General features: G+C 57.7%; 45 protein-coding genes and 6 pseudogenes (1 of these 51 running past the window's edge). 22 read left to right on the plus strand and 29 right to left on the minus strand.

Features of this window, described 5'->3' with window-relative positions; all coding sequences use genetic code 11:
* Positions 1-262, plus strand: a pseudogene (locus ACR0AO_RS21495) (hypothetical protein); the annotation flags it as partial.
* A gap of 231 nt (positions 263-493) precedes the next feature.
* Here ACR0AO_RS21495 and ACR0AO_RS21500 read toward each other — a convergent pair.
* Complete coding sequence (locus tag ACR0AO_RS21500) at positions 494-5314, minus strand: NAD-glutamate dehydrogenase (protein ID WP_480608354.1); 4821 nt, start codon at positions 5312-5314, stop codon at positions 494-496.
* A gap of 244 nt (positions 5315-5558) precedes the next feature.
* Between ACR0AO_RS21500 and ACR0AO_RS21505 the strand changes: the two are divergent.
* The 4 genes and pseudogenes from ACR0AO_RS21505 to ACR0AO_RS21520 all read left to right on the plus strand — a co-directional run.
* Positions 5559-5711: pseudogene (locus ACR0AO_RS21505) on the plus strand (IS6 family transposase); the annotation flags it as partial.
* Between the two features lie 85 nt (positions 5712-5796).
* The gene (locus tag ACR0AO_RS21510) at positions 5797-6480 is read left to right on the plus strand and encodes an IS6 family transposase (RefSeq protein ID WP_480608357.1); all 684 of its coding nucleotides are present in this window, start codon (positions 5797-5799) and stop codon (positions 6478-6480) included.
* A 283-nt stretch (positions 6481-6763) separates the two neighbouring features.
* The gene (adh, locus tag ACR0AO_RS21515) at positions 6764-8305 is read left to right on the plus strand and encodes an aldehyde dehydrogenase (protein ID WP_480608360.1); all 1542 of its coding nucleotides are present in this window, start codon (positions 6764-6766) and stop codon (positions 8303-8305) included.
* Between the two features lie 73 nt (positions 8306-8378).
* Positions 8379-8720: a DUF779 domain-containing protein gene (locus tag ACR0AO_RS21520; protein ID WP_480608363.1), complete on the plus strand. Its 342-nt coding sequence runs from the start codon at positions 8379-8381 to the stop codon at positions 8718-8720.
* Positions 8721-8833: 113 nt separating this feature from the next.
* On the opposite strand, the gene ACR0AO_RS21525 is transcribed toward ACR0AO_RS21520, so the two are convergent.
* The 9 genes from ACR0AO_RS21525 to ACR0AO_RS21565 form a co-directional block, all read right to left on the minus strand.
* Positions 8834-11044, minus strand: a complete 2211-nt coding sequence (locus ACR0AO_RS21525; RefSeq protein ID WP_480608366.1) for a hybrid sensor histidine kinase/response regulator — start codon at positions 11042-11044, stop codon at positions 8834-8836.
* 3 nt (positions 11045-11047) lie between these two features.
* Positions 11048-12205 carry an FIST N-terminal domain-containing protein gene (locus tag ACR0AO_RS21530; RefSeq protein WP_480608369.1) on the minus strand — a complete coding sequence of 386 codons (1158 nt, stop codon included), beginning with the start codon at positions 12203-12205 and terminating at the stop codon, positions 11048-11050.
* A 32-nt stretch (positions 12206-12237) separates the two neighbouring features.
* A complete protein-coding gene (locus tag ACR0AO_RS21535; RefSeq protein ID WP_480608371.1) occupies positions 12238-12918 on the minus strand; it encodes a LuxR C-terminal-related transcriptional regulator in 681 nt (226 codons plus the stop codon).
* 150 nt (positions 12919-13068) lie between these two features.
* A complete protein-coding gene (locus ACR0AO_RS21540) occupies positions 13069-14835 on the minus strand; it encodes a PQQ-dependent methanol/ethanol family dehydrogenase (protein WP_480608374.1) in 1767 nt (588 codons plus the stop codon).
* Positions 14836-14956: 121 nt separating this feature from the next.
* Positions 14957-15748 (minus strand): ABC transporter permease, encoded by a 792-nt coding sequence (locus ACR0AO_RS21545; protein ID WP_480608377.1) that lies wholly within the window; start codon positions 15746-15748, stop codon positions 14957-14959.
* Between the two features lie 73 nt (positions 15749-15821).
* Positions 15822-16541 carry an ABC transporter ATP-binding protein gene (locus tag ACR0AO_RS21550; protein ID WP_480608379.1) on the minus strand — a complete coding sequence of 240 codons (720 nt, stop codon included), beginning with the start codon at positions 16539-16541 and terminating at the stop codon, positions 15822-15824.
* A complete protein-coding gene (locus tag ACR0AO_RS21555) occupies positions 16538-16990 on the minus strand; it encodes a cupredoxin domain-containing protein (RefSeq protein WP_480608382.1) in 453 nt (150 codons plus the stop codon). Before ACR0AO_RS21555 ends, ACR0AO_RS21550 begins: the two co-directional genes overlap by 4 nt.
* 93 nt (positions 16991-17083) lie before the next feature.
* Entirely contained in the window at positions 17084-18040 is a 957-nt protein-coding gene (locus ACR0AO_RS21560; protein WP_480608385.1) for a YVTN family beta-propeller repeat protein, read from the minus strand.
* Positions 18041-18096: 56 nt separating this feature from the next.
* Positions 18097-19260 (minus strand): ABC transporter substrate-binding protein, encoded by a 1164-nt coding sequence (locus tag ACR0AO_RS21565; protein ID WP_480608388.1) that lies wholly within the window; start codon positions 19258-19260, stop codon positions 18097-18099.
* 173 nt (positions 19261-19433) lie between these two features.
* Between ACR0AO_RS21565 and pedF the strand changes: the two genes are divergently transcribed.
* Positions 19434-20111, plus strand: coding sequence for a cytochrome c-550 PedF (gene pedF, locus ACR0AO_RS21570; RefSeq protein WP_480608390.1), 678 nt, complete (start codon positions 19434-19436; stop codon positions 20109-20111).
* A 20-nt stretch (positions 20112-20131) separates the two neighbouring features.
* Entirely contained in the window at positions 20132-21034 is a 903-nt protein-coding gene (locus tag ACR0AO_RS21575; RefSeq protein ID WP_480608393.1) for a substrate-binding periplasmic protein, read from the plus strand.
* Positions 21035-21041: 7 nt separating this feature from the next.
* Here ACR0AO_RS21575 and ACR0AO_RS21580 read toward each other — a convergent pair whose 3' ends face one another.
* On the minus strand, positions 21042-21929 hold the full coding sequence (locus tag ACR0AO_RS21580) for an FAD:protein FMN transferase (RefSeq protein WP_480608396.1): 888 nt from the start codon (positions 21927-21929) through the stop codon (positions 21042-21044).
* The gene (locus ACR0AO_RS21585) at positions 21926-24004 is read right to left on the minus strand and encodes a 4Fe-4S binding protein (RefSeq protein ID WP_480608400.1); all 2079 of its coding nucleotides are present in this window, start codon (positions 24002-24004) and stop codon (positions 21926-21928) included. Before ACR0AO_RS21585 ends, ACR0AO_RS21580 begins: the two co-directional genes overlap by 4 nt.
* 140 nt (positions 24005-24144) lie before the next feature.
* Here ACR0AO_RS21585 and pqqA point away from each other — a divergent pair, with 140 nt between their 5' ends.
* Genes pqqA through pqqE form a run of 5 tightly spaced genes read left to right on the plus strand, consistent with a single transcriptional unit; the run spans position 24145 to position 27276 of the window.
* The gene (gene pqqA / locus ACR0AO_RS21590; RefSeq protein ID WP_170429904.1) at positions 24145-24252 is read left to right on the plus strand and encodes a pyrroloquinoline quinone precursor peptide PqqA; all 108 of its coding nucleotides are present in this window, start codon (positions 24145-24147) and stop codon (positions 24250-24252) included.
* Positions 24253-24276: 24 nt separating this feature from the next.
* Positions 24277-25164 (plus strand): pyrroloquinoline quinone biosynthesis protein PqqB, encoded by an 888-nt coding sequence (gene pqqB, locus ACR0AO_RS21595; protein WP_480608403.1) that lies wholly within the window; start codon positions 24277-24279, stop codon positions 25162-25164.
* Complete coding sequence (gene pqqC / locus ACR0AO_RS21600) at positions 25161-25904, plus strand: pyrroloquinoline-quinone synthase PqqC (RefSeq protein ID WP_480608406.1); 744 nt, start codon at positions 25161-25163, stop codon at positions 25902-25904. The genes pqqB and pqqC overlap by 4 nt, the downstream gene beginning before the upstream one ends.
* On the plus strand, positions 25901-26188 hold the full coding sequence (pqqD, locus tag ACR0AO_RS21605; RefSeq protein WP_480608409.1) for a pyrroloquinoline quinone biosynthesis peptide chaperone PqqD: 288 nt from the start codon (positions 25901-25903) through the stop codon (positions 26186-26188). Before pqqC ends, pqqD begins: the two co-directional genes overlap by 4 nt.
* Positions 26185-27276 (plus strand): pyrroloquinoline quinone biosynthesis protein PqqE, encoded by a 1092-nt coding sequence (gene pqqE / locus ACR0AO_RS21610; protein ID WP_480608412.1) that lies wholly within the window; start codon positions 26185-26187, stop codon positions 27274-27276. The genes pqqD and pqqE overlap by 4 nt, the downstream gene beginning before the upstream one ends.
* A 196-nt stretch (positions 27277-27472) precedes the next feature.
* On the opposite strand, the pseudogene ACR0AO_RS21615 reads toward pqqE, so the two are convergent.
* The 4 genes and pseudogenes from ACR0AO_RS21615 to ACR0AO_RS21630 all read right to left on the minus strand — a co-directional run.
* Positions 27473-27922, minus strand: a pseudogene (locus ACR0AO_RS21615) (IS6 family transposase); the annotation flags it as partial.
* Between the two features lie 13 nt (positions 27923-27935).
* Positions 27936-28896, minus strand: a protein-coding gene (locus ACR0AO_RS21620) for an IS630 family transposase (protein WP_480608415.1) whose coding sequence is annotated in 2 segments (ribosomal slippage) — positions 27936-28571 and positions 28573-28896 — 960 coding nt in all. Because the reading frame shifts where the segments join, the coding sequence is not laid out codon by codon here.
* A gap of 82 nt (positions 28897-28978) precedes the next feature.
* A pseudogene (locus tag ACR0AO_RS21625) lies at positions 28979-29212 on the minus strand (IS6 family transposase); the annotation flags it as partial.
* A gap of 108 nt (positions 29213-29320) precedes the next feature.
* A complete protein-coding gene (locus ACR0AO_RS21630; RefSeq protein ID WP_480608418.1) occupies positions 29321-30418 on the minus strand; it encodes a class I SAM-dependent methyltransferase in 1098 nt (365 codons plus the stop codon).
* A gap of 101 nt (positions 30419-30519) precedes the next feature.
* Between ACR0AO_RS21630 and ACR0AO_RS21635 the strand changes: the two genes are divergently transcribed.
* Positions 30520-31560, plus strand: a complete 1041-nt coding sequence (locus ACR0AO_RS21635; protein WP_480608421.1) for a GlxA family transcriptional regulator — start codon at positions 30520-30522, stop codon at positions 31558-31560.
* A gap of 399 nt (positions 31561-31959) precedes the next feature.
* Here the strand turns inward: ACR0AO_RS21635 and ACR0AO_RS21640 are convergent, their stop codons facing one another.
* A complete protein-coding gene (locus tag ACR0AO_RS21640; protein ID WP_480608482.1) occupies positions 31960-32661 on the minus strand; it encodes an IS6 family transposase in 702 nt (233 codons plus the stop codon).
* A gap of 65 nt (positions 32662-32726) precedes the next feature.
* Here ACR0AO_RS21640 and ACR0AO_RS21645 point away from each other — a divergent pair, with 65 nt between their 5' ends.
* Positions 32727-32921, plus strand: a complete 195-nt coding sequence (locus tag ACR0AO_RS21645) for a hypothetical protein (protein ID WP_480608423.1) — start codon at positions 32727-32729, stop codon at positions 32919-32921.
* 70 nt (positions 32922-32991) lie between these two features.
* Here the strand turns inward: ACR0AO_RS21645 and ACR0AO_RS21650 are convergent, their stop codons facing one another.
* On the minus strand, positions 32992-33906 hold the full coding sequence (locus ACR0AO_RS21650; RefSeq protein ID WP_480608426.1) for a LysR family transcriptional regulator: 915 nt from the start codon (positions 33904-33906) through the stop codon (positions 32992-32994).
* An 87-nt stretch (positions 33907-33993) separates the two neighbouring features.
* Between ACR0AO_RS21650 and ACR0AO_RS21655 the strand changes: the two genes are divergently transcribed.
* The 4 genes and pseudogenes from ACR0AO_RS21655 to ACR0AO_RS21670 all read left to right on the plus strand — a co-directional run bounded on the left by ACR0AO_RS21655 (position 33994) and on the right by ACR0AO_RS21670 (position 39884).
* Complete coding sequence (locus ACR0AO_RS21655; RefSeq protein WP_480608429.1) at positions 33994-35520, plus strand: sulfatase family protein; 1527 nt, start codon at positions 33994-33996, stop codon at positions 35518-35520.
* Between the two features lie 35 nt (positions 35521-35555).
* On the plus strand, positions 35556-37223 hold the full coding sequence (locus ACR0AO_RS21660) for an ABC transporter substrate-binding protein (protein ID WP_480608484.1): 1668 nt from the start codon (positions 35556-35558) through the stop codon (positions 37221-37223).
* 105 nt (positions 37224-37328) lie between these two features.
* Positions 37329-38720, plus strand: coding sequence for an amidase (locus tag ACR0AO_RS21665; RefSeq protein WP_480608432.1), 1392 nt, complete (start codon positions 37329-37331; stop codon positions 38718-38720).
* A gap of 114 nt (positions 38721-38834) precedes the next feature.
* Positions 38835-39884 (plus strand): annotated as a pseudogene (locus ACR0AO_RS21670) (IS5 family transposase).
* Between the two features lie 77 nt (positions 39885-39961).
* Here ACR0AO_RS21670 and ACR0AO_RS21675 read toward each other — a convergent pair.
* From ACR0AO_RS21675 to ACR0AO_RS21725, 11 genes are all read right to left on the minus strand, one after another.
* Positions 39962-40840 (minus strand): aminotransferase class IV, encoded by an 879-nt coding sequence (locus ACR0AO_RS21675; protein WP_480608434.1) that lies wholly within the window; start codon positions 40838-40840, stop codon positions 39962-39964.
* 76 nt (positions 40841-40916) lie between these two features.
* A complete protein-coding gene (locus tag ACR0AO_RS21680; RefSeq protein WP_480608436.1) occupies positions 40917-41849 on the minus strand; it encodes a phosphate acyltransferase in 933 nt (310 codons plus the stop codon).
* Position 41850: 1 nt separating this feature from the next.
* A complete protein-coding gene (buk, locus tag ACR0AO_RS21685) occupies positions 41851-42942 on the minus strand; it encodes a butyrate kinase (RefSeq protein ID WP_480608440.1) in 1092 nt (363 codons plus the stop codon).
* 30 nt (positions 42943-42972) lie between these two features.
* Positions 42973-44163 carry a pyridoxal phosphate-dependent aminotransferase gene (locus tag ACR0AO_RS21690; protein ID WP_480608443.1) on the minus strand — a complete coding sequence of 397 codons (1191 nt, stop codon included), beginning with the start codon at positions 44161-44163 and terminating at the stop codon, positions 42973-42975.
* Positions 44160-45794: a 5-guanidino-2-oxopentanoate decarboxylase gene (locus ACR0AO_RS21695; protein ID WP_480608446.1), complete on the minus strand. Its 1635-nt coding sequence runs from the start codon at positions 45792-45794 to the stop codon at positions 44160-44162. The genes ACR0AO_RS21690 and ACR0AO_RS21695 overlap by 4 nt, the downstream gene beginning before the upstream one ends.
* A gap of 17 nt (positions 45795-45811) precedes the next feature.
* Positions 45812-47827, minus strand: a complete 2016-nt coding sequence (locus ACR0AO_RS21700; RefSeq protein WP_480608449.1) for an oxidoreductase — start codon at positions 47825-47827, stop codon at positions 45812-45814.
* 23 nt (positions 47828-47850) lie between these two features.
* Complete coding sequence (locus ACR0AO_RS21705; RefSeq protein ID WP_480608450.1) at positions 47851-49389, minus strand: trimethylamine methyltransferase family protein; 1539 nt, start codon at positions 49387-49389, stop codon at positions 47851-47853.
* A gap of 20 nt (positions 49390-49409) precedes the next feature.
* Positions 49410-51107 (minus strand): ABC transporter ATP-binding protein, encoded by a 1698-nt coding sequence (locus tag ACR0AO_RS21710; RefSeq protein ID WP_480608452.1) that lies wholly within the window; start codon positions 51105-51107, stop codon positions 49410-49412.
* Complete coding sequence (locus ACR0AO_RS21715; protein WP_480608454.1) at positions 51107-51967, minus strand: ABC transporter permease; 861 nt, start codon at positions 51965-51967, stop codon at positions 51107-51109. The genes ACR0AO_RS21710 and ACR0AO_RS21715 overlap by 1 nt, the downstream gene beginning before the upstream one ends.
* Positions 51968-51979: 12 nt before the next feature.
* On the minus strand, positions 51980-52930 hold the full coding sequence (locus ACR0AO_RS21720) for an ABC transporter permease (protein WP_480608456.1): 951 nt from the start codon (positions 52928-52930) through the stop codon (positions 51980-51982).
* Positions 52931-52999: 69 nt separating this feature from the next.
* Complete coding sequence (locus tag ACR0AO_RS21725) at positions 53000-54619, minus strand: ABC transporter substrate-binding protein (RefSeq protein WP_480608458.1); 1620 nt, start codon at positions 54617-54619, stop codon at positions 53000-53002.
* 90 nt (positions 54620-54709) lie between these two features.
* Between ACR0AO_RS21725 and ACR0AO_RS21730 the strand changes: the two genes are divergently transcribed.
* From ACR0AO_RS21730 to ACR0AO_RS21745, 4 genes and pseudogenes are all read left to right on the plus strand, one after another.
* Complete coding sequence (locus ACR0AO_RS21730; protein WP_480608459.1) at positions 54710-55636, plus strand: LysR family transcriptional regulator; 927 nt, start codon at positions 54710-54712, stop codon at positions 55634-55636.
* Positions 55637-55784: 148 nt separating this feature from the next.
* A pseudogene (locus tag ACR0AO_RS21735) lies at positions 55785-56007 on the plus strand (transposase); the annotation flags it as partial.
* A gap of 439 nt (positions 56008-56446) precedes the next feature.
* Positions 56447-56719: a hypothetical protein gene (locus ACR0AO_RS21740; protein WP_480608461.1), complete on the plus strand. Its 273-nt coding sequence runs from the start codon at positions 56447-56449 to the stop codon at positions 56717-56719.
* A 111-nt stretch (positions 56720-56830) separates the two neighbouring features.
* A protein-coding gene (locus tag ACR0AO_RS21745; RefSeq protein ID WP_480608463.1) for an ATP-binding protein crosses the window boundary here: on the plus strand, positions 56831-57671 show its 5' portion. It continues 386 nt past the right edge of the window; only the first 841 of its 1227 coding nucleotides appear in the window; it begins with the start codon at positions 56831-56833; the stop codon falls past the right edge of the window.

The following is a 57671-nucleotide window of genomic DNA, read 5'->3' on the forward strand; positions in this document are numbered from 1 at the left end:
GCATTTGACGCCTGGAATGCCGCTACTCGAGCCGCTTGAAATCCGAGCATCAGCATTCCTTGGTGGGCCGGAAGTTAATGTGACAACACCTGTTCTTGTTCTTTCGACCGCCAACTCCATAGCCGACTATACTGATCTCCAAAGCAACTATTTGGTTGTGAACTCGTATGGAGATGCAGTCATATCAGACGGGTCGGGGAATTCCGTTACTTTGCGTGGCATTGATGTTTCAACCCTTTTAGACAGCGATTTTCTTTTTTGATGCAGAAGTTGCACTTCATTTAAGAATCCACCCCAACGTTCGCTGAACCATTGGAGGATGTGTCGCGAAGGCTCAAAATACGGGACCGAGGATTTCCTTGAGACCAAATATCTCTGCATGGGCGAGATTTCCTGACCCCCCGGCATTGGGGTCTGACCCCAATCGCCACCACAAGGCCCGGGTTTCGCATAGGCCCGGTCCTTTTTTGTTTCGCTACGAACAGTCCCGACTTTAGGTCGCCAGCAACGCGAAATGCGAAGACGCAACCGCCAGCTTGGAAACGCTCAGCGCACCGGCTGACCTCAGTTCGGCAATCAGCCGGTCCGTGCGTTGCGCCAGATCGCCGTTCTGGTCCACCCAATGGGCAACGCAATCCTGACCGGACTCTGCCCCGGACAGCACCAGCGCGGCGGCGGCGATGTTGGATTGATGCACCCGGATATCCGACATCAGACGGGCAAGCGCGACCCGTTCCCAATGGTCGTCAACAGCAACGCTTCTGGCGCGTGACCGCAACCAGTCGAGGCTGAACCGGGCCCCGGTTGCAAAATAGCTTGCCGCCACATCCCGCACCTCGAGTTGCAACCGTTCCGAGACATCAAAGATATCCATCGCACCGCCCAGCAATTCGAGCGTGGCAACCTTCGAGGCCAGATCGTCCGGCGCACCCTTTTTAAGCAATTCATCCGTCCGCTGCTTGAGCCGTTCCAGTGAAAACGCGCTGACCGTCGCTTCGGCCACTGACGCGATTGCGGCGATCCCCGGCTGATAGACCGAGATCGCATCGCCAATCGAACGGACATTATTCTTGATCAGCCGCTGGCACTGAGCGGCGAGCATCTCTGACAGCGCGCGGTGAATTTCGATCTGCACATCTGCCGCAAGTTTGTTGTCCAGCGCGTTGACCTCGGCTGCGGTTTCGGCAAGGTCAAAAATCTCGCGGTCAATGATAAAGGCTTTGACGATCTCACCCACGGTCGCGCCGGTATCTTCGCGCAGGCGCGCGCAGAATGTCGGGCCGATTTCGTTGACCAGCATGTTGACGACCACGGTGGCAATGATCTCGCGCCGCAGGCGGTGGTTGCGCAGAACCTCAAGATGCGCGGTACGCAAGGGGGTCGGCATATATTCGATCAGGAACCGTTCCATATACGGGTCGTCAAGAACATCCGACTTCACCAGATCCGAGAAGATGTCGTTCTTGGCATAGGCCACAAGCACGGCGATCTCTGGCCGGGTCAGGCCACGACCGGCGGCGCGGCGCTCGGCGATCTCTTCGTCATCGGGCAGATACTCGACCGCGCGGTCGAGTTTGCCTTCGGCCTCCAGCCCTTCCATGAACCGGACATGGTTGTCGAGCAGCGCGGGGGCGGCGGCCTCGTCCAGCGAGATTGCGAGGGTCTGATGGTAATTGGTCTTAAGCACCAGTTCGCTGACCTCGTCGGTCATCTTGGCCAGCAGCGTATTGCGCTGTTTTTCCGTCATGTCGCCCGCATCGACGACTGCGCCCAAGGCAATCTTGATGTTGACCTCGTGGTCCGAACAATCGACCCCTGCCGAGTTGTCGACAGCATCGTTGTTGATCTTGACACCGCCCTGAGCCAGTTGAATACGGCCCATTTGGCTGACGCCCAGATTGGCGCCCTCGCCGATCACCCGCACCCGTACTTCGTTGGCGTTGACCCGGATCTGGTCGTTGGCCCGATCGCCGGTATCGGCGTGGGATTCAGCGGCACTTTTGATATAGGTGCCGATCCCGCCGAACCACATCAGGTCGGCCTGTGATTTCAGCAAGGCCCGGATCAGTTCAAATGGGGTGACGGTTTTGACGTCCAGCCCGGTCAGCTTTCTGATCTCGGGTGTCAGCTTGATCGACTTGGACGACCGCGAGAACACGCCGCCGCCTTTTGAAATCAGCTTGGGATCATAGGATTCCCAGCTAGAGCGCGGCAGTTCGAACAACCGCTTGCGTTCGGCGAAGCTGGTGGCCGGGTCGGGGCTCGGGTCAATAAAAACGTCGCGGTGATCGAAAGCGGCAACCAGCTTGATCTGGTCCGACAACAGCATTCCGTTTCCGAACACATCCCCCGACATGTCACCGCAGCCTATGACCGTAAAGGGCTGCGTCTGGGTGTCGTGGTCGAGCTCGCGGAAGTGGCGCTTCACGGCCTCCCATCCGCCCTTGGCCGTGATCCCCATTCCTTTGTGGTCATAGCCGTTTGAGCCACCCGAGGCGAAGGCGTCGCCTAGCCAGAACCCGTATTCCGTGGCCAAAGCATTGGCAAAGTCTGAAAATGTCGCCGTTCCCTTGTCGGCGGCAACAACCAGATAGGGGTCGTCAGGGTCGCGGCGCACGACCGCATTGGGCGGGACGATATCGGAGCCGGAGATATTGTCGGTGATGTCCAGCATGCCGGACAGGAAAATCCGATAACAGCGCACCGCCTCGGCCATCACCTCTTCACGGGTGCCACCGGCAGGAAGGGTCTTGGGCAGGAACCCGCCCTTCGAGCCGACCGGAACGATAACCGCATTCTTGACCTGTTGCGCCTTCACCAGCCCGAGCACCTCGGTTCGGTAATCTTCTTTGCGGTCGGACCAGCGCAAACCGCCGCGCGCAACGGGTCCATAGCGCAAATGCACCCCTTCAACCGAGGTCGAATAGACAAAAATCTCGCGCCACGGGCGCGGCAGCGGCAGCTCGTCCAGCTTTGAACAATCGAACTTGAATGACATGTAGGATTTGTCGCGGCCATCCGCGCCGGGTTGGAAATAGTTGGTGCGCAGCGTCGCCTGAATGGCGTTGCGGAACCGGCGCAGGATCTGGTCAAAGTCGAGGCTCGCGACCTTCTCCAGCATGGCTTCGATATCCGCCGCGAATTTACCTGCCCCCTTCTGACGCGCGGCGGCATCCCCTGAGATGGCCGGATCGAACAAGGCCTGAAACAGGGCCACCAGCTTACCCGAGATGCCGGGATTGGCGATCAGGGCATCCTGCATATAGGGCAGCGAATACGGAATACGCGCCTGACGGAGATACCCGCCATACGCCCGCAACAGCGCCGTTTCACGAATGGACAGGCCGGCAACCAGCACCAGCCGGTTCAGCGGGTCGTCATCGGCCTCCTTTGCCCATAGCGTGGAAAAGGCCTCCTCCAGATTGCTGCGGACGGCGGATACGTCGATATTCTGCCCGTCCGACGACTGCATGTGAAAGTCGTGAATCCAGATTGTATCATCGCCGCGGTCGATCAGAAATGGATGTTCCGCCAGAATGCGGAAACCCAGGTTTTCAAGGATCGGAAGACAATCGGACAGCGGCACAGACGGCCCGCGCTTGTACAGTTTGAAACGCACGCTGTGCTCAGGGTCTTCAAGCCTGCGGTAGAACTTCAGCACAAGGTCGGTTTCACCGGCCAACTGCTCCATCTTGTCAATGTCGGACACAGCCGAAACGGCCTGAAACTCGTCCCGATAGGACACGGCAAATCCATCGCTATAAAGCGCATGCAACCTGTTGCCTTCGGATTCGCCCTTGCGTTCAACCAGCGCGTCATGAAGGTGATCACCCCAGCTGCGCACCGCGTCGATGATCCGCGCCTCTAGCGCGGCGGCCTCTTCCTTCGAGGCAACCTTGCCGCTGAGCGCAATGACGAAATGCACCCGCGCCAGAACTTCGTCAAAGGCGGGGGACCATGTTGCAACGCGGCCTTCGAACTCTTCCGCAAGAATGTCGCCGATCTTGGTCCGCAACTCGGTATTATAGCGCTCACGCGGGACGTAAACGAGGCAGGACACGAACCGCCCGAACCGATCCGGGCGCAGCAACAACCGCGACCTTGGCCGGATTGTCAGATGCAGCGCGTTGATGGCGTTTTCGAACATCTGATCGTCAGAGCTCTGGAACAGCTCATCCCGCGGATAGGTCCCCAATACATGCGTCAGTGCCTTGCCGTCATGGCTGTCCGGGGTAAACCCGGAGCGTTCGATGATACGCTCGACCTTTTGCCGCAACAGGGGGATCGACTTGGGGCTCCGGTTATAGGCAGCGGCGGTGAAATGCCCGATGAACACATGTTCACCGGTCTGCTTTCCTTTTGCGTCAAACTGCTTGACCCCGATCAGGTCAAAATGCGTTGCGCGGTGAACCGTCGAGCGGCGGTTTGCCTTGATGATCATCAGCGGAGAAATATCGCTGGCAAAAGCGTCCATCTCGGGCGAGCGATCGGTGAAATTGCCCTCCAGGTCACGCAGGACGGTGAAGTCCGGATCACGCATCAGGCCAAGCGCGGTCTTGCCCACCTGCCGCATCGTACCGGTTTTGCCATGTGCTGCGTATTCGCGGTATCCCAGAAAGGTGAAGTGGTTTTGCGCCAGCCAGTCCAGGAATTCGACAACCTCAGCCGTGACCGTTTTCGATTTCTTGGGGGCATTGCTCTTGAGCATTTCCGTCACGGTGCCCAGACGCTCCATAATGGGTTGCCAATCCTCAACCGAGACGCGCACATCCTTCATGATCTGGGCGACCTCTGCCTCAAGCCGATCAATCTGCGCCTGATCCCCGATCTGATCTATTTGAACCTGAATCATCGACTCGACCAGACATTCGGCATCGGATGCGTCGGGCGCGCCGACCCGCTTGCCGTCGGGGGTCCGTTTGAGCCGCAACAGCGGGTGTATCAGAGAGTGGATCGACAAGCCCTGCCCGGCCAGAAAAGACGTGACCGAGTCGACAAGGAACGGCATATCGTCATTGACAATTTCCAGAACGGTGTGGGCGCATTCCCACCCGTGTTCCGCCATGCGTGGGTTGTACATCCGCACTCGCGCCGCGCCCGATGGTTTACGCGCCGCGAATTTCCACAACGCCAGAGACGCGCCATAAACCTCTTCTGCTGTCCGGCCCTGAAGGTCTTCGAACGAGGATCGGCCAAACAACAAGTCCAGCGCGGTCAGGAAATCGTCACAGTCCGTTTTGTCCAACCGCGCCGAAGCGATGGCGCGGACTTCGTCCAGCAATTGATCGAAAGCGGGGTTTTCAATTTTTGTCATTGCACTCTCCCAGCGGCGGTTGGTCGCCCTTCAATTTCCTTTGGCGGCCGATTCAAAAACAGAATCGCCAGCCTGATGTCGACACACGCTCTGACACTGACGGTAACTGCGAAATCCGGTTTCGAACAATGCGTAAAGCTACAATCCAGTTTCCTGAGGCGTCCTATCATCTTTGTTTCAATGGTGTTGTCACGTAAACCGTCGATCGGTTGCTCATGTTGGGATTTGGACGTAGGTGACATCGATGAATTCATCGTCAATCTGCTACAAGCGTCATCGATTTCCTCCTCAGATCATCGCCCACGCTGTGTGGCTCTACGTTCGCTTCAATTTGAGCCTTCGCGAAGTTGAAGAGATGCTGCTTGCGCGCGGGATCGACGTTTCCTACGAGACGGTTGTGTCGCAAATTTTGAACTGAGATTGACGAGCACTCAGGTTTCGCAGTCTGTTCCCGTCGAATAGTTTTCGAACAGGTTTTAAGTATGATCTCTCTGAAAGGCTGCCACTTTCCCAAGGATGCAGTTCTTTACGCTGTGTATTTCTATTTGCGTTACACGGTGTCGTATCGTGATTTGGAAGAGATCATGGCCGAACGCGGCGTGCAGGTGGACCACGACACTCTCAACAGGTGGGTCGTTAAGTATTCGTCGATGATCGCCGCGAGCGCGCAATCGAAGAAGCGACCAACGCTGAGTTCCTGGCGCATGGACGAAACCTATCTCCGTGTGCGCGGGAAGTGGATGTATCTTTATCGAGCAGTCGACAAAGCTGGAAACACCCTTGATTTCATGCTGTCTGAGCGACGAAATCGTCCAGCAGCAACCAGGTTCTTTGCCAAAGCACTGTCGTCAAACGGGATCCCAATCAAAATCGTCATCGACAAAAGTGGCGCAAATGCAGCTGGCATTCGAGAAGTGAACAGGATTCTGAAGCGGTTCGGTTGCCCAGCCAAAGTACAGACGATTAGATCCAAATTTTTGAACAACATGATCGAACAGGATCATCGGTTCATAAAGCGGCGTGTTCGGCACATGTGTGGGTTTAAGTCGTTCGAATCCGCTTCCGCCACTTTGGACGGCATCGAGGTCGCCAACATGATCCGGAAGCGGCAATTCTCTAGCGATACGACTTCCGGCTTTCGGATGTTTGCTGAGATCGCAGGATAACTGCGTCTAGCATATCGCTGGCTTTAGTCGTTCCAAAAGTTTGCGACACTACCCGTTCTGCTGTTGTGTCGAAAAGCTATTTGACCGTCCAATTTTTTGCACCGGAATCAGTTACCAGGTTTGTGTCGAGTGAGACCTAAGTCGCTCAGACCAAGGTACAATATCGAAACATTGTTCTGCTTCCTATGTTTGGCCCAGCACCGGTCCGGTGCCTGAACCAGTAAGGATTGAGGCCGTGGGATCCGCTGCATTTCTTGGAACTCTTTAAAAGGGGAGGAATGGCATGAACATTCAAAACGTACAGGTCAGCACCGCGTTGGACACTTCGCATCTTGGCGTCGAATTCCCGTTCAGAGCGCGCTATGGAAACTTCATCAACGGTGAATTCGTTGATCCCAGGTCGGGCCAGTATTTCGAAAACACTACACCGATCACCAACGAAGTGATTTGCGAAATCGCCCGATCGAACGCTGATGACATCGAGACCGCGCTGGACGCCGCCCACGCCGCTTTCCCGGCCTGGGGCAAGACCTCGACCACCGAGCGCGCCAACATGCTGCTCAAGATTGCCGACATCATGGAGGCTAACACCCAGACCCTGGCAACCGCTGAAACTCTGGACAACGGCAAGCCGATCCGCGAGTCTATCGCCGCTGACCTGGCGCTGTGTGTCGATCACTGGCGTTACTTTGCCGGCTGCATCCGCGCTGAAGAAGGCCATGTCTCGGAAATCGACGGCGACACTTATGCCTATCACATCCCCGAACCTCTGGGCGTTGTCGGTCAGATCATCCCGTGGAACTTCCCGCTGCTGATGGCGGTCTGGAAACTGGCGCCAGCGCTCGCCGCCGGCAACTGCGTTGTTCTAAAGCCTGCCGAACAGACCCCGGCCTCGATCATGGTTCTGGCTGAACTGATCGCCGATGTCCTTCCCGCCGGTGTTCTCAACATCGTCAACGGCTATGGCCTCGAAGCCGGTAAGCCGCTGGCCTCTTCCAACCGCATCGCCAAGATCGCTTTCACCGGTGAAACCACCACCGGGCGCCTGATCATGCAATATGCGTCGCAGAACCTGATTCCGGTCACCCTGGAACTGGGCGGCAAATCCCCGAACATTTTCTTTGAAGACGTGATGGAAGCGGATGATGAATTCTTCGACAAATGTCTCGAAGGTTTCACCATGTTTGCCCTGAACCAGGGCGAAGTCTGCACTTGCCCCTCGCGCGCGTTGATCCAGGAATCGATCTACGATGATTTCATTGCCCGCGCTCTGGAGCGCGTAAAGGCGGTCAAGCAGGGCAACCCGCTGAGCATGGGCACGATGATCGGTGCGCAGGCCTCAATCGAGCAGAAGGAAAAGATCGCTTCCTACCTGCAACTGGGCAAGGATGAAGGCGCCGAATTGCTGACCGGTGGCAACGTCTCGACCCTGCCTGGCGTCGAAGGTGGCAACTATATTGAACCCACCGTGTTCAAGGGTCACAACAAGATGCGGATCTTCCAGGAAGAGATCTTCGGTCCGGTTCTGTCGGTTACCACCTTCAAAGATGACGCCGAAGCGCTGGAAATCGCCAATGACACGCTCTACGGCCTCGGGGCCGGCGTTTGGACCCGCAATGGCAGCCGCGCGTTCCGTTTTGGCCGTGAAATCCAGGCCGGTCGTGTCTGGACCAACTGCTACCACGCCTATCCGGCCCACGCGGCCTTTGGCGGCTACAAGCAGTCAGGCATCGGTCGTGAGACCCACAAGATGATGCTGGATCACTACCGCCAGTCCAAGAACCTGCTGGTCAGCTACAGCCCCAACGCGCTTGGCTTCTTCTAAACAGGTCACGTACAGGCCGTCCTCGCTGTGATGCGGGGGCGGCTTTTCCTATTTGTTCCCGAAAGGCCATGTGATGACCGAAACCATGACTGTCACCGCGACCGACGCAGCGTTGGAGCTTATCTCGGATCTCAAAAGCCGGTTCGGAGAAAATCTGCTGTTCCACCAGTCGGGCGGATGCTGTGACGGCTCGGCCCCGATGTGTTTTCAGCAGGGCGACTACATTGTCGGGGACAAGGATGTTCTGGTCGGCGAGATCGGTGATGTTCCTTTCTACATGAACGCCGATCAATACGAACGCTGGAAACACACCGATCTGGTCATCGATGCGATTGATGGGATCGGCGGCATGTTCTCGCTCGAGAATGGATCAGGGCGGCGGTTCCTGACGCGGTCGGATGTGTGTATTCGCTAGGCGTACCGCGTGCGGTAAACGCGTGTCGGTACATTGGGGCGCAAACACCGAGCAAGAATAGTCAAATGCTCCAACCCAAAGGTCAGATTCGCCTTACAGACACCCAAGCAGACCTATACTGCGGTCCCCGCCAACACATCTTCCAGAAATCCACGAAGCTCGTCCGGATCAATCGGCTTGTAGAACAGCGCCGCGTTGAGCGACTCGCAGGCCCCGTGCAGATCGGGCGAACGGTTGGCGGTCACCAGGCAGGCCGGCACCGGCCCATGTAGGGCGCGGATCGAGTGGATCGCATCGATGCCAAGCGCCCCGTCATCCAGCTGATAATCGGCGATGATCACGTTCGGCGCGGTGTCGATTTCGCGCAGCAGATCCAGCGCCTCGTCCAGGTTGGCGCAGGGCAGCACATCAAGCCCCCAATTGTCGAGCGTAATGGTCATGGCCGAGCGCAGTTCAGCGTCGTTCTCGATCAGCACGGCGATCTGGTGTTCCAGGGACTTGCCGCTTGAGGCGGGGATTTTGGCGGGCTTGTTGCCCGCGGCTGCCAAGCAGAGCGGCAGTTCGATGGCAAAGCATGTGCCGCGCCCGACTCGTGAGGAAAGGTGCAGCGGGTGTTGCAGGAGGCGGCAGGCGCGTTCGACAATGGCGAGACCAAGGCCCATGCCCTCGGTCGGGTTGGCGGTGGCGTTCAGGCGGTGGAACTCGTCAAACACCTTTTCCTGCTGATCCTCGGGGATGCCCGGGCCGGTGTCCCAGACCTCGACCCGGACCGAGCCCGAACCGTGCCGCACACCGACCAGCACCTTGCCGTGGTCCGTATAGCGAATGGCGTTCGACGCCAGATTCTGGAGGATGCGGCGGAGATAGGACGAGTCGCTTTCGACCCACGCATCACAGTTGACCAACCGAAATTCCAACCCTTTTTCTCGGGCCAGCGGCTCAAGCTCATCACTCAACTGGGTCAGCATGTCCCGGAGATTTATCGACGAGACGTCAACCGAGGCGAGACCCGAGTCCAGTTTGGAAATGTCCAGCAGGGCGGCGAGGATCTGCTCGACGCTGACCAGCGCATTGCTGACTTTGGATACGCGTTCGCGAAGTTCGGAGCGCTGCAGATCGCAGTCGAGAGAGGCCACATACAGCTTGGCGGCCGAAAGCGGTTGCAACAGGTCGTGGCTGGCCGCGGCGACAAAGCGCGATTTCGAAGCGTTCGCCCTCTCGGCTTCGGACAATGCGTCCTCGAGGTCCAGCGTGCGCGCGGCCACGCGCTGTTCAAGGGTTTCGTTCGCTTGCCGGATTGCACGCACGGCCGCCCGTTCTGCGGTGATGTCGGTAAAGCTGATCACGAATCCCCGGTCGGGCATCTGCTGGGCAAAAACGGCGAGGACACGATCGGCGCCTATGGCGATTTCGAAAGACAGCGGAGCGCGCGTGGTCTTGCTCGCCACCCAGGCTTCGACATCGGTGTTGTCAATCGGGCCAAGGAATTCCAGATCGTCGCGAACCTCGCGGTAGAAGGATGCGAAGTAGGTTCCCAACTGCACCCGGTTTGCCGGTATAGCTAAAAGCTCACCGGCGCGGTGGTTCCATCCAATAAGCTGGCTTTGGTAGTCAAAGATAAAAACGCCCTGATTCAGATGCTCGAGCGTGGCTTTGATCAGCTTTGCCTGATCATCCAACAGGCGTTCGCGCTCCTGCAACTCGAGCCGCATCATTTCGGTGATGTCGGTTTGGATGATCACGGTGCCGCCATCCGGGGTGCGATGTTCGCTTACTTGCAGCCAGCGGTTGTCGGCTATGCGAACACTAAAGGCGGCGTGACTTTTTTTGTGCTGGGCCAGACGGTAGGTCTCCCAGCCCTGCGGTGTTTCGCCCTCGGGCAGCGACAGATAGGGGCTGTGGGCAATCAAGTGGACATAGTTTTCGAAATTCAGCCCCGGTTTGAGCAGGTGGTAGATATCCCGCATCTGCTTGCTGAACCGGCTGTTGCACATGACAAGCGCATCGCTTGGATCGAATAGGGCGAACCCTTCTTTCAACGTCTCGATCGCATTGGCGAGGTTTGCACGGGCCGCTTCGGTTTCGGCGTTGGCATCGGCCAGTTTTGCGTTCGAGACGTTCAAAAGATCCAGCGCGTGCTCGAGTTCCTTTGTGCGCGAGCGCACTTCCTCTTCAAGCATTACCGCCCGCTGAAACTGGGCGTAGGCGGCACCTGAGGCTTCGGAACTCTGTTCGACCCGCCGCATCAGCGTCTCAGTGATTTTCAGCAGTTTCTCATTCTGACGCTCGAGCGTGTCGCGGGGATCGATCAGTTCGCTGGTCATGTCTCAGCCATCCTCGGGTGGATAAATCGCGACGCCGGTGAGCGTCTGATTCACATGCATCGAGTTGATCTGTTCGCCGTAAGTAGAAAAGCCGACAACCCGGTTTTCCCCGAGCACACGTGAGATGTCGGTTGTCATCTGTTTCTGCTGGGCTTCGAGGCGGCGCAGGATGCAATCGCAGGCCAGCACGATTTCCGGCTGTTTCTGGTCCGACAGGGCCGCCATTTCACGGGTCAGATGCGTGACCATGTTCTCAGCATCGGCCATCGTGAGGACGACACCCTCGTCAATGGCCGAGAAAAACACCAGATCGCCATTTTCGGCCACCTGCTGGATCGCGCGCACGTGGTGCTGATCACCAATCTGCACCACCACCGGATGCGCCGCAAAGGTAAAGGTTGTCAGCTGCTCGGGATCCTTGTCGAGCAGACGTGCGTATTCCCGTGCCGCCGGTTCGGCATTGATCTCGTGGACGATGCGCCGGGCCGGATCTGCCCCGGTCACCACCATGCGTTTCTGGGCCGGGATCAGGTGGTCGGTCTTGAAGACGCGGATCGGACAGCGGCTGCGCATCTGAATGAGGATGGCGGCGTTGGAATGCGCGCGCCCACCATGCAGCACATAGGTTTTGCCGAAATCGGTGCCATCACCGGCCGAGCCGCCAAAGAAGGGCACCGGTCCGAGCCCGACGGACAGCTGGGACGTGAGCATATCTTCCTTGGTGGACAGCCCGTCGATCAACAGGAAGGTGAAATCCGAGGTCCAGTCCGGCGTTTCGCCCGCCATATGGTTTCGGTTGCGGATCATGCGCTCGATCAGGTTCTGGGCGTCGAACTGGTCAAGATCGTCGATCAGGATGGTCCGGGTGTGAAAGTGGGTTTGCGGAAACCCGACGGCGATGATCTTGCCTTCGGTATAGCCCGTTTCGCCTATCTCTCCGGCCGTGGTGCAGCCAACCACCTGTGCCGGCGCAAAAACCCGCTGGGCTTCGTCGATCAGGCGGGACACATCAGTTTGCGGAGACAGAAATAGTACAACCAGGGACAGATCTCCAGGCCTGAGCGCCCTGGCCAGTTGCGCAACCGCATCCGAGGCTAGGCAATCGACTTGTCCTGACCGCACGATCTGTGTCGCCTCGGACAGACCACGAAGATGGCCCATCTCATTTCCTCCCCTAAAAACCGTGGGCCAGATTAGCCCTGTGGTGTTTGATCGTGCAATACATTTGCAAAGCTGGTCTGCTTTGCGATCAGCACCGCCTGCGTGCGGCTCTGAACACCCAGTTTCCGCATGATCGCGGTGACATGCGCCTTGACCGTGGTTTCGGCGATCGACAGATCATAGGCGATCTGCTTGTTCAGCTTGCCTTCGCAGATCAGCTGCAGAATGCGGGCCTGCTGGTTGGTCAACGAAGCCAACCGCTTCATTGCGTCATCCTTGTCGGCGGTGTCCGTTTCTTCGAGCAGAACGCAGTCGGGCGGGATGAAGGTTTCGCCGCGCTTGAGCGTTTCCAGCGCCTGGTAGAACACGTCCCGCTGGCTGTGCTTTGGAATGAACCCGGCGGCGCCGGCGTGAATCGCCGCGCTGATGATGCGGTTGTCGGCCATGGACGATGCCACCAGGATCGGGCTTTTGGTGGCGTTGCGCAGCCGCAGCAAACCATCCAGCCCGTTTACGTCCGGCAGGTTCAGGTCCAGCACCACCAGATCCGGTTCCGGGCCGCACGCGATCATGTCGAGCGCATCCTGAAGAGTCGGGGCGGTGTGCATGCTGGTGATCGACGACACCACCTGCAATGTCATCGACAGGGCATCGCAGAACAAGGGGTGGTCGTCCACGATAAGGGCTGAGTTGAAAGTGACGGTATGTGCCATGTCAGAGTGCGCGCGCATGTGTATCCAGATCAGCTAGCGTTGCCTGCCATCATACCAAAGTAGCAGGTTTGCAGGATATACGCCTAAAGTCGTAGAACGACAAACGCGCGCCTCGAGGGCGCGCGTTCCTGTTTTTATCTCAGTGCCGGATCAGTTGGCTGCAGCCAGTTCCTTGGGCAACTTGAATGTCCAGACCATGCCGCCCTGGTTCAAGTAGTTGACCTTCTTGGCCACTTCACCGCCCCAGAGCGGAACCGCGCCGCCCCAGCCCGAGACGATCGAGACATATTGCTCGCCGTCCTGTTCCCAGGTCACCGGCTGGCCAACGATGCCCGAGCCGGTCTGGAACGACCACAGCTCTTCACCGGTTTCGTCGTCAAAGGCAATGAACTTGCCTTCCGGGGTGCCGGTGAAGACAAGGCCGCCGGCAGTGGTCATCACGCCGCCCCAAAGCGGTGCGTCGTTCTTGTATTCCCACTTGATCTCGCCGGTATCGGGGTCGATTGCCTTGAGGCTGCCGATATGATCCTCGTAATTGGGCTTGATGGTAAAGCCTGCGCCCAGATAGGCGGCACCCTTCTTGTAGGTGATCGGTTCGTTCCAGATATCCATGCCCCATTCGTTCGACGGGACATAGAAATTGCCGGTGCGCTGCGAGAACGCCATCGGCATCCAGTTCTTGCCGCCCAGGAACGAGGGCGAGGCAAAGATCACGTCACCCTTCTTGCCGTCTGCCGCGTCTGCCGGGTTACCGGGGCGGTTTTCCTCGACAAAGATCGGGCGCCCGGTCTCGTCGATGCCGCTGGCCCACGAGATGTCCTTGACGAACGGCGTGGCGCTGACAAATGCGCCGTCCTCGCGGTTCAACACGTAGAAATAGCCGTTGCGGTCGGCGGTGGCAAAGCGCTTGTTGCCCTCGCGATCGGTATAAGCGACCACTTCGTTGACGCCGTCATAATCCCAGCCTTCGCGCGGGGTGGTCTGGAAATGCCACTTGATCTCACCAGTTTTCGGGTCGATGCCAATGCGGCTGGCGGCATAGAGGTTGTCGCCCTTGTTGCCCTCGATCGGGGTGCCCGCGTTGCGCAGATGGCTGTTCCAGGGCGCCGGGTTGCCGGCCCCGAAGACCAGCGTATCGGTGTCGGCGTCATAGGATCCGCCAAGCCAGGTTGCACCGCCGCCAGTTTTCCACATATCGCCCGGCCAGGTCGCGTTGAGCGTTCCGGTCATGGTGGATTCTTCACCGTTCAGCGTGCCCATGTGGCCCTCGATCACCGGGCGCTCCCAGACAAGCTCGCCGGTTTCGGCGTCGCGGGCCTGTACCGCGCCGATGATGCCGAATTCGCCACCCGAGTTGCCGGTGACAACCAGGCCGTCCACGATCAGCGGTGCGGCGGTGTAGGAATAGCCGGCCTTGTAGTCGGCGATTTTCTTGCGCCATTTCACGTCGCCGGTTTTCAGGTCCAGCGCCACGATGCGGGCATCCAGGGTGCCGAAATAGAAATTGTCGCCATAGATGGCGCCGCCGCGGTTGATCACGTCACAGCAGGGCAGGATGCCTTCGGGCAGGCGAGCGTCGTACTGCCAAATCTCCTCGCCGGTCATCACGTCGATGGCATAGACACGGCTGTAAGAGCCGGTGATATACATCACCCCGTCATAGATCAGCGGCTGGGTTTCCTGGCCGCGCTGTTTTTCGCCGCCCAGGCTGAAGGCCCAGGCTGGAACCATTTTGTGAACGTTATCCGTGTTCAGCGTGTCCAGCGGGCTGAAACGCTGCAGGTGGCGTCCCATGCCGTTGGTCACGATCTGCGACGTGACGGACTGGTCATTTTTGATATCTTCTTCGGTCACTCCGGCGTGGCTCGTGCCGGCCAACATGACCCCTGCAACAACTGCAGTGATAAAGCGTTTCATGTGGGCTCCTCCCATGATGTCTCTGTTTCAAAGCCAGACGCCTATTCGCGCGGATTTCCGGCTAGGGGCATTATTGGGAACTGGTTGACCCCGGGGTATTGCACAATGGTCGTAAGACAGGTCAGGTCTTACGCCGTGTCAGCCCCCGCGCGGGATCGTATCCCCAGACCGACAGGGCCAGGAACACGGCCGCGGCCAGGCCGGTCCACATCAGAGCGAAGCCATTGAAGCTGCCATAGAGCGCGAAACGGATGAGTTCGACCGCCTGGGTAAACGGGTTCACGGTGCAAATGTCGTGCAGAAGCTCCGAGCTTTCAGCCATTTTCCACAGCGGGTAGAGCGCGGTGGACAGGAAGAACATGGGGAAGATCACAAAATTCATGACCCCGGCGAAATTCTCGAGCTGTTTGATGGCCGAGGACAGGGCCAGCCCCAGCCCCCCGAGCATCATACCGGTTACCAGCAAGGCCGGCAGCAGGGCCAGATACCCCTGCGGTGAAAAGCGGATGCCGTAAATCGCGGTCACGCCGAGGAAGACGTAGACCTGAAGGATCGAAATCAATGTGCTGGCCAGAAGACGGCAGATCAGCAACCACCACCGGGGCAGGGGGCTGGTCAGCAACAACCGCATTGATCCCATTTCGCGATCGTAGACCAGCGACAGAGAGCTTTGCATACCATTGAACAGCAGGATCATGCCGCAGAGGCCGGGCACGATGTAAACCTCGTAGGTGGTGTAGGTCTGGTAGGGTGGCGTGATCGAAAGACCGAGCGCCGCGCGGAAACCCGCCGCGAACACGACCAGCCATAACAGCGGCCGCACCAGGGCCGCGACAAAGCGGCTGCGCTGGCGAACAAAGCGTAAGGATTCGCGGATGATGATGGCGCGCAGGGCAACAAGGGCAGGGATCATGGCACCCAACCGGCCTGGCCGGGCCAGGCCGGTGCCTCCGGCGGAGGTATTTTTAGCCAGATGAAGGCTCGGATCATGCATCGGCCCCGGTCCTGTTGAGGAAATGGTCGTTGAGCGGGGTTGCACCCCGGAGCGCGCCGCAGGTTCCGGTTTCGAGGACTTGTCCTTGATGCAGGATTACCAGCTGATCGCTGTCCCGGATTTCATCGGTCAGGTGGGTTGACCAGAGCACCGTCAACCCTTCGGCCGCCGACATGTCATGCACATGGTCGGTGATGACGCGGCGGGTGGCGGCGTCGAGGCCCACTGTGGGCTCGTCCAGCAGCAGCACCTTTGGTTGATGAATCAGACAGCGTGCGATTTCCAGCCGCCGCCGGTGACCGCCATTGAGGTTGCGCACGGTTTCCCGTGACCGGTTGCGCATGTCGAGCCGGTCCAATGCGGCATCGATGCGGGATTGGGCCAACCTGCCCGACAATCCGTGCAGCGCGGCAAAGTAGCTGAGGTTGAGGTGAACAGAGAGATCCAGATCAAGCGTGGGCTGCTGAAAGACAACGCCTATGTTTTTCAACGCCTTGCGGGGGTTTCCTGCTAGATCAAATCCGGCAATTTCGATGCGGCCCTGTGGCGCGGTGAACAGCCGTGTCAGAAGGCCAAACAGGGTGGATTTACCAGCCCCGTTCGGGCCCAGTAGGGCGCAGAAGGCGCCGGACGGGACGTGAAAGCTCACGTCGTCCAACGCCTGTTTCGGGCCATAGGCGTAGCTCAGGTTCTGGACCCTGAGACCGGTCACTGTATGGCGATCTCAAGCTTCTGGGTTTCGCCGGACGAGCCCGGAACCTTGAGGTGGTAGTTGCCAGGTTTCAGCGCGATGAAGCCAATTTCCATTTCCCCGGCCTCGTCGAACTCGATGCTGTCGAGCCCCAGCGGGCGGATCTCGAGCCCTTCGACTACGATCTCGTCGATCCAGATGGCGCGGAAGAATTCGGAGCCGACAAGCGCCAGTTCCTGGCTACCGTCACCCTGGATTTCAAACTCGTAATAGGTGCCGGATTTGAGTTCCCACGGGGCCTCTGTCAGGGGCATGCCGGCAGAGAGGATGATCGGCGGCAGGTCTTCCTTGTTGGTGGCCGAGAGCAGGCCGGCCATGCCGAACTGGGGTTCATCATCATCGTCATCCGCCATCGCGGTGGCGGGCAGGGCAAGGGCCAGAAGGGCGGCGGTCAGGGTTTTCGTCAGCATGGTCAAGCTCCTGTCGGTTCGGTTTTTTGGACAACCTCGCGCCGGATGTGCCCGCCACTGGCGGTCCGGCCGGAGGGTGGTGGTTGGGTGACGTCACGGCCGCATCGCCGCGCCCCAGGGAAAGCGGCCCACTTTGACGGATTTGAGCGCCTCGCGTTTGGCGACGTCGATCACGGTCACATCGCCCGAGACACCGTTGGTGGTGAAAAGCAGCGATTTGTCGGGCGAGAAATCCATGTGCCAGACCCGGCGGCCGACCAGGATGTAATCCTCGACCTCAAAGGTTTCGGCATTGACGACCGCCACGTGGTTCGAGGGGCCGAGCGCGACCAAGGCGGTCTTTTCGTCAGCGGTGAATTCGAAGCCGACGGGTTGCACCCGGTCGGGATGCACACCCTTGACGGCGAATTCGATCTTGGCCTTCTCGGCCTGGCTGGCGGTGTCGAAAACAGTGATGGTGCCGCCGATTTCGGAACTTACCCAAAGTTCGGACCCACCGGCGGTGAATTCGGCGTGGCGCGGTCGGCTGTCGACCAGCGTATTGGCGAACAACTCGCGGGTTTCGGTATCGATCCAATGTGCCATGTTGGTGGTTTCCGAGGTGGTGATGGCGATCTTGCCGTTGGGGCTCACGGCCATGCCTTCGGGCTCGATACCCACATTGATCTGCGCGATCACCTTGCGGCTTTCGGTGTCGACTACAGTGGTCACCGCGTCATCCTCGTTGGCGATGTAGAGGTGCCGGTCATTGGGGTGCAGCACGAATTGTTCGGGGTCTTCACCCGAGGGCAGGTCGTACAGGATCTGACCTGTATCCGGATCCATCACCTGCACGGTGTCGCTGTCCGAGGCACAGATATAGACGCGGCTGTAATCCTTGGAAAAGGTGATGCCCCGCGGGCGTTCACCGGTTGGAATCGTGCGGGTGACCTCCAGCGTATCCACATCGATCACGCTGATCGTGTCATCCTTTTCGTTGGTAACCCAGATTTCGGCGGCGTGAAGCGGCGCGGCGACGCTGAGGGCAGCGGTAAAGAGCAAATGTTTCATTGTGCGTTTCCGTTGGATGCCTCCGGCGGGAGTATTTGAGAAAAGATGAAAGCGGGTCATTGGAAGGCCTCGCAGGCGCTTTCGGGCGCATCGAGCCCAAGCGAGTCGAGCTCGTTGTGCTGGTGCAGATACCCTTCCAGCGGGGCCTGGGCGACAAGCGCAGTTTGGGTGACCAGCGGGATCGGCTGGCGCAGCTGACCGTTCCAGTTGCGGTAGCTGAGCGGGCGGCCCTTGAAGCCGGCCAGCTCGAATGCGTCCGACAGGATGAAATCGCGCAACTGGGCGGGTTCTGCGCTGTTGGTGCGGGTCACGGCCTCGCCGATCGAGCGAATGGCAGCCCAGGCAGCATAGTCCTGGGGCCGCATCGAACGGTTGGCCAGGTCCCGGAACCGCGATTGCAGCTGGGCCGCGCCCCATTGTTCGACCACCGGAGCCCAGGCCGCAGGCTTGAGACCTTCGGAGCCGGCGACCGGGCGGGGCAGCCAGGTGTTGAAGGCAATGTAGCGGCCAAAATCGTTGAGTTCGTCAGCGATCAGCAGCAGGTCATATTTGCCAAGGTCCTGCGTGAACAGCGGAATCTCCTGCGCCGCGTTGCGCCGCATATCCGCATCAAAGGCCCAGGTTTTTTCGGCGTTGATGCTCAACGCAAACTTGGCCGCGCTTTGGCGCAATGCATCGGCAAAGGCACCGTCCTGCGGGTGTTCGCCGGTGATCAGGGCCAGCGTGTCCCAGCGTTTGGTGCGGGCAAACTGCATCATGGCGTCGCTGCGCATCTGGTAGGATGGCAAAGTGTGCAGCAGGTTGGCACGGCAGTCCTGGCTGCGCAGGTCCATGTCGGCGCTGGAGGTGTTGAACAGCAGGGCGTCATCCGCGGCGGGCAGGTCGGCAATCTGCAGCAAGGTGTCCGCTGGGACATCGAGGATCAGGAACGGCGTTTGTTCCAGCGCCTGACCCGCAGCTGCGATCGGAACGCCGTCGACGGGGATCACCACGGTTTCCAGGCTGTAATCATGGCCGAGAAAGGCACCGGTGGTCATGTTGTCGCTCAGGCCCAGCCTGGCACCCATTTCCCCCAGATCGCCGGGGATGGGGTCAAGGTTGGACAGGGTCGGCGGGCGGACGGCTTCCTGCTTGAGAAAGACCATTGGAATGCGGGTTTCGGCAACGGCACTGCCCGCTGCCAGCATCAGACCCGCAATTATGAGCAAGTGGTTTCGCACGGTTCCTCACCAGAAGAATGTCGGTCACTCCAAGGCTAAGGCCTGATCGACAGGGGGGGCCATTGGACCAAGGTCGTATGGTGAAACGGCCGATCTCAAACTTAAGTCTCGTATCAAGCCGGTGTTCGCCTCCGCTAAAAACGAGGAGGGAAACACACGAACGGGAGGACTCGATGTTCAGACTGTCCATGGCCACACTTGGCCTGATTACCGCAAGTTCGATGGCGCAAGCGCATGGCGACGTGGCGCCGCAACCTATGGATACCGATGCTTTGCCGGATGTGGGTGAAGAGTGGCTGATCGAAAACCCTTATCGCGATCAGGGTGAAGAGGTCTGGAAGGCCGCAATCGAGATCGGCAGCAGTGGTTACAATCAGAACTGCGCGCGGTGCCACGGCCTGGGCGGCGTGTCTGGTGGGCTGGCGCCTGATCTGCGCTATCTCGAAGCCGAAGAATATGGCGACGAATGGTATGTCGAGCGGTTCCAGACCGGGTACACGCAGAATGGAATCACCAAGATGCCTGCCTTTGGTGAATTGCTGGGGCAGAAAGCGGCCTGGGCAATCCGCACCTATCTCGAGACCCGGCCCGATGATGGCGAATTGGACGGCGTCACGCCGCGGCTGATGCAGATCCGGGATGAACTAATCGCGATGGTGGATGGTGGCACGGGTGATGTCGAGGCCCTGCGCGACGAGTTGGAGACGGTGGCCCAAGGTGTGGCGACCGGTTCCGGTGCGCCCGTGGCCGACAGTGTTGCCTTTCGTGCGGCCAGCCTGATCTCGGGGGACCAGCCGGATTATGCCGGTGCGGCCGAAGTCCTGACCGTTGGTCTGTCCGCGGCTAACTAGAAACAAGCAGATTGGGGCACATGATACGTTTTCTTGCCGGAACCTTCTTCTCCCTGTCGGTTATCTGTGTCTCGGCACAGACCGCATTCGCCCGGTGTGAAGACCATGTGCCCCAAGCCAAGCCCCAGAATGTTTCGCGGGATCGGGTCGGGCAGGATCTCGACACGATCCAGGAACGCGGGTTCATTACCTTTGCCGCCTATGAGGATTTCCCGCCCTGGTCCTTTGATGAGGACGGAAAGATCACGGGCGTTGATATCGAGATCGGGCGCCTGATTGCGGAGGAGCTGGGCGTCGAGGCCCGGTTCAAACTGGTGGCACCGGGCGAGGATCTGCAGACCGATCTGCGAAACTGGATCTGGAAAGGACCGATCGTCGGCGGTAGCGTGGCCAATGTCATGCTGCACGTGCCCTACGACAGCGAATTTGCCTGCCGGGTCGAGCAGGTGGTTTTCACCGGGCAATACCATGTCGAAGAAATCGCCATTGCCTACCGAAAAGAGGCCTATCCCGAGGATCCCCCGGTTCCGGCCTATTTCCGGTTTGACACGGTTGCGGTCGAGAATGACTCGATTGCTGATTTCTATCTGTCGTCCTTTCCCGGCGGGCAGTTGTCGCAGAACGTGACCCGGTACACTTCGATGGCGGATGCCATGGCGGGGCTGAGCGCCGGGGAAACCATGGCGGCGATGGGGCCTCGGGCGCAGCTGGAGCATGGCGTCACCGAAGAACTGGCGGTGCACAGCCCGCCACTGCCGGGGTTCGCCGTGGGAAAATGGACCGCCGGGGTTGCGGTTCATTTCGCCTATCGGCCGCTGGCCTATGCGGTTGGAGATGCGATTTTCGTCGGCGTTGAAGATGGGCGCGTAGGCCGGATTTTCGCCGAATACGGGCTGACGTTCGCGCCACCAGACTTGCGCTGAAGCGGGTTTAACCCAAGGATTTCAGATCACCGTAGTGATCGACCAACGTCGCCTTCGGGGTTCCGGGCAGGGCGCGCAGCGCATCACGAATCCCGGGTTCAGGCATCAGGCAGAAGGCGGTCGAGGCCGCGTCGGCGATGGCAGCGCTGTCGGCCTCGACGCTGACTGTGGACCAGCGCGGGTTCGCGTTGGGGTGCAGGATATGGCTCTGATCCGCGCTGAGTTTCAGTGCCGAGGGGCTGGATGTGGCAATCGCTCGGTTTTCCAGCGTGCGGGTCGCTACCAACCCGAAATCGGGGTCTTCCACGCCAAGGCGGAAGGGACCGCCGAGGGCTGCAAACTCTCCGATGTTGATCAGCGTTCTGGTCAGGCCCGATTGCCGCAGGACCTGCCGGGCCATGTCGGTGGCAAAACCCTGCGCGATCCCATTCAGGGTTAACGCCTGACCGTAATCCAAGGCTACAACCCGGGGAGAGACTTGTACGCGATCCCAGCCCAACAAAGCGCGGGCCCGTGCGGGGTCCTCGCCTCGTGCAAGTGCCAGCCAGAGCGGTTGTACGGTCGGATCGAACAGCCCGCTTGTGGCGCTGTGAACCTGACCGACCTGTTCCAGAAGCGTGACGAAATCCGAATGGGGTGCGCCCAGCCTGCCGCTTCGGTTCAAGCGGGACAGGTCGGAGTTGCTGTCATAAAGGCTGAACAGACGTTCCAGGCGCGGCAGTAACTGCCTCAGCAGATCGAGGGCGGGTTTCGCCTGATCTTCCGGAGCATGCAGAACCACCGAAACCCGTGCTCCCATGGCGTGGCCCTGCCAGCGCAGTGGGGTTGCGATGGCGGGTGTTACCGCTGCCGCGGCGGAAATGCTCAGAAACCGGCGTCGGGTTAATGAGGTCATTCGGCGGCCTCCAATCGTTTTGAGGCGCGCCGCGCCGCGATGATCAGCGGCACGCATCGGTTTTGATCATTGTGGATGGCGACGCAATCGAGGCAGCCGAAACATTCGGAATACCGGATCTCGCCGGACTGGCGGATCGCGCCATAGCCGCATTTTGCCTTGCACAGCTGGCAGGGTGACCCGCATTCGCTGCGCCGCTCGATCCATTTGCGCCCCCGGATCAATCCGCCAATGGCCATCATCGCGCCCAGCGGGCACACATAGCGGCAGAACCCTTTGAACAGCATCATCCCCGACAACAGCCAGAGCGCGGCATAGGCGACATAGTCCCAGTCGCGGATGAAGTAAGTGGTGATAGCGGTCTTGAAGGGTTCGACCTCGGCGGCCTTGTCCACCTGGTCGGGAGCTGCGAACAGGGTGACGAAGAGGCCGGCCAGCACCGCATATTTGAAAAGCTTGAGGCGCTTGTCCCACGCGGGCGAGGGTTCGATCCGGGGCAGGCGCAGGATGCGTCCGAGATGGTGGGCGAACTCCTGCAGCGCACCAAAGGGGCACAGCCAGCCGCAGAAATACCCACGCCCCCAAAGGACAAAGCCCAGAAGGGTGAAACCCCAGATCAGCAGTGAAAAGGGATCAAAGGTCAGAAAGGCCAAACTGCCGCCTTCAATGGCGGCGCGCGCCACCGCAAGCACGGTGACGATCGACAGCTGCCCCTGGCCCCACCCGCCGACAAACACCGTCATAAAGGCAAGAATCGCCAGCCGGGCCGGGGTCAGGGTTCGGCTTTGCGCCAGCGCGTTCTGGGACCAGAACAGCAGCGCGGTCAGCCCGGTCAGGAACAGGACCAGAATAATCAGGTCGACCTGCCGCGCACGCAGCGCCTCTCGCCAGGGGGGGACGGGCCTTGCCATTTCGGGGCGCGAGAAAAACCGTTCATCGGTTGCATGAGTGACCGGCAGGTTGATGGCGCCTGTTTCGGGCTGGAACATTCCGTGCTGGCGGATGGCGGCGACATTCAGGGTCCATTCCCGCGAGGGATCGAATCCAAGCCGCCGGTCCGTACGCAGGATCATCATCGCCCCGTCATGAAACGCGTCGGGCAGCGCGTCCGACAGTTCGACAAAGAGATCGCTGTCGCGCAGCGCAACCGGCAAACCGTCCTGTTCCGCCGACAACCAGTCCGGCGCGGTGTTGCGTACGAAATCGGGGCTGACCAGCCCGTGGCGCGCGGTTTCGATCACCAGGATCGGTTCGTCACTGGGCGAGATTGAAAGGAAATTCTGAAGCTCGCGGAACCCGTCCCCGGACAGAACCGCGCGGGCGATGGATGGCGGGCCGAGATCCACGATCCAGAGATCGAGGTAGGGCGCGTCCGGGTTGGATTGCGCTTCGGAATCATCATCCTCCCACAGGGTGTCGGCAAAGGCGCCATCGACCTGAGCATTGGAAATGACTGTATGGGTTGCGATGCCCTGCGACACGAGATCGTCCCATGTCATGGTTTCGGAGTATTCCGGATCGGGGTGCGCGGGCGGGGTAGTCGAAATCCCTCCCATCTTTTTCCGGGCGACGGTGAGGGCTGCGGCCATAACCGATTCATGCGCGATACGGACCGAGGCCGTGGCCTTGGTAACGCCGTCCAGATAGGCCAGCGACGAACCGGCCCCGCCGCTGCCATAGGGCGTTCCGACAACGATGGACGAGGAGATGGACAACCCGGGATATTGCTCGAAAAACTTGTGGAACGGGGCTTCGCCCAAGCCTGACACAAAGATCGGTTCATTGTGTTCGATCAGGCGCACGTCGAGGAATTTCCCCTCTAAATCAAGCATAACCAACGCGTTGATCGCTGCTCCGGAAAAACCGGGCAGGGGGGCGAGCGGTTCGGTTTCAAAAACATATCCGGCTTCGGCACCCCCTGAATTCAGCAAATGGTAGACGCCATTGTCGTCGATGGGCTCGCCCAACGAAAACGGCGGCATGATTAGGTCGGCAAGCACCGCCCGGTCCAGCGGGGCGGCCCGGGACAGGGTCGCGGCAAGCCAGAACAACAGGGTGAATAGTATCGCGCGCATGGAACGACCCTACGCGGCAGAGCTGCGCGCACCCTATTGGACTTTGGTCGCAGGTCGGGACTACGACCAAAGACCAATACGCAAGGCTGGGGCACGTTGGTAGGTTTGGGGCACCCTAACCAGCCAGCGGAGGATGAAAGATGGCCTGGACTGCACCCAAACTGAAAGAAGTGAACTGCGGCATGGAAATCAACATGTACGCGCCGTCCGAGGACGAAGGTCGCGAATACGAACGCGATCTGTTTTGATCCGCACCTGATCGGGTAGCGGCCATGCGGTTTCTGGTTCTTGGCGCGGCGGCTGGCGGGGGACTGCCACAGTGGAACTGTGGGTGCTCCAATTGTCAGGACGCCCGCAGCGGCAAGATCGCTTCGGCGAGCCAGTCATCGCTGGCCGTGTCTCTGGACGGGCGCGATTGGGCGGTGCTGAATGCCTCTCCCGACATCCGCGCCCAGATGATGGCCTGCCCCGCGATGCACCCGCGCGATTTGCGGGATACGCCGCTTGCGTCGGTATTGCTGACAAACGGGGATATCGACCATATCGCCGGGTTGCTGTCCCTGCGCGAGCAGACCCCGTTCAGAATGTTTGCCACTTCGGAAATCCACAAGGTTCTGGCGGATAACCGGGTGTTTGACGCGGTGAACGTAGAAAAGGTGTCGCGGGAACCGGTCGAGATCGGCCAAGGCTTTGAGGTCCTGCCGGGATTGCAGGCACGGGTGTTCTCGGTGCCGGGCAAGGTGCCGCTGTTCATGGAAGGCGAGACGGTTCAGACCGATCTGGTCGGTGAACAGACGGTAGGGGTTCGCCTGAGCGACGGGCAGACCGTGGCCTACTATATTCCCGGCTGCGCGGATGTGACCGGCGATCTTCTGGATACCCTGGCGGATGCGGATAATTTGTTCTTTGATGGCACGCTGTGGGAAGATAACGAGATGATCCGCTCGGGCACCGGCGTGAAAACCGGCAAGCGCATGGGGCATATCTCGATCAGCGGGCCGGAGGGGTCGATTGCCCGGCTGGCCGGGCTGAAAGCGGACAAGACCTTTATACATATCAACAATACAAACCCGGTTTGGCAGCCGGACGGACCGGAACGCGCTTTTGTTCTCGCGCAGGGCTGGCGCGTCGCTGCTGACGGGATGGAGATCGTGACATGAACGCACACAGCCGCACCACCGGAACATTGGAACAGCGGCTGCGGGCGATCGGGGCCGAACGCTATCACGACAAGCACCCGTTTCACCACATGCTGCACGGGGGCAAATGCAATCCGGATCAGGTCAGGGCCTGGGTCATCAACCGCTGGGCCTATCAGGCAGCGATACCGATGAAGGATGCCGCGTTCCTGTCCCGGTGTAGCGATCCGCAGATGCGGCGGGAATGGCGCAGCCGGATCGAGGATCACGACGGCGACGTGGATGGCGGTGGTGGGATTCGCCGCTGGCTGAAGCTGGCCGAGGCGGTCGGGCTGGACCCGGATTACGTCGCAAGCGGACGGGGGGTTCTGCCGGCCACGCAATTCGCCGTGGATGCCTATATCCGCTATGTCCGCGATATGCCGCTGCTTCAGGCAGTGGCCTCGTCGCTGACCGAATTGTTTGCGCCTTCGATCCACGAACGCCGCATCGAGGGCATGTTGCAGCATTATGATTTCGCCAATGCTGACAGCATGTCCTATTTCAAAAAACGTCTGACCGAGGCACCTAAGGACGTGAAGTTCGGGCTGGCCTGGGTTCTGGAGCATGCCGACACGCCGGAAAAAGAGGATGCCGCCTGTGAGGCGCTGATGTTCAAGACCAATGTGCTCTGGGCGCAGTTGGACGCTTTGTGGGGGGCTTACGTGGAACCGGGTCGCATTCCGCCCGGTGCCTGGCAGCCCGGAGAGGGCATAGCATGAGCCTGGCGCTGGCCGATACGGATCGCCCCTATTTGCCGCGCGGTGTCCGAATGGTCGAGGACCGGGTGCGGGGCGGCAAGGTTCTGTTGGCACCGGAAAAGGCCATAGCCCTGGACATGATCGGTGAAGCCATTTTGTCCCGGGTGGACGGCAATGCCGCGTTTGGCACGATCATTGCCGATCTGGCGGCCACCTACGACGCCCCCGAGGAACAGATATCCAGGGATGTGCAGCAGTTCATGATCGGTTTGCGCGCCCGGATGTTTCTGGGGGTCAGAAAATGAGTCTGCCGCCGCCCATCGCCATGCTGGCGGAACTGACGCATCGCTGTCCGCTGGCCTGCCCTTACTGTTCCAACCCTACCGAATTACTGGGCCGTGACAGCGAACTGGACACCGAAACCTGGATCGATGTGTTTCGGCAGGCGGCAGAGATTGGCGTTCTGCAACTGCACCTGTCCGGGGGTGAGCCGACCTCGCGCACGGATATCGTGGAATTGATGCAGGGGGCGCATGAGGCCGGGCTTTATACCAACCTGATCACCAGCGGGATCGGTCTGAGCCCGCGGCGGCTGGATGCGCTTGAGGCGGCGGGAATGGATCATATCCAGCTTTCGCTGCAGGGGGCCAATGCGGAACTGGCGGACTGGGTAGGCGGATACAGAGGCGGGTTTGACCGCAAGATGAAGGTAGCTGCTGACATCAGAGAGCGGGGAATTCCTCTGACGCTGAACGCGGTGATGCACCGGCATAACCTGGACGATCTGGACCGTACCATCGACATGGCGGTCGAGGTGGGGGCTCGCCGGCTTGAAGTGGCCTGTGTGCAGTTTCATGGCTGGGCCACGAAGAACCGCAATCACCTGTTGCCGACGCGCGAACAGACGATCGAGGCCAAACGCATCGTGGCCGAGGCCGAGAAGCGGCTGCGCGGAACGCTGGCCTTCGATTTCGTGCCGCCGGACTATTATGCGGACTTTCCCAAATCCTGTATGGGCGGTTGGGGATCGGCCGGGCTGAACGTGACGCCAAACGGGACTGTGCTTCCGTGCCACGCGGCCGAGAGCATCCCGCACCTGACATTCGACTCCGTTCAGGATCGAAGGCTGGCGGAAATCTGGTTCGACAGCCCGGCGTTCAATGCCTATCGCGGCACCGACTGGCTGCCCCAGCCATGTCAGAGCTGTGATCGAAAGGAAATCGATTTCGGCGGCTGTCGCTGCCAGGCGCTGGCCATTGCCGGAGACGCGTCGGCCACGGACCCGGTTTGCCGAAAATCTCCATACCATGGTTTGATCACCAAGATTCTCGAGCAGGCGGCAAAGCCGACAGATACGCCCATGGTGTGGCGGCGGGCGGATTTGTCAAAGTAAATAGTCTTGAGTGGATTGTCAGACTGATTGGGAGTGGGCAAAACTGGCTTTGAAGGTGTAGACGCCCCCGCTGGCCTCGATGTGCCATTGTGGGTTTGCAAACAACCTGAATGGAGGCGTCTATGGAAGAGATTAGCATGATTGGATGTGTCGCAAACTTTTGCAACGACCATAGGCAGTCAACTACTGGACACACCTATCCTGCGATCTCGGCAAGCATCCGAAAACCCGAGGTCGTATTGCTGGGGAATTGCTGCTTGCGGATCATGTTGGCGACCTCAATGCCGTCCAGAGTAGCTGATGCGGTTCTGAACGATTTGAACCCACACATATGCCGTACGCGACGCTTGATAAATCGATGATCCTGTTCGATCAGGTTATTCAGATACTTGGACCTGACCGTTTGGATTTTGGCTGGGCAGCCAAACCGATTGAGGATTTTGTTCACCTCTCGAATGCCCGCCGCGTTGGCTCCACTTTTGTCGATGACGATCTTGCTCGGGATTCCATTTGAAGCCAGCGCTTTGCCAAAGAACCGTGCTGCTGCTGGACGGTTCCTACGCTCAGACAGCATGAAATCAAGAGTATTCCCAGCTTTATCGACGGCCCGATAGAGGTACATCCATTTGCCGCGAACACAAATATAAAGCATCCCGCCTTTAACCTGAGGCATATCCGGCAGCCCTGAAGTAGTTCCAGCACTCTTGAGGTGAGTAGAGATCACAGACCTCTCCGATGGCCTTGAACATGTCGGTGAATGTCCGGGCACCGATCCGCCTGAGGTGGGCCTTGAGCTTGGAGAAGGCCATTTCGATGGGGTTGAGATCGGGGCTGTAGGGCGGCAGGAAGAGGAACCAGCACCCGGCATCCCGCAGCGCCTTGGCCGCCGATACGTTCTTGTGGGTGGCGAGATTGTCGAGAATGACGACAGTGCCGGGGGCTAGTTCCGGAACCAGCACCTTCTCGACGTAAGCCGCGAAGGCAGGGCCATCCATCGCCCCCTTGATGACCCAGGGCGCGATCATGGCGTCGGCGGTGAGCCCCGCGATGAACGTTTGCGTACCCCACGAGCCGAATGGCGCATCCATGACAAGGCGATCCCCACGCAGTGCCCATCCCCGCAACCGGGTCAGGTTGGTTTTAACCGAGGTTTCGTCAATGAAGACAACACGTTCTGGCCGCGTCGATACCGCCGGGATGCGGAGCTTGAACCAGTCTTCGCGTTGACGCCTTACCTTGGTGCGACGGCGCTCGGCGGCCACCAGCGACTTTTTTTTTGTGCGTATAACCGAGCTTGCGAAGGAACTTGCCGATTGCATTGGGATGCGCGCGCACACCGGTCACGTCATGCAGGGCTGACGCCAGCTCCGGCATTGTGATGTCGCCATCCTGCGCGATGATCTCCGCGAAGAAAGCACGATGCGGATCAAGCTTTCCCTTGCCCCTGGGGCGACCCTGAGGGGCTGCGCGGGCCTGCCCGGTGCGCCGGATCGAAAGCCCCCACCGCGCCCCAGTGGCAGGCGACACTTTCAGCCGCAACGCCGCCGCCCGCCCGCTTAACCCTTCCTCAATCAATCTCTGAAACCGCGCCCGAAGCGCGTCCGGCAAAGGTGCTGACATGATACATCCTCCCAAACAGGATGAATCACAAATCAGCAGCCATGGGAATCCCAACGATTCAGGTTTTCGGTGGGACGCTTTAGGTTTCGTCCATGCGCCATGAATTCAGCGTTGGACGCTTCTTTGATTGCGCACGAGCTGCGACGATCGGCGAGTATTTCACAACCCACCTATTCAGGGTGGCGTGGTCAACCCGAACACCGCGCTCAGCCATGATCTCTTCCAGATCACGATAGGACACCGTGTACCGAAGATAGAAGTAAACAGCGTACAAAACTGCATCCTTGGGGAAATGGCAGCCTTTCAAGGAGATCATGCTGAAACCTGTTGGAGAACTATGCTCTGAGAAAAGACGTCGGAACCTGTATTCCCGTCAATCCAAACGACAAAAGTTTGCGACACAACCCAACAATACGTTCATGCCTCATACCGGCGCCTCTTTCCGGCTGACGAACCAGACGTTCATCGGGTCATGCGGCAGAACACTGCGCACCGGTCTCTGGAAACCTGCCTGGCGCAGCATCGTTTCAGCCGTCTCCCAGCCCCACATGGTGCCGAGGCCCTTGCCCCCCTGCGCCAGAGACACTGGAGTGCAGTGGCTACAGGAAATGGCATAGAGAAAGGCAGCGAAGGGAAAATCGAGGTTGTTTTCGAGCTGCACCGACCCGCCGATGTCCTGCATGAGGTGAACACCGCCAGGACGCAATGCCCGGTGATAGGATTTCAAAAGTTCCTGGGGGTCCTTGGTGTCATGCACAGCATCGAAGGAGGTGATCAGATCGTAGGCTGAGGCTTCATCGAAACCAGACAGGTCCCGCACCTCAAACCCCACATTGCTCACACCGCGTGACGCTGCGGTGCCCTGGGCCATCTCGATGGCGTCCAGACAAAGATCAATCCCTTTGAACCGGCTGTTTGGATGCAGTTCAGCCATCCGGATCAGCGCAAGTCCGGCACCGCAACCGGCATCCAGAACGTCGATGCCCTGATCCAGCCGTTCGGCGAGATCGGGGGCCAGCGTTTGAATAATCTCGCCGATGCCAGCGACGACGGTCTGTTCACTGTCCTCGGACATGATTTGGTGAAAGCAGGGGTAATCGCTGTACGAAATTCCTTCGCCATCGCGGAAGGCTTGCATCAAGCGGTCCTCGACCTTGCCGAAAAGCGCAACCGACTGAGCATAGACAGCCAGGTTCCCGAATGGTGCGCCGGCAGTCAGGCACGCGGCGTGTTCGGAAGGCAGGCTGTAGGTTTCTTCTTGCGGCGCATAGTCAACGATCTGTCCCGTGACCATTACCGCAAGCCATTCCCGCACGTAACGCTCGGCCAGCCCTGCGGTTTCGGCAATTGTGGCGCTTTGGCTGGGCGGCAGTGAGGCAAGCGTGTCAAACAGACCCAGGCGGTGGCCGACTGAAATCATAGCGGCCACGGCACCGTTGTTCAGGGTTGCTGCAACTGTGTCAAGAAATGCTTCGGCCCTGGTTTGGTCGAACACAGGAGGGAGGGCAGCGTGGTGGGTCATTGGTGGTTCCTTTCGAAATTGCTACCCCTGCCTACCCCCGGTCCGCGCATGCCGTCAGATCGGCTATGGACAGAAACGGCCCTTTTCGGACAAAATCCCACATGGAAGGTAAGACCCGGGACACAAAGTTTGCGCTTTTGGCGCTGCCCCAAGCGACGCCGCTGGCCTTGTACGGGCTTTATGAAGTGTTCCAATCGGTCGGCCGGGCATGGTCGGACATGACCGGCGAAGAAAACACACCTGCTCGCTTCTCACCGGCAATCGTAGCGCGGTCCCTCGCCACAATTCCGACCGCAATCGGCATTGAGATCACGCCTCAGGCGAAACTTGGCCTGGCCGATGTTGTGATTGTGCCCGACATCGCCGTCGGAGCTTCATTTGATCCGCGCGGCAGCTGGCCGGATGAATGCGCCTGGTTGCGCGAATGCTTCGACCAAGGAGCCATTATCTGTTCGGTCTGCACTGGCTCGCTGGTTCTCGCTGAGGCTGGGCTTATCAACGGGCAGCAAGCTACCTGCCATTGGGCGAGCGTTGAACAGTTCAAAAAATTCTATCCGTCGGTAAATCTGGCGCCGGAGCGCATCCTGAGCACAGCCGGCGAGGCGGACCGCATCGTGACCAGTGGCGGAGCGTCGTCCTGGGAAGATCTCGCGTTGTATCTTGTCGCGCGGTTTGCCGGTGGACAAGAGGCGGTTCGGATCGCAAAAATATTCCTGTTTGGCGAGCGGGCAGAGGGGCAGTTGATGTATGCCGGCGCGCGGACCGCCCACCGGCACGCGGACTCCGTGATCGCGGATGCCCAGAGCTGGATCGCTGAAAACTACCACGAGAGTAACATCGTTGGCAGGCTCGCGCGCCGCTCTAGCCTCAACGAGCGAACATTTAACCGGCGTTTCCGGGCGGCGACCGGTTATACACCTATCGACTACGTTCAAACTTTGCGCATCGAAGAAGCAAAACAATTGCTGGAAACGACCAGCCTGCAGATTGATGAGATCAGTGAAGAAGTGGGTTATGCAAACCCCTCATATTTCCGCAAGCTGTTCCGGCGGCGGACAGGTGTGTCGCCGGCCCGCTACCGGCAAAGGTTTTCCCCGATTGCCTTGGCAGGAAATTTACCAAAGCATAACGAAACGTCCTGAAGCCGCAGGCCGGTAAAATACTGGTTTCGTCATATTTCGCCTTCGTCCGGTAATTCTATTGCTTGACGCCGGCCTTATGAGCATTCGCTTCTTCCATCAGGGCAATTTGACCCGATGGCGACTTCGGACTGAGCTGCCGCCATCCAGATGGCCTGACGATCTCGAGGCGGGGAAGGCACTGGAGCTGCGGCACCACAAGGCAGCTTTGAGCTGAGTCGCCTATATCGAAGGCGTTAAAACCGTTACGCTTGTTCGGGCACACGGACCGACGCCAACGCCATGACCCAAACACTGGAGGAGCGAATGATAGAGTTAGAACCACCGCTGCGACTGGCCAGGGAGTCGGATGGTGTTGTCACATTAACTTCCGGCCCGCCAAGGAATGCTTATGCTCGGATTTCAAGCGGCTCGAGTAGCGGCATTCCAGGCGTCAAATGCCTCGAGGCGGAGATATCGAATTGTTAAGGCTGAACGACGACGAGCGGGGGCACAGAAGCAATTCCGAATGGCTGAATGGGTGGCCACGAACCTCTGCAAACCTCCTGGGGACCGAAATCTCTGCATCGTCCGTTCCCGCTTTCGGAATGCGAGGTGGCTGTTTTCGGCTCGATTGTTCAAGCCCTTGTGCGACCAATGAGCCAACCCCGGCGCGACCTCCCGCTTGGCGGCGCTATAGGAGCGCAGTTTGTCTGTGATGATCCGCTTGGGAATGAAACCAGGACGCTTGATCAGGCGGCGTAACAGCCGTTTTGCCGCCCGTTTGTCCCGTTTCGGTTGGAGTATTTCGTCCAGCACGACGCCATGCTGATCGACCGTGCGCCAAAGCCAATACTTGCGACCTGAAATTCTCACGGCAACTTCATCCAGATGCCAGACATCACCCGGACGACCCTGTCTCCGCCGCAAGTTTTGAGCTATCGTCGGCCCGAATTTGATGACCCAACGCCGGACAATTTCGTATGACGCATCGATCCCGCGCTGCAACATCATCTTTTCAACTTCCCGCAGGCTCAGATTGAAGCGAAGGTACAGCCACACCGCGTGCGCGATGATCTGAGGAGGAAACCGGTGGCGCTTGTAGCTGATTAGCGATGACTTCATCGATGTCACCTACGTCCAACTACGGACATGAACAACCAAACGGCAAGTTAACGTGACATCACCCTATGAACTGGCAAATTGAGACGGGATACAACCAGAGATCAAAGGTTGAAGCCCAGATCGGCAGGTGGAAACAGGTTATCGGCGATCGCCTGCAAGCGCGTGACCTTGCCACTCAAATAGCTGAAGCAAGAATTGCATCAAAAGCACTCAACCGCATGACATCTCTCGGTCGTGCAGAACATGAGCGCGTTTTCTGAAGTGATGGGTTTGGGGCCAATCTGCCCCAGTTCTGATCCATGCAACAGGGTCATGTCATCTCTAATGTCATCAGGCCAGCTTGTTTACCCAGGAGACAATCTTGTCAATTTCAGAAATCAGGGAAGCTTGGAAATCCCGGTCAATCATCGAGGCCCTGGTGCCAAGCGGCTCGAACACCGCGAACCTGTAGAATGGCAGCTCGCTAACAACATGCGGCTGCCCGCTGTTGTGCTGCTGCCAGTAGTGGGCCGTGAACGCATCCACGATGGGAAGGCCGCCGCAGTGCCGCGACAGGGTGAGCGCGGCCAGCGATGTTTCCGCGGTCAACGGTGATTGCACATTTTCTCCGATGTTGCGCAGCGCCAGTTCGTCTGCAACTTGTCCCAGCAATCCGATGATCGAAAAAGGGCGCAGGCTGCGCAGCGGCAGCGGTCCTTCCCCGTCTGACAGCGGGTGCCCCTCGGGAACAAAGCACATATGCGGAACGGTGTTTTCGTACAGAACCTGCATCCCGGATGGCATGTGCAGGACATTGGCGAATCCGGTCCTGAGCGTGCCGGAGCGGGCAAAATCCAGCACCCATTTCGAGGATTTTACCTGCCAGGAGACTTTGATCTGCTTCTCCTTGACTTGCATCCGTTCCAGTGCCCGAGGCACGATTTCCAGCGAGGCGGCAGTGATGGTGGCAATTGAGAGCGTGCCGCGCTCTTTTCGCGCGATCTGGGCTGCTGCCTCCTCGAGGTTTGTCAGCACCAGGTAGTTACGCTCCACTTCTTCGAGAAAGGCCTCCGCCTCGGGTGTGGGCCTCACGCCTTTGCTCTGGCGCTGAAATAGCGGCACCCCGAATTTCCGCTCAAGATCACCAAGAATTCGGCTGACGCTGGGCTGGGACAGGTTCATCCGCCGTCCCGCCGCCGAGACGGAGCCGGTCTGCATGACTGCCCGGAAGACCTCCAGTTGCTTCTGCGTGAACATGATATGCATTTTGCAAATATCATTGGCAAAAGATAGTATTTTTCCGGATTGCGGGGAAGCAATAGGCTTTTGGCAGCGCCAAGCCGGAGATCTGCAATGCCACCCAATGTCATCCTGATCATGACCGACCAGCAGCGGGCGGATAGCCTTGGCTGCACCGGCAACCCGGTTGCTCGGACTCCGCATATCGACGCGTTGGCGGCGCGCGGCGCGGTTTTCCGCAATCATTTCACCCCCCATCAGATTTGCTCGCCAAGCCGCTCCACCCTGTTTTCCGGCCTGTTCGCCCGGCACCACGGGCTGACCCGCAACGGAGTGGCCCTGCCCGAGGACCTGCCCCTGATCACTCACGATTTGAAGGATGCGGGTTACCGAACCCACGGAGCTGGGAAATTCCACTTCCAGCCGATCCTGGCCGGGCCGGAGCATGCAATGCCGGATTCCAATGCGTTCTGGGAGCTGCCGCAAAGCGAAGGCTGGACCGGCCCGTTCTACGGATTTGACAAGGTGGACATTCTGATCGGCGAGTCGGTAAGCGCGACCGAAGGCGGCCATTACGCAAATTGGCTCCGGGAAACTGCGCCGGACGCGGCGGCACTTTACCTCCCAGAAAATGCACTGGAACCCGGGCCAAAGGATCTGGACGAAGTCTGGAAGTCCGCGATCCCGTCAGAGCTTCATTACAACACCTGGATCACCGACCGGGCCTGCGGTTTTCTGGAGGAGCAGGATGGGGAGCAGCCTTTCTTCCTGTTTGCATCTTATCCCGATCCGCACCATCCGTTTTCTCCGCCCGCCCCCTGGTGCGATATGTACGACCCGCTGGAGGTTCCGACCCCGGCACTGACCGCTGGTGAATTGGCGGCGATGCCGTCCTACATCCTGGATGGCGACCGTGAAGAAGCCGACAAGAGCTATGTCGACTTCCTGCGCAATCCGGGGCCGCCGCGCGAGCAGGGTTTCATGCAGACCACACATAGGTTTTCGGAGGCCTCGCTGCGCCAGGCAATCGCTCACACCTATGGCATGGTTTCGATGATTGACGAATGCATCGGCCGCCTGTTGGCGCAATTGGAGGCGCAGGGTCTGGCTGAGGAAACGCTGATTATCTTTACGTCGGACCATGGCGAGCTGCTGGGCGATCACGGGCTGATCCGCAAAGGGCCAAGCCCCTACCGTCCGCTGCTGCATGTGCCGCTGGTCATCTCCGGCCCCGGCGTGACACCCGGCACGCGCGAGGGTGTCACCAGTCACTTGGATCTGCGCGCAACGCTTCAGGCCCACCTCGGCTTGGAGATCCGCCGTCAGGACGGGCAGTCCTTTCAGGCAAGGCTGACGGCCGCAGATGCCTGCGGCCGCAACCAACTATACGCGGAGTACCACCCACGCACCCGTATGGAGACCTATAACCAGACGCTTCTGACCCAGGAGTGGCGGGTCACAATTTATCCAGAAAACCCGGAATGGGGTGAGATGTTCCACCTCGCCGAAGACCCGGGGGAACACATGAACCTGTTCTTCCACCCTGATTACAAGGCTCAAAAACAAGCCTTTATCGAGCAGATGGGCCGCGAATTTCCGCCAGCCGCGCAGGCCGGCGGGCCATCGCTTGCAATCTATTGAAGATGCTCTACCAGAATCAACACAGGGAGTCCGAAATGACCCACAATGAGACTATCGACCCAATTCACCCCGCAGCCCGGATGCACGCAGAGGAGGTGCGGCAAGGAAAGCTCAGCCGCCGGGAATTCCTGGCCCGTGCCACCGCCCTTGGCGTGAGCACCACTGCCGCTTATGGTTTGCTTGGCGAAGCCAGCCCTGCACAGGCCCAAACCGCAGTAGTTCCTAGTCAGGGCGGCACGCTGCGTATCCAGATGAATGTGCAGGGCCTAAAAGAGCCGCGGACCTATGACTGGTCTGAGATGGGAAACCTTACGCGCAGCACGCTGGAATACCTCATCGAGTACAACAACGATGGCAGCTTCCGGGGCATGCTTCTTGAAAGTTGGGAAGTGAACGACACTGCCACCGAATACACGCTCAATGTCCGCAAAGGCGTGAAATGGCACAACGGGGATGACTTCACCGCCGAAGACGTCGCGCGCAATTTGGCGGGCTGGTGCGACAAGTCGGTTACCGGCAACTCGATGGCAGGCCGAATGGGAACGCTTGTAGACCCAGAAACCGGTAAGGCGATCGAGGGCGCCATCGAGGTTGTGGACTCACATACCGTCCGCCTGAAACTACCACGTCCGGACATCTCGATTATTCCGGCAATGGCGGACTATCCCGCTGCGATCATTCACAAATCCTACAACGCAGCGGATGGGCACAAAAACATTGGAACCGGCCCGTATCTGATCGAGGAACTGGAAGTCAGCACGAAGGCCACGCTGGTCCGCAATACTGAGCAGGAGTGGTGGGGGACTGAGGTCCACGGCGGCCCATACCTGGACCGGATTGAATTCATTGATTATGGAACCGATCCGTCATCTTGGCTGGCGGCAGCCGAGTCGGAAGAGATTGATGTGGTATATGAATCGCTGGGGGACTACATCTCGCTGCTAGATGGCATCGGATTTGAGAGATCCGAGGTGGTCACCGCATCGACCATTGTCGTCCGTCCTAACCAACAGGCCGAGGTCAACGGCATACGCCCCTACGAGGACGTGCGGGTGCGCCGTGCCCTTGCAATGGCCGTTGACAACGAAATTTGTCTGGAACTGGGCTACAACAATCAAGGTATTCCAGCTGAAAACCACCACGTTGCCCCGGTGCATCCGGAATATGCCGAACTGCCACCGCCAGTGTATGATCCGGAAGGAGCACTTGCGCTGATGAAAGAAGCGGGCATGGAGGACTACGAGCACGAGCTTCTGTCTATCGACGATGACTGGCGCCGGAACACCACGGATGCCGTCGCGGCCCAGCTGCGTGATGCCGGGATCAAGGTGAAACGCTCTGTCCTGCCGGGATCGACGTTCTGGAACGACTGGGCCAAATACCCGTTCTCCTCAACGAACTGGAACCACAGGGCGCTGGCTGTTCAAATTCTGGCGGTCGCCTACCGCTCGGGCGAACCCTGGAACGAATTCGGCTGGGCAAATGCCGAGTTCGATGCCTTACTCGATGAAGCGCTTGCAATTGCCGATGCGGAAAAACGCCGCGCGGTCATGGCAAAGATCCAGAAACTCATTCAGGATGAGGGCGTGACGATCCAGCCCTACTGGCGCTCGCTCTACCGTCATGTACGCCCTGGTGTTCTCGGAGCTGAAATGCACCTCACCTACGACTTGCATCATTATAAGATGGGGTTTGCAGGCTGACACTCTATGCTTTCGGTGGATGAATGCGGTTATTCCACGGAAACTTCACATGAGAGGGGAGCACATGGCTAGGTGCTCCCTTCCGGCAAAGAGGAAAGGTACCAGATGCAAGAATGGCTGTTCGCTTCCGCAGTCCAGATGGCGGAGGCATTACAGCGCAAGACGATCTCTGCGCGCGAACTGGTGACCTTGCATCTGGAGCACATTTCAGCAGTAAATCCGGCCATCAATGGAATCGTTACTTTGGCCGCGGAACGCGCGCTCGACGAAGCGCATAAGACCGATGCGCAAATTGCTCAAGGCCGTTTCTCAGGGCGGTTCATGGGGGTTCCTGTCACAATCAAAGACTCGTTTGATACAGAAGGCATTGTCTCTACCTACGGAATGGCCGCTCGGGCTGGTTTTGTGCCCGACCGGGATGCGACCGTTGTGGCGCGCCTGCGCAAGGCCGGCGCCATCGTTCTGGGCAAAACCAACACTTCAGAGCTGACTGTTTTCCGGGCCGAGCATACCAATCCCCCCCTGCATGGCCGTACCAACAACCCGCATGATCTGGCACGCTCACCCAGTGGCAGCAGTGGCGGTGCGGCGGCAGCGGTGGCAGCTGGATGCGCCGCTTTGGACATCGGCAGTGACACCGGCGGCAGTATCCGTGATCCGGCCCATGTTTGTGGGATAGTTGGTATTAAACCAACTGCCGGTCTCGTCCCTCGCACCGGCCATTGTATCTCCTATGGGCTGGGCATGCTTGACCTGCTCACACAGGTCGGACCGATGGCGCGCAACGTCGAAGACGTCGCTCTGGCATTGTCTGTTATCAGCGGTCCTGATGGAAATGATCCGGATGCTAAGTCGGTTTACTCATGCAATATCGAAGACGTGGATCTGGCGGGCCTGCGGGTGGCCTACTACACCGGCAGCGGAGCCCATCAGGTCTCCGATGATACCACCAAGGCCGTAAGAGGTGCCGCGGCTGCTTTGCAGGAAGCAAAAGCTATCCTTTACCAGGATTTTCCTGCCTGCCTGTCCAACGCGTCCAAATTGTTTGAGGCCTTGGTGTCTGTGGACGGAGAATTGTGGAAGCATGAGCTTGCCAGGTCCGCCATCCGCGGTGGCACTGCCGGGTCAAGGAAACTTATGCCGCAACTATCAGTGTCAGCGCCGTACGGCACAGACACCGCATTCGAAAAGCGGATAAAAGCCTTCAAAGCCGGTCTGGCGGATTTCATGGAAGAGTATGATGCCTTGCTTGGGCCGGTGGCGCCAAAGCCCGCTCGGTTGCACGAAGGCACGCCGCAAAGTTTCAGTTTCTGGAACGAGTTGAGTGCCCACAACCTTAGCGGCTGCCCCGCCGTGACAGTGCCCGCCGCGCGCACTTCAACAGGGTTGCCCATTGGCGTGCAGATCGTATCGGCAGCTGGGCGCGACCATGTTGCGCTGGCAGTGGCTAAAGCCATCCAAACCCGGCTGAATTGCAGCTCCAATCCAAAAGTCTAGACGGCAACAGACTGAACATTTTTCATGCTAGTAATTACTGCACTCTGAATAGGCCTTGTTGCGCAAATCGGGGGAGGGGTTCACTGCTTGAATCCAGCATGATAGCGTGAGGTCATGAGCAGTTGGACCCCGACGAAGTACAAGACCACGAACTGGTCGGCTTACAATGAAGCGCTACGGCAACGCAGATTTCTGACGATCTAGTTTGATCCCGACATGTTGTGGAAGCCCCCGCCGACTGGAAAGCGGGGAGGCCGCCGAGTTTCAGCGATGCCGCGATCCAGTCCTGCCTGACCATGAAGGTGCTTTTCGGCATGCCACTAAGACAGACGACCGGGTTCTTGCAGAGACTTCTTCGGCTGGTCGGGTTGGACTGGAACGTGCCAGACTTCAGCACCCTGTGCCGTCGACAGCGGAAGCTGAACGTGAGTATCCCGTACCGTGGTGGCGCGTGCCCGTTGAACCTTCTGATGCCCTCTCGTGACATCACTGCGTGATGCACTGCCGGGCAGCGGACAGCACCGGTATCAAGGCCGAGGGTGAAGGCGAGTGGAACGCCCGCAAGCCCCCTCTCGCACATGCGATTCATGTGCTGCCGGGCAGCGGGTGGCCCCAAGCGGCGCATCTGGCGCAAGATACACATCCCTTGCCCGGCAGGGTCATGCGCAGCAAGATCCCGAGAGGGGCATCGATGAGGAAACGCTGGAAGTTCGGGCCGTCGAAGTCACCGGAAGCAACATCGGTGATGCGCCCATTCTGCCTGATCTCCTTGACCAAATCCCGGTAGACGATGAGATCGGTTCCGTGACCGCCGACGGGGCCTACGACTCGCGCAAATGCCACGAGGCGATTGCCACCCGTGGTGCCGCCGCTGTCATCCCGCCCCGCAAGAACGCCAAGCCCAGGAAGCCAACGAGCCCGAGCGCAGTGTCACGAAACGAAGCCCTGCGCGCCTCGAAGTATCTCGGCCGCGCCATCTGGCGACGGTGGAGCGGATATCACCGCCGGAGACGGGTCGAGTCAAAGATGAACCACATCAAGCTGCTCGGCCAATCCCTCATGGCTCGAGACTTCGAGCGCCAGGTTGCCGAGCTCCAGGTGCGTATCGCCGTTTTGAACGGCTACACGGCACTTGGCATACCTGTTACGCGGCCCGTGGAATAGATCTATCCGGGGAAGGGGAAACTGCGCTCATCCTCCGATTTGTGCAACAAGGCCGCACTGATGAGCCTCCCCCTTTTTCAAGCCGATTTGTGTGGCGCTGCATGTCGTATCTGCCGAAGGTATTCTTTATAAAGCAAACGCGTAAATCGTCCGGGTTCGCCTGTCCCGATTTTTTGTCCATCGATCTGAACTACTGCCTGGATGTAGCTTGATGATCCGGTCAATATCGCTTCATCCGCGGCGAGGGCTTCCTCTAACTGGAATTTGCGCACCACATATTCGAGCCCCATTTCATCTGCAACACGAAGCATCGCCCGGCGTGTAATGCCATGTAATATGTTGTTGTCCGCAGGCCGCGCAAAGAGCTGGTCACCTTTGACAATAAAGAAACTGGACGCTCCGCCTTCAGTTACGAACCCCTCGTCGTCAATCAGAAGGGCTTCATAATCACCTGCAGCATGAGCGTTCGCCTTTGCAATCACCTGGCCCAACAAATTCGTGGTTTTGATATCGCGGCGTTTCCACCGTAGATCGATATGGCTCCGCATCGTGACTGACAGAGGATCCTTATCAGGTCCATCCGATCCGTGTGGCTGAATGAACGCCAGAACATTCGGTTTGACATCAAGCCCATAGACAAAATTGCGATCCGCTTCTCCCCGTGTGATCTGCAGGTAGATGAAACCACGCTGCACTTGATTTCTGGAAATAAGCTGCTCAAAAATCTCGGCGTATTCCGCATCCGAATGCGGATTATTGAAATTCAGCTTTTGAAAAGATCTTTTCAACCGATCAAGATGCATTTCTTGGTCGAACGCACGGCCGTCCAAGACTCCAAGACCTTCATAAACCGAATCTGCAAACAGAAACCCGCGATCGAATACAGAAATCCGTGCGTCCTTCCCTTTCACGTAAGTGCCATTGAGATAAACAATCCTCTCTAAGTAGTTCGCCACAGCTTCCCTCCGGAGATCGATGTACTAGGTTTGACGCGCCGGCAGTTCACGGTCGGACCGCACCGATTTTGATTCTTCATTCCCACAATCCTGCGATTGATTGGCGCTTCCACGTCGCCGCAGCCAACGTGATAGCCAGTATCCGTTTATCAGGTCCGTCGGAACGGGAGTTCAGCACCACCGGAACCTGAGCGCCTAGGACCAGAGAGGCGGTTTGCGCGTTGCCGTGCAGCTTCCAAGCCTTAACTATTGAATTTGCCGAGGTGATATTTGGAAACAAAAGGACGTCGGCATTTCCGGCAACTTCAGAGACGCCCAGTTTTTTGATTAGTGCTGCCTTTTTGCTGACGGCAACGTCATATCCAAACGGGCCGTCAAAAGACAACCCGGCCGAACAGTTCGCACGATAGCTTTCTGCCATCTGAGCAAAATCAAGCGATCCGGCGACAGATGAGCTTGGCTTTTCACTTGCAGAGACCGCGGCAACGCGAACGGTATGGTAGCCAAGATGTTCAAATAGACCAACGGCATTAGCGACGATGGCCCGTTTTTGATCCAGGTCAGGTTCGGGAATGATCCCGTTATCTGTCGCGGCAAGCAGTTTAGGGTACGAAGACATTTCTGCAACCGTCACATTTGAAAGGGTGCCAGTGCCGCGAATGCCATCCTGCTTGTCTACGATGGCTTTCAGGTAGGTACGGCTGTCGACATGCCCTTTTACCAAAATCTGGGCCTCGCCGGTTCTGACCGACCGGACTGCAAGCTGAGCGCACATCTGATCGTCATCCGCTGAAACAAGGGTCATTTTCCCTCTGCACGCATTGTTTGCGACATGCACATAGGCACTGGCGTGTTTGGCGGTGACAATCGCATGACAAACCAGCCCGCTCTCGATCGCCTTAACGACGGTGGTACAGACAGTTTCACTATCGCCACCAGCCACGGCGATCCGTACAGGACCATGTTTTTCTGCGACCCCTCGGATCTGAATGAATGAGGTTAGCGCCATATCAGGCCCTTTCCACCGGCCAAGACATTGCTGTTTCGCTGCGACAAAGAATACGTGCTGCCCCCTGTGCCAAGGCCAAGCATTCGTCGCTGCCGGGGTAAATGTAACAGGGCGCGAGCTTGGCGGTCTTCTTCCTTAAGTAACCTGTGACAGTCCGGCTATTTGCCATTCCGCCCGTGACAACGATCCCATCCAGATCAAAATCTGCAACCGCCGCCATGACACCGATTGCCTTGCTGATCTGATAAAGCATTGCATCGTAGATCAATCTTGCGCGCTCGTCGCCTTGCGCCACCATTTCCTCGACCTTGCGCACATCTTTGGTTCCCAGATAACCGTAAAGCCCGCCTTGACCGTAGAGCTTGCCCAAAAGTTCCGCCTTCTCGTATTTCCCCGAGTAGCAAAACTCGATCAGCGGAAGAGGGGGCAACCCGCCAGAACGCTCTGGGGAGAAGGGCGAACACTCCATCCGGTTGGAGGAGTCGACGATCCTGCCATCCATTAGCATGGCCACAGAAATTCCGGCTCCGAGATGCGCGACTACTGCACGAAGCTCCTCAAAAGGTTTTCCTATTTCACTCGCCAGACGCCTGCCGCAGGCTCTGACATTTAACGCATGCACAAAACTAAACCGCGATATGTCTGCAAAACCTGAAATACGAGCAACGGGGGGCAGTTCATCGACGCTGACCGGGTCTACAACAAAGGCTCTTACCCCGTGTATTTGGGCGATTTCCCGAGCCAACGGCGCACCCAGATTGCTGGCGTGTTGATAAACAGGATGATTGAAGCAGAAATCGACCAGTTCCTCATTCACTTCGATCACGCCTGACGGGACCGGCGTCAGCATTCCGCCACGGCCCACGCAAGCCAGGATTGGGTCATCCTGCAAGTGGTCGTTCAGGAATGCCAGGACCGATTTCATTCTGAATGAAAACTGATCGGGAATGCAACGGAAGGCACCCATGACTGTTTCGTCATGATCCATAGTCTTCGCCGCTTTGAGAGTCACTCCCCGCGGATCAAGGGTGTAAAGCGCACACCGGGTGGTCGTTGTTCCCGGGTTGATGGCGAGTATGCAGCCATTTGACATGAGCTTTCCCTTTTGCGGCAGGCTGGAAAATTAGCAGGCTTGGACCGTGTTTGACGCTGGAGTTTGGCCCGCGAGGAACTTGCAAATACGGCCGAGACCTTGCCTTAGTTCGTTTTCTTCCAAGGCGAAGGTGACCCGAACCATATCCTTGAGCTCTGGGCCGAACAGTTCAGCATTCAGCACCGATACGCCAGTTTCCGCATATAGTTTGCGGACAAATTGGTCTCCGCTTAGACCGGTCTGCGCAACGGGCAGCAATATGAACATGCCAGATTCCGGCGCCAGCACACTGGCATTTCCCTGATCGGTGAGGATTTCAACAGCAATGTCGCGCAGATGCCGGTAGTGATCCTTCAAAACGCTGGGATTCATCTCAATAGCTTTGACGCCTGCCAGCTGGATGAAGCCGGGAAGGCCGTAGGTCATGGCCAGCGACAGAGCTGACGCGCAGTTGCTGAAGGTCTCCGGCCCGCATGCCCAACCGATGCGCCAGCCTGACATCGAATGCGACTTGGAAAGGCTACCGATTGTAATGCAACGTTCGGCCATTCCAGGCAGCGACATCATCGGCACAGGATCCTCATCATAGGCAAGCAGGCGGTACACCTCGTCGGCGACAACCCACAGATCGTGCCTAATGGCGACGTCGGCTATTGCTTCTAGAACTTCACGGGAAAACACGGTGCCGGTTGGATTAACCGGGGAAGCAAAGAAGATTGCCTTGGTTTTTTTTGTAACAAGCGCATCTAGTTGCCCCACATCGGGTTGAAATCCCAGCTCTGCCGGGCAGGGCAGACGAACGATCCGGGCGCCAAAGGCGCCTAGCGTCGCCCCATAGGTGACATACATCGGATCGGCCACGATTACTTCGTCACCGACCTCAAGCAAAAGAGCGCTGGCCATGAACAATGCATTCTGCGTGCCAGCGGTGATCGTGACGCTATTGGCTGTGCATGCAACACCTGACGCGTTCGAAAGATGCTCCGCCACGGCCTTCCTAAGAGGAAAAATTCCCCGTGGTTCGACGTAATGTGTGGCCCCGCTTTGCATTGCCGAGCAGGCTGTTTCTACAACTGCCGGATCGGTGTCGATGTCATTGTCGCCAACGCTCATGACAATCACGTCTTCGCCGCTTGCCTTCGCGTGTTTGGCCTGCATGTGGATATCCCAGGCCGCTGACCCCTGATCCGCGATACGGTCCGCAAGTTTTGTCAATTTCATGCTCCGGTTCTCCCGGTGTCTGGCAGGGCTTCGAAATAAACCGTTTCGGGGATTTCGATCAGAGCAGGGCCATCTGCGTTCAGTGCATCTCGAAGGGCATCCGGCACTTCCGAAGCATGTTCAACGCGCTCAGAGGTCCACCCGAAGGATTTGGCAAGTGTCACGAAATCAGGCGGCGTGGCCTCTACGCCGACTGGACGCACATTAGCGCCGGTCATGTCATCGCGGATTTGCCCCAGTGCCGCGTTGTTCCAGATAATGTATACGATGGGCAGATTTTCCTGAACCGCCGTCGCCATTTCCTGAATTGTGAACATCGCCCCGTAGTCGCCGGCAATGGCGACAATGGGGCGATCCGGGTCAGCGACGCGCGCGCCAAGGGCCGCGGGTAACGCATACCCAAGCGTGCCGTAGCCCGTTGGCTGCAAAAAGCACCCAGGACAGTCGAACGGCAAGTAACGGTTGGCGGTATAAACAACCTGCGCCATGTCTCCGGCAACGATGGTGTCTGCGGGCAGGGTATCGCGCAGGTGTTTCAGAAACGCCATATGTGCGCTTTGTTTGACCGTCAGGCTGTCCATCTGTTCTTGCAGACAGGAGGCGACTCGCGCCGTCACTTCAAACTTCAATGCTCCTGAAGAGTGGTCGCTTAGGGCGTCCGCCAGATGGGCTGCCACCTGCCCGGCATCACCATGGAGTGCAATGTCCGCGCCATAGTTGTCCTCTAGTTCCTGTCGATCAATATCCGCCCGGATCAATAGACCTTTGAACGCGAATTCATCACTCCAAATGTCCGTTTGTGCCAGGTCACTGCCAAGAACCAGGATCACGTCGCACTCATTCAGCAATTCCTGCGTATGGCGGATCGACAATGTCGCGCCAAGGTTGAGCGGGCAGGCGTGAGGGACCGCCCCTTTGGCAGCGATGGTTGTGACGACAGGCGCAGACAAAATTTCTGACAGCCGTAGTACGTCGCTACCGGCAGCTTTCGCACCGCCCCCAACGATGATTGCAGGGCGCTTGGCTTCCTTGAGGCATACGGCCGCCTTGTCCATATCTGCGCGGTTTGCCGTGGCGGGTGCAACCGGCGCACGGGCACGCCAGCGCTCGCTTACAGTCTGAGCAAAGACGTCCAGCGGGATTTCGACATGGGCCGGCCGCGGACGCCCCCCCTGAATCATCCCGATTGCATCTGCGATCAGATTTGGAATATCTAAGGGCTTCAACGCCGTTCCGCCTGCCGCAGTAATGGGTCGCGATAACGCTCGCTGATTTGTGGTTTCGTGCAGACGTCCCCAATTTTTACCCAGGGACCAGCTTTCATTCACGGAGCTGACCACTAGCATCGGAACCGAATCCGAATAGGCCTGGGCAATCGCGGTCGAGGCATTTGTCAGGCCGGGCCCCGTGATCAGAAAACACAGTCCCGGCTTGCCGCTGATCCGCGCATACCCATCGGCCATGAAACCCGCCCCCTGTTCGTGGCGGGCAAGGATATGGCGCATCTTGCCGTCCTGCAGGCCGCGATAGAGTTCCACCGCATGGGTGCCGGGAATACCGAACACCGTATCAAAACCATAATCCGCAAGCAGATCAACCAGCGCTTCACCGCAAGAAAGAGTAGTCGTCATAGGTTGGGCTTTCTGCGTCAGAGAGCGAGGCTGATGCGCATGGCATCCAGCATGGCCGTGTGGATGTCGCGACACGAAACCGCATCGCCGATAGCAAACAGCTGAAACCCTGTTTCGTTGTCTGCGCCTGGCTGCGGGGCAGCCGCAATGGCGCTTTCGATGTGGGTCACACCCCGATTGACCGACTGATCTCTCAATTCTGCAAACAGTTCGTCATTCGGGAATGTACCGTTTTCGATGATCAGATGGTCTGCGCTAAATTCGCAGGTGTCTCCAGCAAGGATATTCTCAAACTGGGCGGTGACGCGATTGCCATCTCGCCTAGCACTGACCAGGCGATGATCTACCGTAATCCGCACATTGTGCTGATAGAGACGCTCCATGAAATGCGGGCGTTCGACCTTGCCGGTTTCATACGCGGCAGCCGAGTCGGGCGTAACCAAATGGACAGTGACACCACGCGATCCCAGATGATCGGCACAAGATGGCGCATGCTGCCGTCCCAGATTATCGACGATCAACACAGTGCCGGATACTGCATCTGGGTTGGCGAGCACATCCCAGGTCGACAGAACCGGCGCGGAGATGTCGGCGTCGCTATCCTGGGGGATACCGCCGGTTGCGATAAAAACGACATCCGGTTCTTCGGCAAGAATGTCATCCGCTTCTGCGAAACTATTCAGACGCTGGTCAACGCCCAGTCTGTCAATCTCGGCAGCTAGCCAGTCTGTGATGCCAATCAGATCCCGCCGCCAGGATGCTTTGGCAGCAAGCTGAACCTGACCGCCCAACCGATCCGCCGCTTCGAACAAGATCACATCATGTCCGCGCTCGGCCGAAACGCGCGCTGCCTCCATCCCACCGGGACCGCCGCCCACAACAACAACCTTTTTCTTGCGTCCGGTTCTTCGCGGAACATCATGCGGTATGAATTTTTCCCGCCCAGTGGCGACGTTGTGGATGCATTGACGATAGGTCGAACAATAGGTGGCCCCGACACAGGGGCGAATGCGGTCTTCTTGACCGGACGCAATCTTTTTGACGATGTTGGGGTCGGCAATATGGCCACGGGTTATCCCAACAAGATCGATCAGACCATCGCGGATGGCATAGCGAGCGGTGGCAATATCGGTGATCCGGGTCGCATGAAACACCGGCATGTCGACTTCGCGCCGAAACGTTCCTGCCATTTCAAGGAACGGAGCAATGGGACGTGCCATACCGGGCATGTAGTCCGCCAGACCCTTATAGGTGTCCAGATGCCCGTGAACGACACCGAGGATATCGACCAGCCCGGCATCGCAGTAGAGGCGCGCAATTTCAAGGCATTCATCCTGGGTCAAGCCACCTTCAAAACCCTCTTCCATCGGCATGCGCAGACTGATGACAAAGTCGTTCCCTGTGCGCCGGCGCATCTCTTCCAGAACAAGACGGCCAAACCGCGCCCGGTTTATGACCGAGCCACCAAAATCGTCTTCGCGCGAGTTTGTGTGGCGCGACCAGAACTGATCTACAAGATGCCCGGTCGCCAGCAACTCGCACCCATCAAGGCCACCTTCTTTGCAGCGCCATGCCGCGTCGCCAAAAGCTTTGACCACGCGGTCGATGTCTTCCGCCGTCATTTCCCTGGCGAATGTCCGGCTCATCTCTTCGCGGCTTCGCGACGGTGCAATTGTCGGCAGCCAGTTGCCGCCGAACGACGAAGTGCGCCGGCCCATATGGGTGATCTGGCACATGAGCGCCGTCTCATGTGCGTGCAACCGTTCCGCAAAGCGTTGGAAATCCGGAATAATGGCGTCTTTCGACAGGTCGAGCTGACCGAACATAGGCGGTGAATCCGGCGCAATATTAGAAGCACCTCCGAACATCGACAGCGCCAACCCACCTTTGGCCTTCGCCTCGTGGTACAGTTGATAGCGTTCACCCGGCCGCCCGTTCTCGGCGTACGAAATCGCATGGCTTGTCGAAATGATCCGGTTTTTCAGCGTCAAGTGCCCCAGCTGCATCGGCTTGAGCAAAGGATCGCGAACCATAACATTATCCTGTGTCACGGCATCTATTCCATCGCTTCGGGAATTTGGGTTTTACGGCGGGCGATGAATTCGCAAAGCGCCTCATCCACTTCTAGATCCAAGTGAGGTGCCTCATAGTCATTCAACATGGAATTCCACAATCCATTGGCACGGGTAGCGGCATCCTTTCCGCCTTCATCCGACCATTGCTCGAACGATTGTGAGTCTGATATCGACGACTCCAGAAACACATCCTTGTACCGCGCCATCGTGTGGGCCGATCCTAGGAAGTGGTTGCCAATTCCCACTTCGCGAAAGGCGTCCAGACCCAGCTCTTCATCGTCGATCCTGATACCTTCCAGCATTCGTTGAAGAATGGCGGCGTTGTCCGCATCCATCACGAATTTCTCGTAAGACGTGCATAATCCTCCTTCATAGGAGCCCGCCGCGTGGATGACAAAATTTGAACCGGCCTGCACCGAGGCCATCAGGAAACTCATGGCCTCCTGCCCGGATTGGGCATCCGGCAGCTTGGAAGTTGAATAAGACCCGCCACCCCGCATAGGAATGCCCAGCCTGCGAAACAGCTGTGCTATGCCGACTATAGCCAGCATAGGTTCCGGTCCGCGAGACGGGGCGCCCGAACGCATGTTCATAGCCGATGACAGAAACCCGGCCAGAACTGGTGTGCCGGGGTTGATGAGCTGAGTAAGCGCGGCTCCGGCCATCGATTCTGCCAGCCCCTGCACAAGATTGGCCGCAATCGTGGATGGTCCCGTCGCCCCTGCAATCAGAAAGGGCGTGATTGCAACTGCCTGCCCGGCCCGCGCATAGATCTTCAGCGCAGCAAGCATCGTGTCGTCCATGATCAGGGGTGAGTTCACGTTGATGATGCTGGTCAAATAGCATTTTCGCGTGTCAAAACTGTCGCCATGAAGGATCCTGATCATTTCAAGACTGTCTTCAGCACGGCTTCCGGCGGTCACTGCCCCCATGAAAGCTTTGTCCGAGTATTTTATATGTGAATAGAGAGTATCAAGATGACGATGCGACACCGGAATGTCGGTCGGTTCACAAATCACCCCCCCAGAATGGTGCAATGATGGGGACATGTAAGCGAGCTTGACGAAATTCTGCAAATCCTTGATCTGTGCGAAACGCCGCGGTTCGTCCTGGGACATGACGAACGGAGGTCCGTAACAGGGGGCAAAGACAGTGTTCTTACCCCCGACCCGGACGGACTTCTCAGGATTCCGGGCATGTTGAACAAATTCAGACGGTGCGGAGGCCTGGACAAGGCCACGCAGCATGCCCTTTGGAAATCTAACCCTTTCACCATCAACTTCGGCCCCGGCATTCTTCCAGATCCCCAGGACTTCGGTGTCGTCCCTGAACTCCATGCCAATTTCCCACAAAAGGGTGTCAGCAGCCTCCTCAATCTGGGTGAGCGCTTCGTTGTCCAGAACCTCCCAATAAGGTGTTTTGCGCGCAATATATGCCGCAGCTTTCTGTACCTGAGTTTTCAGGTTGCCGTCTCCGCGTCCTCGACGCGTGTTTCTTCTTCGCCGGGATTGACCGTTCATTTCTCTACTCAGTTTGATAGTTAGTCTGCGATCTCAAGATCTTTTGCGGTTTCCAGGATAGCGCTCCGCTCATCGATCGCGTCTTCCAGCCAACCGGGCCGGAGACGCGGAACAGACGCCATGAGAACCTTGGTGTAGGGGTGCTGCGGATCGTGAAGAATATCAGCCGTCTTGCCTGCTTCGACGATCTCGCCATGATACATCACCACCACTTCTTCGCAGAGAGCGGCGACTGTCGAAATGTCGTGGGTAACAAACATGAAGGACAAGCCCAGGCGTTCACTCAGTTCACGGATCAGATCAATCACGGTTTCCCGGACGACCGCATCCAGGGCCGAGGTGACCTCGTCGCACAGTACAATCTCGGGTTTGGCAGCAAGCGCACGCGCCAGATTTATCCGTTGTTTTTGCCCGCCGGACAGCTCCCCCGGTTTTCTGTTGGCAAACCCAGGCGGCAGTTGGACAAGATCCAGCAGCTCTTCAACGGCCTTACGGTTGGCACTGCCATTAAGCCCCTGAAAATACGAAATCGGGCGGCCAAGGATCTTGCCGATTGTATGGTTTGGGTTCAGCGAAACATCCGCTGACTGGAACACCATTTGAACCTTGCGCAACTCGTCCAGGCTTCGTTCCCGGACAGTTTTTTTCAAAGACACGCCATTCAGTTTCATATCGCCCTGCGCCCAGGGAAGCAGGCCAGCCAAAGACCGGGCCAACGTGGTTTTTCCCGATCCGCTTTCGCCAATGACGCCAACGACCGAACCTTTGCGGATGTTCAAGTTGATGTTCTTCAGAACCGGAATGGCGGGCAGCCCTTCAGAGTTAATCGGGCCATATCCAGCAAGGACATCCGTGATTTCCACTAGGACTGTGTCTTCTGTTGTCGTGTCTTTAATCTCGGCTTTGTCTCTTCGCTTGTTCAGGGACAGTTCCGGGTCGGCAGCGCTCATCAGCACTTTGGTGTAATCATCTTGCGGGTTCAGCAAAACGTCCGCGACAGGTCCTTGTTCCTGGATTTCTCCGTTCAAAAGAACAACCACGCGGTGGGCGATCTGGGCCACAACGGCAAGATCATGACTGACATAAATCGCTGCAGATCCGCTTTTTCGAATGAGGTTTTTGAAGGATTTCAGAACCTCGATCTGCGTCGTGACGTCAAGCGCCGTGGTTGGCTCATCCAGCAGGATCAGCTCGGGCCCGCTGCACATCGCCATCGCCGCCATCAATCGCTGCAATTGCCCGCCGGAAACCTGGTGGGGATAGCGTTGGCCAATTGTGTCCGAATGCGGCAGATTCAACTGCCTATACAGATCAAGCGCGCGCTCCCCGGCCGTGGCCGCGGGCATCTTGTTGTGTTCCAGGACCGGTTCGATGACCTGATCGGTAATTGTCATCGCCGGATTGAAACCGGCGGCTGCGCTTTGTGCCACATAGCACACCCGATCGCCGCGTAGTTGCCGAAGGGCTTGACCTTCAAGCGCTCGGATATCTGTATCACCCAGGGTCACTGTTCCTTTCGATATTTTCAGGCCCGGTTTGGTGTACCCCATTGCCGATAGGGAGATTGTGGTCTTGCCTGACCCGGATTCACCCACCAGCGCCACCACCTCACCCGGCATAATGTCCAGATCAATGTTCTGAACGATAGGCTCCATGTTTGGCCGGGCTGGTTTTTCAACTTCAATCTGAAGCTCGCGAATTTTAAGCAATGGTTCCATCAGATCATCCTTTTGGCAAAGCCGCGTCCGCCACCAGCGGCGTAGTCATCGACGATCAGGTTAAGACCGATGGTCAGTGATGCGATTGCAAGTGCCGGAAACACCGGGGTCCAGCCGCCCGCGTTCAATGCGCCCATGTTTTCGCGGACCATTCCACCCCAATCTGCCAGCGGAGGTTGTACTCCCAGGCCGAGAAAGCTGAGGCCGCTCATGAACAGGATGGCAAATGACAACCGAATGCCGAAATCCACGACCATGGGCACGACGATGCTAGGAAGAATTTCGTGGAACAACAGCCAAGATGTGCTTTCACCTCTGGCACGTGCAACTTCTATATAGTCCAGTTGATTGACATCCATCGCCAGGGCCCGAGCGATCCGGTACACGCTGGAAGCATAAATCACACCCGTTGCCCCGATCAGGATTGTGACGGAAGAGCCAAGCGCGGCAATCAGAACAAGGCCCATCATAATGGTCGGAAAGGACAGAAGCGCATCGTTGATCCGGCTGATTATCGCATCAGTCCAGCCACCTTTGACCACCGCGAACACGCCCAGAGACGTTCCTATGAACGACGCCAGAAGTGTTGCGGCAAAGGCCATTCCCAGGGTTAGACGTGTGCCATGGATCACCCTTGAAAGCACATCGCGTCCCAGATAGTCGGTTCCAAACCAATAGTCAGATGTCGGGTTCAAGTAGCTGTCATATGATGGGAAATCGTTTGGATCATATGGGGCGATAAAGTCGGCGAAAATGGCAACGAACACCCAGAAAACCACGACCGAAGCACCTGCCCAGCCCATGAATGTCAGTTCCAGTCTACGTTTGGGGAGAGCATCTCCACGTGCGGCACTGGCCATGAAACCAACCTCTCAAGTCTTTGGGTTGCGAAGCCGAGGATTCGAAACAATTGCAATGATGTCCGCCAGCAGCATGAAAATGATGTAGGCGGCGCAAAACACCATGGCGCAGGCTTGAACCACCGGGAAATCCCGGGTTGCGACCGCATCGACGATCAGCTTGGCCAACCCCGGATAAGCAAATATTGTCTCGGTTATGACCACACCGCTTATCAAATACGCGAGGTTCAGCGCGACGACGTTGGCAATGGGGCCGATCGCGTTGCGCAGCGAGTGAACAAAAATCATCCGCCAGCGACGCACGCCTTTGAGAAGTGCCATTTCAATGTAGCTGGAGCCAAGGATATTGACGATTGTGGCCCGCGTCATCCGCGTCATCTGAGCGGTAAGAGCTGCGGCTAGGGTCAGAATTGGCAACGCCATTGTGCTAAAGAAATGGCCAAGTGAATTGAATTCCGTGACATAGGCAACGGCGGGAAACCACTGTAATCTGACCGCGAAGAATATCACCAGAAGCGTACCCAAGAGGAATTCCGGTGTCGCGACAAGAAAAAGCGTGCCAACTGAAATGAACCTGTCAAACAGGCTTTCGGGATACATGGCCGCCAACAGCCCGAGGCAAACAGAAATAGGCACAACGATGATCGCCGCCACACCTGCCAGAAGCAAAGTGTTCGAAAGTCTTTCGGCAATCAGAAAGGAGATATCTGCGCTGCTGGCGAGCGACGTTCCCATATCACCTGTGACGAAACCGCCAAGCCATTCAAAGTAACGAACATAAGCTGGCCGGTCTAGACCCAGCGCTTCCCGCAGCCCCGCCACTGTTTCCGGCGTGGCGGATTGCCCCAGAATGGCTTGAGCAACGTCACCAGGAAGGATTTCCGTTCCAAGAAAAACAAGAATTGTGACCAGCCAAAGGGTCAGAATTCCCACGCCTACACGCTTTGCAATCATGTTTAGCATTCAGGTTCCCCGATCAAGGCAAAAAAGGGGCCTTCATCTTCCGCGAAGGCCCCAAGTTTCAGGGAGAATTCAGCTTTCCAGCCAGACTGAGTCGGCAAAGTTGAAACCGCCCATGCCGCCGGTCGGCACCGGTGTCAGGCCCTTCAGCTTGCTGGAGCGGGCATCCAGATAGTCGATGAACATTGGAATTGCGTTGCCGCCATCTTCCGAGATGATCTTTTGGATGTCCCCATAGATCTGCTTGCGCTTTGCAGCATCCACCGTCACACGGCCCTCTGCGATCAGACCATCCAGTTGCGGATGCTGAATCTTGGTTTCATTCCACTTGGCCGTAGACGTCCAGGCCAGCGACAGGATCATGTCATAGGTCGGGCGCGCATTCCATTCGCCGCCATAGAACCCGCGGCTAAGCCAGATGTTGCTCCAGTAGCCATCGCGCGGTTCCCGCTTGAGGTCGATGTTCAGACCAATCTGCGCTGCCTCACGTTGCAGGAACTGGCCGGTCTCGATTGAGTTTGCCGCAGCTTCGCTGATATGAAGTTCCAGCGTGGCACCATCCATTCCGGCCTCTTTGAGGTGGAACTTCGCTTTGTCGTGATCTAGCATGTGTTGTTCGATTTCACTGTTGTATAGCGGGCTGGACGGCGCGATCGGGTGATCGTTCCCCAGCTGGCCATACCCTTGCGCCACAGTTTTCAGCAACCGCTCGCGATCAACCAGATACTTGATCGCCAACCGCAGATGCTTGTTGTCCATCGGCGAGATGGAATTGTCCATCACCAGCTGCGAGAAACGCGGTGCGCCGGTGCGGATGACCTCGAAGCCTTCCGTGGCATCGATTTCCTTTGCAGCAGTGGCCTTGATCTGGCTGATCATGTGGACATCACCGGTGTATAGCGCATTGATGCGCGCGCTATCGTCCGCGATGCCGAAAAACTCGATCTCATCAACATAAGGACGATTGTCCTTGAAGTAGTTTTCGTTGCGCAAGGCAATCGAACGTACGCCGGGCGTGAACTCTCCCACTGTAAAGGGACCCGTGCCGATGGCGGTTGCAAATTCTGTGGTGCCTTCTGGGATGATCATAAAGTGGAATGTTCCAAGCATGACCGGAAGATCACTGTTCGGGGCATGCAAACGGACAATCACTTTGTTGGGGCCATCGGCGACGACTTCGGATATCTGATCCGCCAGAGCTTTGGCGCCTGAACCGACCGCTTCGTCCTTGTGGCGCATGATCGAGAAAATCACATCATCAGTTGTGACGGATTTTCCGTTGTGGAATGTCAGGCCATCACGGAGCGTGAATATCCACTCACTGGCATCCTTGCCTGGCTCGAAGGTCTCAGCCAGCTCTGGCTGAGCTTCGGCATTTTCATCAATGCGGGTCAACCCGTTGTAGAACATGTGGGCACGGGCATAGTCGGTGCTCAGATTGACATGCGCGGGGTTTAATGTGTCCTTGGCGCTGGTCGAATGGCCGGCGACCCGAAGACGCCCACCTTTCTGGGGTGTCATTGCGAGAGCTCGCCCCGCGGTGCTGATCAAAGTGCCCGCAGTTGCCGCAGTGATACCCATTGCACCGAGCCAGCTCATCGCTGTGCGGCGCGACATCTGGCCCTCTTCAGCCAGAATTTTCTTAACGACAGCTTCTTCTGCCGAGTTGAGTGTTACTTTTTTGGAACCCATTCCATCCTCCCGTTGAATACAAAGAATCCTGCTAGAAGGCAGAATTTTTAAGTAAGAGAAGCACAGGGCGCATAAAAGGCAACTCCACAAATGATCGGGATGGTGTTACAAAAAGTCATGACTGGTTCGTTTAAGAAAATCCCATCAGGAAGCCAGCTGCGCACATTTGCGGCAGCTGCTACTTACGAGAACTTCTCAGAAGCGGCGGAAAGCCTTGGCGTCACACAGGCGGCGGTCAGTCGGCTGGTCAAGAAAACCGAACAACAACTGGCATTCAAGCTGTTCAAACGCTCACCCAAAGGGGTAACGCTCACACAACACGGGCAACACCTGTTTGACGTGGTAAACAAGAGCTTCGACGAAATCACCAAGGCCATTGAAGAAATCCAAAAGGACATGCAGGGCCAACAAGTCGTCCTTTTGTCGGCTTCTTCGGCCTTCGTCACACATTGGCTGATTCCCAGGATCGGTAGCCTGGCGGCAAAGCACCCTGAAATCGAACTCCGGTTTCAAATACTGAGCGGAGAGCCGATTGGCGAACTGGGGGCAGCCGATTTAGGCGTGCGCCTTGAGGGGACGTGTAGCGCGATCCCGGTAATTAACGAGTTTGCAAAGGAAGCAATTTTGCCCGTGTGTTCACCCAAGTACTATGCCAATTTCAATCAACCTAAGGAAAATCTCCTCCAGGGCGGTCATACGCTGATTCATTTTGCAAACCCACGCGTATCCTGGAATGACTTTCTGCAGATGGCGGAGATGAAATTACCGTCGGTCAGTCGGGAAATAACTTTCAGCGACTACTCCGTTGTTTTACAAGCGGCACTTGCCGGTGAAGGTGTGGCATTGGGGTGGGAACACATCGTGCGGCAGCTCGTGGATCATGAACTGCTAGTACCAGCGTTCCCAAAAAAAATTGAAACGGGGAATTTTTATCAACTCTTTAGAAACAGAAACGCGAACAACAGCGATGCATTCGACAAGGTCATCGGTTGGTTCTCAAACGAGATGCAATGTTAATCTGGATTTCTGACTGTGATGTTCAAGCGCTACTTCGCTCAGTAGCTTGTTCGGTGGTGCTCAGAAAATGGTAATGTCCAAAATTCACGTACTGAGCCTCCCCAACTGAACTGGTCCACCGTTATGTTTAGGAAACGGAGGACCAAGAATGGCAAACAAGAGACCGAAGCCGGAAGAGATTGTCTCGAAGTTACGGCAGGTTGAAGTTCTGATGGGGCAAGGCATGTCCCGTCTTGACGCGATCAGGCAGATCGGCGTTGTTGAACAAACCTATTACCGCTGGCGCAAGAGGTACGGCGGAATGGGTGTAGACCAGTTGAAGGAGCTGAAACGGCTTCAGAAAGAGAACGAGCGACTGAGACGCCCGAGCCGGTTGAGCCAAGCCCCGGTACTCTTGAAGCGGCCCGGAAACGGGCAGAGAGTAAGGCGCGTGAGGATCAGGCCTATGAGGCCCGCGCGGCAGAGCGCACCGAACGGGCTCGGAAACTGGCCGTCGTCGAAGATCTGGTTTCGCGGCGAAACCCGACCCAGCGTGATGCGGACAAGAGGTTATTTTTGTCTGGCCTGACTGACGATCTGGATCGCGAACATTTCCGCGCGCACGGGTGGAGGTCGGGATTAAACGCAACGGCGATTTTCGCGTTCTGGGAAGAGTTGGAACCGGGTGTATTCGAAAACCACGGATAGTTTGAAACAACCTTGAAACGCAGGCTGCGTTTCAAGGTAGCAAGAAGGTCAATGGTCAAAAGATTGCAATAGAACCGCTCCTAACTACGCTTGGCAAAGGATCAGGCACATTACGATCGGCTTATGGAGGATGTCGCATCGTATCTTCGATTTGACAAAACCGGGTATGCAATGAATTCAGCACGTGGCCCAGCTATTCCTTTCATGGTTCTGGGGAATGTCTTTCAGCGCGCCGAGAAGAAATGGTCTCAAGGCTCTTGTGTGATTTTTCTTTTGGCAAAGATGGAAAGTGTTGAAATGAGACCAACGGCCTTGTTGGCAACAAAGGCCGATGTTCAAAATCTCGGCCGGTCTACAGAAAGAAACCACGAAAAAAATTCACTTGTTGTGATGTAAAGCTCAAGCAGTGCTTTCAGTTTTCAGGGCTTTCGATTTCAGTTGGTCGGATGTTGACTTTCAACTGGTCGGTCCCTTACTTTCAATCGGACGAAGAGAAGCCGCTCAAACATGTATCCAAGATTTGCTAAAACCAGAATAGAAGAAGCGTTGTCCGACACGCGTGTTGTTCTGATCTCCGGACCTCGGCAGTCTGGCAAAACAACTCTGGCAACAGAAATCGCCTCTGACAAAGTTCCCTTTTTGACATTGGACGATGCGACTGTATTGCAATCAGCTATAGATGATCCGGTCGGTTTTGTTCGCGGGTTGGACCGGGCGGTCATCGACGAGATTCAGCGAGCACCGGACCTCCTTCTGGCAATCAAGAAAACGGTGGATGATGACAAAAGGGCAGGGAGGTTTCTGCTGACCGGTTCCGCCAACCTAATGACCATTCCGAAGGTCGCGGACTCTCTTGCCGGGCGAATGGAAATTGTCCGTCTCCTGCCTCTCAGCCAGACGGAAATCCTAGAAACGAAATCGGGTTTTATCGACCGGGCATTCGAAGCCAAAGCCCCTGTCGTAGACAAGCCGGTCATTGGAGATGAACTTGTTGAGACAGTTCTTTCTGGTGGCTACCCCGAGGCTCTTGGCCGGAAAAGATGGGGACGAAAGCAGGATTGGTACCATGATTATCTTGATGCGATTGTACAACGAGACGTTCGCGATGTGGCCCAGATCGAACAGCTCGCAATCATGCCAAAACTACTGGGAGTTCTGGCGGAGCATTCTGGTCAACTGGTCAACTACTCGGGGATCGGTGCTGCCATAGGTCTGAATCACGTGACCACTCAGAAATACGTGCGAGTGTTTGAAAACCTCTTTCTCGTGCACAGTTTGCAGCCGTGGTTCACCAATCGCCTGAAGCGCCTGACCAAATCCCCCAAGTTGCACTTCTTGGATGCAGGCC

The sequence above is a fragment of the Ruegeria sp. AF8 genome, assembly GCF_056541825.1.

Bases quoted from the DNA above. Each gene is read 5' to 3' on its own strand.
- ACR0AO_RS21500 (WP_480608354.1), bottom strand. From the start codon at position 5,314: ATGACAAAAATTGAAAACCCCGCTTTCGATCAATTGCTGGACGAAGTC.
- ACR0AO_RS21510 (WP_480608357.1), top strand. From the start codon at position 5,797: ATGATCTCTCTGAAAGGCTGCCACTTTCCCAAGGATGCAGTTCTTTAC.
- adh (WP_480608360.1), top strand. From the start codon at position 6,764: ATGAACATTCAAAACGTACAGGTCAGCACCGCGTTGGACACTTCGCAT.
- ACR0AO_RS21520 (WP_480608363.1), top strand. From the start codon at position 8,379: ATGACCGAAACCATGACTGTCACCGCGACCGACGCAGCGTTGGAGCTT.
- ACR0AO_RS21525 (WP_480608366.1), bottom strand. From the start codon at position 11,044: ATGACCAGCGAACTGATCGATCCCCGCGACACGCTCGAGCGTCAGAAT.
- ACR0AO_RS21530 (WP_480608369.1), bottom strand. From the start codon at position 12,205: ATGGGCCATCTTCGTGGTCTGTCCGAGGCGACACAGATCGTGCGGTCA.
- ACR0AO_RS21535 (WP_480608371.1), bottom strand. From the start codon at position 12,918: ATGGCACATACCGTCACTTTCAACTCAGCCCTTATCGTGGACGACCAC.
- ACR0AO_RS21540 (WP_480608374.1), bottom strand. From the start codon at position 14,835: ATGAAACGCTTTATCACTGCAGTTGTTGCAGGGGTCATGTTGGCCGGC.
- ACR0AO_RS21545 (WP_480608377.1), bottom strand. From the start codon at position 15,748: ATGATCCCTGCCCTTGTTGCCCTGCGCGCCATCATCATCCGCGAATCC.
- ACR0AO_RS21555 (WP_480608382.1), bottom strand. From the start codon at position 16,990: ATGCTGACGAAAACCCTGACCGCCGCCCTTCTGGCCCTTGCCCTGCCC.
- ACR0AO_RS21560 (WP_480608385.1), bottom strand. From the start codon at position 18,040: ATGAAACATTTGCTCTTTACCGCTGCCCTCAGCGTCGCCGCGCCGCTT.
- pedF (WP_480608390.1), top strand. From the start codon at position 19,434: ATGTTCAGACTGTCCATGGCCACACTTGGCCTGATTACCGCAAGTTCG.
- ACR0AO_RS21575 (WP_480608393.1), top strand. From the start codon at position 20,132: ATGATACGTTTTCTTGCCGGAACCTTCTTCTCCCTGTCGGTTATCTGT.
- ACR0AO_RS21580 (WP_480608396.1), bottom strand. From the start codon at position 21,929: ATGACCTCATTAACCCGACGCCGGTTTCTGAGCATTTCCGCCGCGGCA.
- ACR0AO_RS21585 (WP_480608400.1), bottom strand. From the start codon at position 24,004: ATGCGCGCGATACTATTCACCCTGTTGTTCTGGCTTGCCGCGACCCTG.
- pqqA (WP_170429904.1), top strand. From the start codon at position 24,145: ATGGCCTGGACTGCACCCAAACTGAAAGAAGTGAACTGCGGCATGGAA.
- pqqB (WP_480608403.1), top strand. From the start codon at position 24,277: ATGCGGTTTCTGGTTCTTGGCGCGGCGGCTGGCGGGGGACTGCCACAG.
- pqqC (WP_480608406.1), top strand. From the start codon at position 25,161: ATGAACGCACACAGCCGCACCACCGGAACATTGGAACAGCGGCTGCGG.
- pqqD (WP_480608409.1), top strand. From the start codon at position 25,901: ATGAGCCTGGCGCTGGCCGATACGGATCGCCCCTATTTGCCGCGCGGT.
- pqqE (WP_480608412.1), top strand. From the start codon at position 26,185: ATGAGTCTGCCGCCGCCCATCGCCATGCTGGCGGAACTGACGCATCGC.
- ACR0AO_RS21630 (WP_480608418.1), bottom strand. From the start codon at position 30,418: ATGACCCACCACGCTGCCCTCCCTCCTGTGTTCGACCAAACCAGGGCC.
- ACR0AO_RS21635 (WP_480608421.1), top strand. From the start codon at position 30,520: ATGGAAGGTAAGACCCGGGACACAAAGTTTGCGCTTTTGGCGCTGCCC.
- ACR0AO_RS21640 (WP_480608482.1), bottom strand. From the start codon at position 32,661: ATGAAGTCATCGCTAATCAGCTACAAGCGCCACCGGTTTCCTCCTCAG.
- ACR0AO_RS21645 (WP_480608423.1), top strand. From the start codon at position 32,727: ATGAACTGGCAAATTGAGACGGGATACAACCAGAGATCAAAGGTTGAA.
- ACR0AO_RS21650 (WP_480608426.1), bottom strand. From the start codon at position 33,906: ATGCATATCATGTTCACGCAGAAGCAACTGGAGGTCTTCCGGGCAGTC.
- ACR0AO_RS21655 (WP_480608429.1), top strand. From the start codon at position 33,994: ATGCCACCCAATGTCATCCTGATCATGACCGACCAGCAGCGGGCGGAT.
- ACR0AO_RS21660 (WP_480608484.1), top strand. From the start codon at position 35,556: ATGACCCACAATGAGACTATCGACCCAATTCACCCCGCAGCCCGGATG.
- ACR0AO_RS21665 (WP_480608432.1), top strand. From the start codon at position 37,329: ATGCAAGAATGGCTGTTCGCTTCCGCAGTCCAGATGGCGGAGGCATTA.
- ACR0AO_RS21680 (WP_480608436.1), bottom strand. From the start codon at position 41,849: ATGGCGCTAACCTCATTCATTCAGATCCGAGGGGTCGCAGAAAAACAT.
- buk (WP_480608440.1), bottom strand. From the start codon at position 42,942: ATGTCAAATGGCTGCATACTCGCCATCAACCCGGGAACAACGACCACC.
- ACR0AO_RS21690 (WP_480608443.1), bottom strand. From the start codon at position 44,163: ATGAAATTGACAAAACTTGCGGACCGTATCGCGGATCAGGGGTCAGCG.
- ACR0AO_RS21695 (WP_480608446.1), bottom strand. From the start codon at position 45,794: ATGACGACTACTCTTTCTTGCGGTGAAGCGCTGGTTGATCTGCTTGCG.
- ACR0AO_RS21700 (WP_480608449.1), bottom strand. From the start codon at position 47,827: ATGGTTCGCGATCCTTTGCTCAAGCCGATGCAGCTGGGGCACTTGACG.
- ACR0AO_RS21705 (WP_480608450.1), bottom strand. From the start codon at position 49,389: ATGAACGGTCAATCCCGGCGAAGAAGAAACACGCGTCGAGGACGCGGA.
- ACR0AO_RS21710 (WP_480608452.1), bottom strand. From the start codon at position 51,107: ATGGAACCATTGCTTAAAATTCGCGAGCTTCAGATTGAAGTTGAAAAA.
- ACR0AO_RS21715 (WP_480608454.1), bottom strand. From the start codon at position 51,967: ATGGCCAGTGCCGCACGTGGAGATGCTCTCCCCAAACGTAGACTGGAA.
- ACR0AO_RS21720 (WP_480608456.1), bottom strand. From the start codon at position 52,930: ATGCTAAACATGATTGCAAAGCGTGTAGGCGTGGGAATTCTGACCCTT.
- ACR0AO_RS21725 (WP_480608458.1), bottom strand. From the start codon at position 54,619: ATGGGTTCCAAAAAAGTAACACTCAACTCGGCAGAAGAAGCTGTCGTT.
- ACR0AO_RS21730 (WP_480608459.1), top strand. From the start codon at position 54,710: ATGATCGGGATGGTGTTACAAAAAGTCATGACTGGTTCGTTTAAGAAA.
- ACR0AO_RS21740 (WP_480608461.1), top strand. From the start codon at position 56,447: ATGGAGGATGTCGCATCGTATCTTCGATTTGACAAAACCGGGTATGCA.